The organism is Stenotrophomonas humi, from assembly GCF_001431415.1.
Taxonomy (GTDB): Bacteria; Pseudomonadota; Gammaproteobacteria; order Xanthomonadales; family Xanthomonadaceae; genus Stenotrophomonas; species Stenotrophomonas humi.
On record NZ_LDJI01000019.1, the window covers coordinates 1 to 57,671 of the forward strand.

At 64.6% G+C, this 57,671-nt stretch carries 45 protein-coding genes and 4 tRNA genes (1 of these 49 running past the window's edge); 11 read left to right on the top strand and 38 right to left on the bottom strand.

The features are described 5' to 3' along the window. Positions 1 to 127: transposase (locus ABB26_RS18650; RefSeq protein WP_152982618.1), on the bottom strand; the 127-nt coding region annotated here is incomplete at its 3' end. A gap of 128 nt (positions 128 to 255) precedes the next feature. Here ABB26_RS18650 and ABB26_RS19690 point away from each other — a divergent pair. Further along, entirely contained in the window at positions 256 to 384 is a 129-nt protein-coding gene (locus ABB26_RS19690; protein ID WP_425477254.1) for an SEL1-like repeat protein, read from the top strand. Positions 385 to 939: 555 nt separating this feature from the next. On the opposite strand, the gene ABB26_RS09505 is transcribed toward ABB26_RS19690, so the two are convergent. The 6 genes from ABB26_RS09505 to ABB26_RS09530 all read right to left on the bottom strand — a co-directional run bounded on the left by ABB26_RS09505 (position 940) and on the right by ABB26_RS09530 (position 10,874). Beyond that, positions 940 to 2,115, bottom strand: coding sequence for a serine hydrolase domain-containing protein (locus ABB26_RS09505; protein ID WP_161809033.1), 1,176 nt, complete (start codon positions 2,113 to 2,115; stop codon positions 940 to 942). 470 nt (positions 2,116 to 2,585) lie between these two features. After that, the gene (locus ABB26_RS09510) at positions 2,586 to 4,031 is read right to left on the bottom strand and encodes an amidohydrolase (protein ID WP_057633515.1); all 1,446 of its coding nucleotides are present in this window, start codon (positions 4,029 to 4,031) and stop codon (positions 2,586 to 2,588) included. A 17-nt stretch (positions 4,032 to 4,048) separates the two neighbouring features. After that, positions 4,049 to 5,863, bottom strand: coding sequence for an amidohydrolase family protein (locus ABB26_RS09515; protein WP_057633831.1), 1,815 nt, complete (start codon positions 5,861 to 5,863; stop codon positions 4,049 to 4,051). Positions 5,864 to 5,877: 14 nt separating this feature from the next. Next, the gene (locus tag ABB26_RS09520) at positions 5,878 to 6,885 is read right to left on the bottom strand and encodes a FecR family protein (protein ID WP_083490763.1); all 1,008 of its coding nucleotides are present in this window, start codon (positions 6,883 to 6,885) and stop codon (positions 5,878 to 5,880) included. Continuing rightward, positions 6,869 to 7,456 (bottom strand): RNA polymerase sigma factor, encoded by a 588-nt coding sequence (locus ABB26_RS09525; RefSeq protein WP_057633517.1) that lies wholly within the window; start codon positions 7,454 to 7,456, stop codon positions 6,869 to 6,871. Before ABB26_RS09525 ends, ABB26_RS09520 begins: the two co-directional genes overlap by 17 nt. A gap of 61 nt (positions 7,457 to 7,517) precedes the next feature. Then, entirely contained in the window at positions 7,518 to 10,874 is a 3,357-nt protein-coding gene (locus ABB26_RS09530) for a TonB-dependent receptor (protein ID WP_211261951.1), read from the bottom strand. A 191-nt stretch (positions 10,875 to 11,065) separates the two neighbouring features. Between ABB26_RS09530 and ABB26_RS09535 the strand changes: the two genes are divergently transcribed. From ABB26_RS09535 to dxs, 4 genes are all read left to right on the top strand, one after another. Further along, entirely contained in the window at positions 11,066 to 11,551 is a 486-nt protein-coding gene (locus ABB26_RS09535) for an LEA/WHy family protein (RefSeq protein WP_057633519.1), read from the top strand. Positions 11,552 to 11,590: 39 nt separating this feature from the next. Beyond that, on the top strand, positions 11,591 to 13,381 hold the full coding sequence (locus ABB26_RS09540) for an acyl-CoA dehydrogenase C-terminal domain-containing protein (RefSeq protein ID WP_057633522.1): 1,791 nt from the start codon (positions 11,591 to 11,593) through the stop codon (positions 13,379 to 13,381). 187 nt (positions 13,382 to 13,568) lie between these two features. Then, positions 13,569 to 14,234, top strand: a complete 666-nt coding sequence (locus ABB26_RS09545; protein ID WP_057633524.1) for an HNH endonuclease — start codon at positions 13,569 to 13,571, stop codon at positions 14,232 to 14,234. A 188-nt stretch (positions 14,235 to 14,422) separates the two neighbouring features. Then, the gene (gene dxs, locus ABB26_RS09550; protein ID WP_057633526.1) at positions 14,423 to 16,330 is read left to right on the top strand and encodes a 1-deoxy-D-xylulose-5-phosphate synthase; all 1,908 of its coding nucleotides are present in this window, start codon (positions 14,423 to 14,425) and stop codon (positions 16,328 to 16,330) included. A gap of 143 nt (positions 16,331 to 16,473) precedes the next feature. On the opposite strand, the gene ABB26_RS09555 is transcribed toward dxs, so the two are convergent. The 13 genes from ABB26_RS09555 to ndk all read right to left on the bottom strand — a co-directional run bounded on the left by ABB26_RS09555 (position 16,474) and on the right by ndk (position 33,998). Beyond that, positions 16,474 to 19,458 (bottom strand): ligand-binding sensor domain-containing diguanylate cyclase, encoded by a 2,985-nt coding sequence (locus tag ABB26_RS09555; RefSeq protein ID WP_057633529.1) that lies wholly within the window; start codon positions 19,456 to 19,458, stop codon positions 16,474 to 16,476. 227 nt (positions 19,459 to 19,685) lie between these two features. Further along, the gene (gene guaA / locus ABB26_RS09560) at positions 19,686 to 21,251 is read right to left on the bottom strand and encodes a glutamine-hydrolyzing GMP synthase (RefSeq protein ID WP_057633532.1); all 1,566 of its coding nucleotides are present in this window, start codon (positions 21,249 to 21,251) and stop codon (positions 19,686 to 19,688) included. A 104-nt stretch (positions 21,252 to 21,355) separates the two neighbouring features. Then, entirely contained in the window at positions 21,356 to 22,813 is a 1,458-nt protein-coding gene (gene guaB / locus ABB26_RS09565) for an IMP dehydrogenase (protein ID WP_057633836.1), read from the bottom strand. Between the two features lie 270 nt (positions 22,814 to 23,083). Continuing rightward, positions 23,084 to 23,968 carry a bifunctional methylenetetrahydrofolate dehydrogenase/methenyltetrahydrofolate cyclohydrolase FolD gene (gene folD, locus ABB26_RS09570; RefSeq protein ID WP_057633534.1) on the bottom strand — a complete coding sequence of 295 codons (885 nt, stop codon included), beginning with the start codon at positions 23,966 to 23,968 and terminating at the stop codon, positions 23,084 to 23,086. A gap of 88 nt (positions 23,969 to 24,056) precedes the next feature. After that, positions 24,057 to 25,901: a monovalent cation:proton antiporter-2 (CPA2) family protein gene (locus tag ABB26_RS09575; protein WP_057633537.1), complete on the bottom strand. Its 1,845-nt coding sequence runs from the start codon at positions 25,899 to 25,901 to the stop codon at positions 24,057 to 24,059. 102 nt (positions 25,902 to 26,003) lie between these two features. Then, positions 26,004 to 27,143, bottom strand: a complete 1,140-nt coding sequence (gene moeB, locus ABB26_RS09580; protein ID WP_057633838.1) for a molybdopterin-synthase adenylyltransferase MoeB — start codon at positions 27,141 to 27,143, stop codon at positions 26,004 to 26,006. A gap of 257 nt (positions 27,144 to 27,400) precedes the next feature. Then, complete coding sequence (gene der / locus ABB26_RS09585; protein ID WP_057633540.1) at positions 27,401 to 28,801, bottom strand: ribosome biogenesis GTPase Der; 1,401 nt, start codon at positions 28,799 to 28,801, stop codon at positions 27,401 to 27,403. Between the two features lie 12 nt (positions 28,802 to 28,813). Continuing rightward, the gene (gene bamB, locus ABB26_RS09590; RefSeq protein WP_057633541.1) at positions 28,814 to 30,010 is read right to left on the bottom strand and encodes an outer membrane protein assembly factor BamB; all 1,197 of its coding nucleotides are present in this window, start codon (positions 30,008 to 30,010) and stop codon (positions 28,814 to 28,816) included. Continuing rightward, entirely contained in the window at positions 30,010 to 30,651 is a 642-nt protein-coding gene (locus tag ABB26_RS09595; RefSeq protein WP_057633542.1) for a YfgM family protein, read from the bottom strand. The genes bamB and ABB26_RS09595 overlap by 1 nt, the downstream gene beginning before the upstream one ends. 55 nt (positions 30,652 to 30,706) lie before the next feature. Next, positions 30,707 to 31,555: a helix-turn-helix domain-containing protein gene (locus tag ABB26_RS09600; RefSeq protein ID WP_057633544.1), complete on the bottom strand. Its 849-nt coding sequence runs from the start codon at positions 31,553 to 31,555 to the stop codon at positions 30,707 to 30,709. Between the two features lie 6 nt (positions 31,556 to 31,561). Then, complete coding sequence (gene pilW / locus ABB26_RS09605; RefSeq protein ID WP_057633546.1) at positions 31,562 to 32,365, bottom strand: type IV pilus biogenesis/stability protein PilW; 804 nt, start codon at positions 32,363 to 32,365, stop codon at positions 31,562 to 31,564. Continuing rightward, entirely contained in the window at positions 32,352 to 33,557 is a 1,206-nt protein-coding gene (gene rlmN, locus ABB26_RS09610) for a dual-specificity RNA methyltransferase RlmN (RefSeq protein WP_057633549.1), read from the bottom strand. Before rlmN ends, pilW begins: the two co-directional genes overlap by 14 nt. Before the next feature lie 15 nt (positions 33,558 to 33,572). Continuing rightward, positions 33,573 to 33,998, bottom strand: coding sequence for a nucleoside-diphosphate kinase (gene ndk / locus ABB26_RS09615; protein WP_057628193.1), 426 nt, complete (start codon positions 33,996 to 33,998; stop codon positions 33,573 to 33,575). A 209-nt stretch (positions 33,999 to 34,207) separates the two neighbouring features. Between ndk and ABB26_RS09620 the strand changes: the two genes are divergently transcribed. The 3 genes from ABB26_RS09620 (at position 34,208) to ABB26_RS09630 (ending at position 38,556) form a co-directional block, all read left to right on the top strand. Continuing rightward, the gene (locus ABB26_RS09620) at positions 34,208 to 34,861 is read left to right on the top strand and encodes a TetR/AcrR family transcriptional regulator (protein ID WP_057633840.1); all 654 of its coding nucleotides are present in this window, start codon (positions 34,208 to 34,210) and stop codon (positions 34,859 to 34,861) included. A 34-nt stretch (positions 34,862 to 34,895) separates the two neighbouring features. Further along, positions 34,896 to 37,268, top strand: a complete 2,373-nt coding sequence (locus tag ABB26_RS09625) for a 3-hydroxyacyl-CoA dehydrogenase/enoyl-CoA hydratase family protein (protein ID WP_057633551.1) — start codon at positions 34,896 to 34,898, stop codon at positions 37,266 to 37,268. A 79-nt stretch (positions 37,269 to 37,347) separates the two neighbouring features. Next, positions 37,348 to 38,556, top strand: a complete 1,209-nt coding sequence (locus ABB26_RS09630; RefSeq protein WP_057633554.1) for an acetyl-CoA C-acyltransferase — start codon at positions 37,348 to 37,350, stop codon at positions 38,554 to 38,556. 262 nt (positions 38,557 to 38,818) lie between these two features. Here the strand turns inward: ABB26_RS09630 and ABB26_RS09635 are convergent. The 4 genes from ABB26_RS09635 to ABB26_RS09650 form a co-directional block, all read right to left on the bottom strand. Further along, positions 38,819 to 38,894, bottom strand: a tRNA-Glu gene (locus ABB26_RS09635). Positions 38,895 to 38,945: 51 nt separating this feature from the next. After that, positions 38,946 to 39,021: transfer RNA gene (locus ABB26_RS09640), tRNA-Ala, on the bottom strand. Between the two features lie 130 nt (positions 39,022 to 39,151). Further along, positions 39,152 to 39,227: transfer RNA gene (locus ABB26_RS09645), tRNA-Glu, on the bottom strand. Positions 39,228 to 39,281: 54 nt separating this feature from the next. Beyond that, positions 39,282 to 39,357 (bottom strand) — tRNA-Ala (locus ABB26_RS09650). Between the two features lie 221 nt (positions 39,358 to 39,578). Here ABB26_RS09650 and ABB26_RS18970 point away from each other — a divergent pair. Together ABB26_RS18970 and ABB26_RS09655 are read left to right on the top strand one after the other, a co-directional pair. After that, positions 39,579 to 39,974, top strand: coding sequence for a hypothetical protein (locus ABB26_RS18970; protein ID WP_152982619.1), 396 nt, complete (start codon positions 39,579 to 39,581; stop codon positions 39,972 to 39,974). A gap of 107 nt (positions 39,975 to 40,081) precedes the next feature. Continuing rightward, complete coding sequence (locus ABB26_RS09655; protein ID WP_057633556.1) at positions 40,082 to 41,059, top strand: C13 family peptidase; 978 nt, start codon at positions 40,082 to 40,084, stop codon at positions 41,057 to 41,059. A gap of 107 nt (positions 41,060 to 41,166) precedes the next feature. Here the strand turns inward: ABB26_RS09655 and ABB26_RS09660 are convergent, their stop codons facing one another. From ABB26_RS09660 to hisS, 11 genes are all read right to left on the bottom strand, one after another. Further along, entirely contained in the window at positions 41,167 to 42,693 is a 1,527-nt protein-coding gene (locus ABB26_RS09660; protein ID WP_057633557.1) for a calcineurin-like phosphoesterase C-terminal domain-containing protein, read from the bottom strand. A 208-nt stretch (positions 42,694 to 42,901) separates the two neighbouring features. Beyond that, the gene (hisIE, locus tag ABB26_RS09665) at positions 42,902 to 43,540 is read right to left on the bottom strand and encodes a bifunctional phosphoribosyl-AMP cyclohydrolase/phosphoribosyl-ATP diphosphatase HisIE (RefSeq protein ID WP_057633559.1); all 639 of its coding nucleotides are present in this window, start codon (positions 43,538 to 43,540) and stop codon (positions 42,902 to 42,904) included. Further along, the gene (gene hisF / locus ABB26_RS09670) at positions 43,530 to 44,306 is read right to left on the bottom strand and encodes an imidazole glycerol phosphate synthase subunit HisF (protein WP_057633561.1); all 777 of its coding nucleotides are present in this window, start codon (positions 44,304 to 44,306) and stop codon (positions 43,530 to 43,532) included. The genes hisIE and hisF overlap by 11 nt, the downstream gene beginning before the upstream one ends. Next, complete coding sequence (gene hisA / locus ABB26_RS09675) at positions 44,300 to 45,034, bottom strand: 1-(5-phosphoribosyl)-5-[(5-phosphoribosylamino)methylideneamino]imidazole-4-carboxamide isomerase (protein ID WP_057633562.1); 735 nt, start codon at positions 45,032 to 45,034, stop codon at positions 44,300 to 44,302. Before hisA ends, hisF begins: the two co-directional genes overlap by 7 nt. Then, entirely contained in the window at positions 45,031 to 45,633 is a 603-nt protein-coding gene (hisH, locus tag ABB26_RS09680) for an imidazole glycerol phosphate synthase subunit HisH (RefSeq protein WP_057633564.1), read from the bottom strand. Before hisH ends, hisA begins: the two co-directional genes overlap by 4 nt. Continuing rightward, on the bottom strand, positions 45,630 to 46,703 hold the full coding sequence (gene hisB / locus ABB26_RS09685) for a bifunctional histidinol-phosphatase/imidazoleglycerol-phosphate dehydratase HisB (RefSeq protein ID WP_057633567.1): 1,074 nt from the start codon (positions 46,701 to 46,703) through the stop codon (positions 45,630 to 45,632). Before hisB ends, hisH begins: the two co-directional genes overlap by 4 nt. Next, on the bottom strand, positions 46,700 to 47,779 hold the full coding sequence (gene hisC / locus ABB26_RS09690) for a histidinol-phosphate transaminase (RefSeq protein ID WP_057633569.1): 1,080 nt from the start codon (positions 47,777 to 47,779) through the stop codon (positions 46,700 to 46,702). The genes hisB and hisC overlap by 4 nt, the downstream gene beginning before the upstream one ends. Then, positions 47,776 to 49,071 carry a histidinol dehydrogenase gene (gene hisD, locus ABB26_RS09695; protein WP_057633571.1) on the bottom strand — a complete coding sequence of 432 codons (1,296 nt, stop codon included), beginning with the start codon at positions 49,069 to 49,071 and terminating at the stop codon, positions 47,776 to 47,778. Before hisD ends, hisC begins: the two co-directional genes overlap by 4 nt. Next, complete coding sequence (gene hisG, locus ABB26_RS09700) at positions 49,068 to 49,979, bottom strand: ATP phosphoribosyltransferase (protein ID WP_057633573.1); 912 nt, start codon at positions 49,977 to 49,979, stop codon at positions 49,068 to 49,070. Before hisG ends, hisD begins: the two co-directional genes overlap by 4 nt. A gap of 9 nt (positions 49,980 to 49,988) precedes the next feature. Then, entirely contained in the window at positions 49,989 to 50,315 is a 327-nt protein-coding gene (locus tag ABB26_RS09705) for a YerC/YecD family TrpR-related protein (RefSeq protein ID WP_057633574.1), read from the bottom strand. A gap of 192 nt (positions 50,316 to 50,507) precedes the next feature. After that, positions 50,508 to 51,914, bottom strand: coding sequence for a histidine--tRNA ligase (gene hisS / locus ABB26_RS09710; RefSeq protein WP_057633577.1), 1,407 nt, complete (start codon positions 51,912 to 51,914; stop codon positions 50,508 to 50,510). Positions 51,915 to 52,025: 111 nt separating this feature from the next. Here hisS and ABB26_RS09715 point away from each other — a divergent pair, with 111 nt between their 5' ends. After that, positions 52,026 to 52,784 (top strand): Crp/Fnr family transcriptional regulator, encoded by a 759-nt coding sequence (locus ABB26_RS09715; protein ID WP_057633579.1) that lies wholly within the window; start codon positions 52,026 to 52,028, stop codon positions 52,782 to 52,784. 280 nt (positions 52,785 to 53,064) lie between these two features. On the opposite strand, the gene thrC is transcribed toward ABB26_RS09715, so the two are convergent. The 3 genes from thrC to thrA form a co-directional block, all read right to left on the bottom strand. Next, on the bottom strand, positions 53,065 to 54,366 hold the full coding sequence (thrC, locus tag ABB26_RS09720) for a threonine synthase (protein ID WP_057633580.1): 1,302 nt from the start codon (positions 54,364 to 54,366) through the stop codon (positions 53,065 to 53,067). A gap of 69 nt (positions 54,367 to 54,435) precedes the next feature. Next, positions 54,436 to 55,371 (bottom strand): homoserine kinase, encoded by a 936-nt coding sequence (locus tag ABB26_RS09725; protein ID WP_057633842.1) that lies wholly within the window; start codon positions 55,369 to 55,371, stop codon positions 54,436 to 54,438. A 5-nt stretch (positions 55,372 to 55,376) separates the two neighbouring features. Further along, positions 55,377 to 57,671, bottom strand: partial view of a bifunctional aspartate kinase/homoserine dehydrogenase I gene (gene thrA, locus ABB26_RS09730; RefSeq protein WP_057633582.1) — the 3' portion only. Its footprint extends 201 nt past the window's final position; only the last 2,295 of its 2,496 coding nucleotides appear in the window; the start codon falls outside the window, past its right edge; it ends in the stop codon at positions 55,377 to 55,379.

Sequence of the window (57,671 nt, forward strand, 5' to 3'; positions counted from 1 at the left end):
CCCGACCATACAAACTGTGGACCGATACACCCAGCCGCTCAGCAACCTCAGCTACTGGCCGGCCATATTCGACAATTTGCCGAACCGCCTCGATCTTGAACTCATCCGTGTAACGTTTCGTACTCATAACCACCTCCGCCTAAGCCATAGTTTATGGCTGCGAGGTGTCTACGAAATCCTGGGCGATTCAAAGTTGATATCACGCGGGCTGCAGGATATTTCGAATCAGCGGCGAAAGCTGGGCTACCCGCAGCAATGCATGAGTATGGACTCGCATTGCTGCATGGCGACGGGATGAGCCAGGAACGAGATGAGGCTTTGTATTGGATTCGCAAAGCGGCAGATTACGGGGATGAGACAGCGAAGGAGTTCTTGCTAGCGTAAGACACCGAATCGGAGATCGCATTGCATCCAGTCATGTGCATGCATCAAGTCCCGCGCGCCCTTGACCCAGCCAAATCGTCATGTGACGCCTCCCAGCTTACATGCAGCTTCTCACCACCCGGGAAATGGCTAACCTACTGCTCCGCAAGGGTGCCCACTCACTCGCCAAACGCATTGCGTGTGCGACGCTCGCAGATTCAAACCGTCAACGAGGCTAGCCCATGCCAATGAGGCCGGTCCTCTTCCTCATCCGCATTGATGCCGCATCGTAGAAGTCATCGTAAGTACCAGGATGCTGACTCGCACTCCCCGACCGCCTTACGCAAAACACCCGCTGATGAGCGGGCGTTTGTTTAATCCTTGATCGGTGAGGTGTTTCCGGTTTTCACCGGCCAGCTTGCGAACGCGACGCTCTCCCAGCTGAGCCACCGCTCCACGCGATGTCCGGATTCTAGCGCGCGTCTTCGGCGTTCGCCGACCGGCTTCCGTTGCAGGGGACCGGACCGGCGACAAGCCTGCCGCTCCCCTGCTTCGATGCAGGCCCTCCTCCGGCAGTTACGGCTTCGCGGCGGCCGGCGGCGCCAGCTCGGCGAAGACCGGGCCCATGGCACCCATCGTTGCCTTGTCTGCTCCCATGTCCTCGGCTGCATTGGCAATAGCGATCACGCCGTTGCCGCTCTCGGGAAACAGTGCCACCCAGGCCAGCCAATTGCCGTCCGAACCGCCATGCGTAAGCACCGGCCCCTTGCGTCCGGCGATGGACGCCTGCACACCCCAGTCCATGCCCGACGGACTGCCGCTCTGCGCGGTCTGCATCAACCGATAGGATGCCGGCGCCAACAGCTTGCCCTTGCCACGGCTGCCCGCCATCTGATCGATGGCGAACTTCGCCATGTCCTGAAGACGCATGTGCAGGTTGCCGGCCGGCGTGTACATCGGCGGCACGCCGTCGTCCGCCTTCTGCGGCGCGGTGGTCACCGGCTTGCCGGCGCGATGGCCTTGCGGCTGATCCGCGGAGGTCGGGCCGAATCCGGCGCTGTCCATTCCCAGCGGCTTGAACACTTCACGCTGCATCAGTGTTTCGAAATCGGTGCCGGTGACACGCTCGGCAATCACCGCAGCGATCAGGAAGCCGCTGTTGCTGTAGGCGAACTCGGTGCCAGGCACATTGACCGGCTTCTCCCGCAGCGCAGCGCGGATGTACGCCTCGCGCTGTACCGGCAAGGTGCGGGTGTCGGTGAAGAAGGCATCCAGGGCCGCAGCGTCCAGCAGATTCTCCGGCAACCCTGCACGGTGCGACAGCATCTGCGTCAGGGTGATATTGCGGTAAGCCGGGTTGATCGCGGTGAGGTCCGGCAGCATTTTTGCCAGTGGCGCCTCCCAGTCCAACAGCCCCTGCTCCGCCAGGCGTGCGATCAAGGCAACGGTCATGGGCTTGCCGGTGGAGCCGATCAGCCACACGTCGTCATTCTGCGCAGCCACCGTGCCGTCGTTGCGACGCACGCCGCGCACCGATTGTCGTTCCACCTTGTCGTCGCGGATGACCAGCATCGCAACCGCCGGGGTCTGGGTACCTTCCATCGCGGCAGCGAGCAGAGGATCCAGCGTGTTGTCCGCCAACGCATTGCCACTCAGTGTCGCGCCCAATGCCAACGACAGTCCGAAGAAAAGACGAGAAGCGCCTGAAGCGTGGTGCGTCCAACGTGACCTGCAACGTGCGGTAGTCGTCATGGTGCCTCCTGAGCAGAAACGATGGGGGAGCAGTGCCGCCGTTGTGTGTGGACGGCAACTCATACTGCGGAGACGGGTCACAGAGCCAATAGTGCCATCCGACATACCTCACAAAGGCAGGGGATGCGACTGCAATCGCCGCGGTACGTATGCCAGCGATTTCAATATGCGCTCTGTCAAAATTCCCCCTGAGCGGCGCAGGGCTTATCAACCCAAGCGTCTCGCTGAGAAAATCATCAGCGGCACGATCGACCCGATGCGGCGTTCAGCCTGCGAATCAAGCCGCCGCCGCTGCAGAACGGCCGTCAGCGCTGCTGAACCGGCTCTGTGTACGCAGGCCAACAATCGCAGTGCGTCGGATTGCCGGCGCTCGCGACTTCGGCAGGCTTCCTGCTTGGCAGCTCATGCCGCCCCAACAAGCACATCACCCACTATTGCCATGCGGGCATCGCCACCTTCAGGCAATGAAGTCACTCGCCCGCTTTGCGCCGATAGTCCAATGGCGGGGCATCCCGCTGCAGCAACGGCTGATAATGGAAGTCCTTGCCGCGCCGTTCGTCGAATTCCTGCCGAGCCTTGCGCACGGTTTCCGGCGACTGCAGCAGCTGCACCGCCGCCAGCGCCAGCACCTTGGCGGCATTCAAGGCGCCCTTGTCGCCGATGGACATGCCCGATGCGGCCACTGCCTGCCAACTATGGGCCGGCGTACCCGGCACCCAGGTGGCGGTGCTCAAGCCAACGGTGGGAACGTTCCAGCTGACATCGCCGACGTCGGTTGATGCACTCCCGGCAGCATCGGCCCGATACGGTTGCAACTGCAGCGCACTTTCCAGCCCCGGTCGTTTCTCCAGGGTCTGCTGCATGCGCTGGGCAAAGGCCTGCTCGGTGGCGTCGTAACGCACCCCGCCCACCTGCTGCAGCGCTGCCTGCATCACCTGCCCCAATGTGTCATTGGGCAGCAGCGAGAACACACCGCCGGTCTGTTCGAACTCGACCGTGGTGCCGGTACCCATCGCCGCGCCTTCGGCGGCCTTGTGCAGACGCTCGAACACATCGCGCACCACTGCCGGATCGGTGTGGCGCACGTAGTAGTAGGCCTCGGCGGCATCCGGCACCACGTTGGGCGCGGCGCCACCATTGCTGATGACGTAGTGGATGCGGGTGCCATCGGGCACATGCTCGCGCATCAGGTTGGCCATGTAATTGAAGGCTTCCACGCCGTCCAACGCGGAGCGACCACGCTCCGGTGCGATGGCCGCATGTGCGGCGCGGCCGTGGAAACGGAATTTGCCGCTGGTGTTGGCCAGGGTGGTGCCCTGCGCCGCCGAGTTGTCAGCCGAAGGGTGCCAGTGCAGCACCACATCCACATCGTTGAACAACCCGGCCTTGGTCATGTAGACCTTGCCCGAGCCGCCTTCCTCGGCCGGCGTGCCGTACAACCGCACTTCGCCGTCATTGCCGGTGTCCTTCAGCCACTGCGCGATGGCGCGCGCCGCGCCTACCGAGGCTGCGCCGAACAGGTTGTGCCCGCAGGCCTGCCCGGCATCCTGCCCGGGGATCTCCGTGCGTACCGGCTCGGCCGCCTGCGCCATACCCGGCAAGGCATCCATCTCCGCCAGCAGGCCAATCACCGGTCCATTGCCGCGCTTGCCGTAGGTTGCGACAAAGGCAGTCGGCATGCCGGCAACACCGGCCTGGATGCGGAAGCCGGCCTCGCGCAGCTCACGCTGCAGCAGCGCCGAGGATTCCGATTCCAGATAGCCCAGTTCCGGGTGCTGCCACAGCGCCTTGCCGACCTCGGCCTGGCGCTGGGCATAGGCATCCAGCGTGGTCGTTACATCCTTTGGAGCGCACCATGCATTGGCGGTGGACAGCAGGCATCCCAGCAACGCCGCACGCAACAGGGTGGATTTCATGACCGGGCTCCTGCAGCTCAATAGAAGGTGACGTTGTCGATCTCGAACCAGACCTTGCTGCCGGGCTCGCCGCCCGCGGAGAACGCCAGTTGCTGCAGGTCATCGCCCTTCCATTCCGCCACGGGCGATTTGGCCCGGTATGGCGGCTGGCCCTGCAATGCGGTGAACGGCACCTCGACCGTGCGCCACTGCGGCTGTGCCTGCAGCGCTGCGGTGAAGCGACGGTTGCCCAGCGCGCGCACTTCCAGCCGCAGTTCCGGCGAACTGCCGCGCAACTCGAAACGGATACCGCGATGCGACCGTGCATCCACCGGCGCCACCGAGCCACGGCTCAGCGGCAGGATCGCTGCCGCAAAGGCGTTGTCCTTGCTCGACAGCTTGGCCTGTGTGGCCAGCGCATTGCCGCCGGTCTCGCGGGCAACCACTTCGGTCACCTGCACGGTGCGGTCGTTGCCACCATCAGCCTCATCGATACGCAGGGTATCCAGCGCCGTGCGTCCGTCGCCGCGCTCGAAATCATCCACCAGCGCGTCCACCGGCTGCGCCGGCAATGCAAGCGCGCGATTACCGGCTGGCAGCACCGCTCCCTTGCCATGCACCTGGCGTCCGGCCACATACACCTGCTGGGTATTGCGGATGTCGCCGATGCGCGTCCACGGCTGTCCCTTCACCAGCAGCAGATCGGCACGCTTGCCGACCTCGAGGGTGCCGCGATCTTCCACACCCAGCGCCTTGGCGCTGTGTGCGGTACCAGCGACCAGGGCTTCCGACGGCGTGAGCCCGGCGTCCACCAGCAGTTCAAGCTCACGCAGCGTGGAGCTGCCATGCGGCGTACCGGTCATACCGGCATCGGTACCCACCACCACCGGGATGCCGGCATCGTGCAGCGCCTTGACGTTACCCAACGCGTTGGCGAAGTTGTGTTCGCGCTGGCGCAGCACATCAGGCTTGGCGCCGGTACGGCCGCTGCCATCCACCCGCTCGGGCAGGTACACCGCCAGCGATGGTGCATAGGCGGTGCCATGCGTGCGCATCAGCTCGATCAGCTCCGCATCCACCGGGCCATCCTGCACGCTGTGTGCGATGACATCCACGCCGGCGCGCGCCGCAGCCTTGCCCCGCTTGACCATCACCGTATGCGTGAACACCTTCAGCCCATGCTTGTGTGCCTCATCAACCAAGGCGCCGAGGGTTTCCTCGTCCATGCTGCTGTTGTCGGCGGCATTGGAATAACGCCAGCCATCGGTGAAGGCCTTGATGAAATCCGGCTTGTACGCAGCCACGGCCTGCACGCCTGCACGCGCGGACTCGGGCGTGTTGACCCAACGCGTGGTGTTCTCGTCGCCCCAGTCGGCACCATGACCCAGCGGCGTGCTCATGCGTGCGGCGAACTTCACGTCCGGCGCGGCGATGGAAGCCAGCCACTGGCGGCGCGGCGCGTAGGCTTCCGGCGGCTCGTGGAAGTCACTGACGGTGGTCACACCGGCGGCCATGTACAGGTTCGCCACCTGCGGCAACTCCGACGGCACCGCGTTCGGCGTCCAATGCGTATGCAGATCGAACAGGCCTGGCAGCAGTGCCTGCCCCCGTGCATTGACCACGCGGGCGCCCTTCGGCGCGACCAGATCGTCACCGATCGCTGCGATCCTGCCATCCTCGACCAGCACGCTGGCCGGGTAGGCATCGCGACCAGTGCCATCGAACACCATGGCATCGCGGATCAGAAGCGCCTGCGTATCGCTGGCCATCGCCACCACACTGGCCTGCCCCGCTCCCAGCAACAGCGCGGTCATCAACGCCAGGCGGCGGACGGGTCGGTTGTGTCTGTACATGTTCAATTCCAAGTTCATTGCATTGACCCCACCACGTGAGGCGCCGCTTCCGGTGAGCGCAGACGGACTTCGTTGGCGCGCTGCTCCACCACCAATCCCAGGCTCAGCGCCACGCTGCGCGCGAAGCCGAGCGGGTCGCTGGCCGAATACAGCCCAACGATGCGACGACTGCCTACCAGCGGATCGTCGATGACGATGCGCATGTCGCTGTAACGCAGGAACTGCGCGGCGGCCACCGAAAGGGTGTCGCCGTTGAAGGACAACATTCCTTCGCGCCAGGCCAACTGCTGCTGCAGGTCTTCACTGAGCACCGGCTCGATGCGGATGCCATGGCTGCGGTTGGCCAGCGCACGGTAGTTGGCCACCAGTCGTGCCGGTGCCACCGCTCCCTGCACATCGGCAACATCTACCACGCCCTCGCGCACCAGCACTTCCACGCCACCACTGCGACGCTCGGTGAGACTCACCGCGAAGCTGGTGCCCACCGCGGTCACGTCGGTTTCCTCGGCGCGCACCACGAACGGCCGCCCGGGGTTCTTGGCCACATCAAACAACGCCTCGCCCTGCAGCAGGCGGATGTCGCGACGCTTGTCGCTGTAACTCACCCGCACTTGCGAATCCGAATCCAGCGTGATCGCGGAGCCGTCCTGCAGCGGCACGCGCAGGATCTCGCCCTTGCGTGTGGCGTAGTACTCGGCGCCGTCATCCTGACGATGCACGCCGATGGCCAGCAGGCTGACCATGGCCGCAATACCCGCCGCCCACCTGAACAACCGCCGCGCCCGCCGCACCGGTACCCGTGCAGTGAACGCACGATCCATGTCACCGGCCGACAGCGCCCGTGCACGGTCGGTCCGTACCAGCACCGCATGGGCACGGGCGTAGGCACCGAAGTGGCGGCTGTCAGCCTGCAACCATGCATCGCGCTCGGCAGCAGCCTGCGGCGTCAGCAGTGCGCGGTCCTCGCGCGCCACCCACGCTGCGGCAATGTCGTCAATTCCGTTATCAGCGTTTGCGCGCATGCCATGTTTCTCCTGCATCAGGCTGCTCCCTGCCCTGTTCTGCCCTGTTGTCATCGCGCTTCATCGCTTCCATCAATACCCGAATGCCTTTGCAGATGTGTTTCTCCACGGTGTTTTCGCTTATCTGCATGCGCTGCGCGATCTCGCGCTGCGAGTAACCCTCCACCCGCCGCAGCACGAAGGCTTCGCGGCACTTGTCGGGCAGGCCGTCAATCAACGCACCGATCCGCGCCAGCTCCTGACGCGAGGAGGCAGTGCGCTCGGGACAGACTTCATCACCACAGATGGCGACGTGGTCGATCTCGGCCACGGCCTCGATCGACACCACCTGCGCGCGCCGCAACTGCTGCAGAACCACCGACTGCGCCACCGAGTAAACGTAGGCACGCGGCTGGCGGACGTGCGACACATCCTCCATCGCCGCCAGGATCGCGTAGGTCTCCTGGACCACGTCGTCCGCGTCCTGGCGCACCGACAACCGCCGCTGCAGCCAGTTCCGCAGCGCCGGTTCGCAGGGCAGCACATGCTCGGCCAACCACAGCGCCCGCTCTTTCGCCTGCGCCGCCGTCATGACAGCGCCCGGCCGATGCCCGGCAATCGCCGGGCCATGTTGCTTGCGGCAACCAACGTCATCAGAACGCCTTGCTTACGTTGACGTACCAGTAGCGCGGATACGCCTGGTACACGCCGGACGGATAACCAAACACATCGTCGGACACCGGCGGACGCTTGTTGGCCAGGTTGTTGGCGCCCAGCTTCAGCGATACGCCCTGGAGCCAGCCTTCGCGCTCGAAGTCGTACTTCACGAACGCATTGGCCAGCGTCTGCGACTTGACCGTCCACGGCGTACCGTCGGCCAACGTCAGGCCGTTCTCCACGTAGGAGCTGGCGTAACGCGCGGTCGCGCCCACCGACAACTGCTGGTAACGCCATGTGAGCGTGCTGGACCACTTCCATTCCGGGTTGCCGCCGTTGCCGATCAGGTCACCGCCACCGGTGATACGAATGGACGGATCAACCAGTCCGCTGGCCTTGGCATCCTCCAGCGCCTGCAGTGCCGGCGAACGCTGGCGGTAGAACTCGATCAGGTGCGTACCGGTGACCGACACATCGAAGCGGCCGATGCGGGTTTCCGGCGAGTTCCAGCTGAAGTTGTAGTCCACGCCGCGCAGCGTCTGCGGTTCCAGATTGACGTACTGGTCGGTCACGTAGAGCACCTTGCCGGCCGGGCTGAGGCCAGTCCCGGCAAAGCGCGCGATCTCGTCGGCCGTTGCATCGGCACGCACCACGGCCGCGTTGCTGCCGCCCTGCTGGCGCAGGATGTAATCCAGGATCAGCGCGTTGCCCTCGCCGAACAGGCCGATGATGCCTTCCTGCTCGTACTTGTAGTAATCCACGGCAAAGGTGAAACGGCCGTAGTTTTCCGGAATGAAGCGCGGCTGGAACACCAGACCGGCGCTGGTATTGGTGGAGGTTTCCGGCTTCAGGTCCGGGTTGCCGGAGCGACGCGCGGTGGTCGAATAGGTGTAGCCACCGCAACCAGCGATGGACGCCTGCGCGCCACTGCGCACATCGGCCTCGCACTGGATGTAGTCGGTGCGGTTGTTGGAGCGGCTCACCACCGTGGCGTTGATCTGCTCCAGGTTCGGCGCACGGAAGCCCTTGGCCCATGACGAACGCAGGGTCAGGCCGTCGAAGATCTGCCAACCCAGCGCCACCTTCGGTTTGGCGACATTGCCGAAGTCGTTGTAACGCTCCGCGCGGCCAGCCAACTGCAGGTCCAGCGAGCGCACCAGCGGCACGTTCATCTCCGGCGACACCAGCGGCACCGAGAATTCGGCGAACAGACCGGCAACCGTACGCGAACCGTAGGTATCCGGGGTCGGGCTCACGCCGTACATGTCGCTGGGGTATGCCACACCGGTGATCGCATCGGTGAAGGTCACCGAGCCGTCAACGCGTGAGTCGCGGTCATCGCGCTGGGTTTCGTGACGGATCTCGAAACCGGCGGCCATGCCCACGTCACCGGCCCAGGTCTTGAACAGATCAGGACGCGAGACCTTGAAGTCCCACAGGAACAACTCGGTCTGTGCCTGGCGCTTGGCCTTGTAGAAGAACTGATCCAGCTTGTCCCAGTCGTTGCAGCCACCACAGAACGGGTTGTAGGCACTTGCGGTCGGATTGGCCAGCGCCTGCTGGAACAGCGACATGCTCACCGCATCCTGCGTGTCCTTGACCTTGGCCTTGGAGTACAGCGCGGCACTTTCCCAGTCGAAGCCGTAATGGAAGCCGCGCAGCCCCGCCAACGCGCGCACCTGGGTGTTGTTGACCTCGATACGGGTCGGGCGCTCGAAACGATAGCTGGTGATGGTCACCGGCACGCCATTCGGGCCGATGTTCAGGCCCTGCAGACGGTTCGGATTGAGCGAACCGTCCGGCAGGTACATCGCACCGAAGGGGTTCCAGTAATTGTTCGCGGCGACCGTCATCGGCAGCGCGGTGATGGTGTTGACGCCGTTCTGCAGGCTGTAGGCGCGCGAGTTGTACAGACCGGCTTCGCTGAAGAACGAAATGCCGTTGTCGAAGTCGTGCTTGCCGGTGACGAACAGGTTGAGGCGGCGCACATCCGGGGTGATCGACAGCGGGTACTGCGACTGCTGGTTGTCGCGCAGGTTGGCGTCGACGCCCGAGGTCGCCTTGCTGCCGGACTGCACGCACACGCCATCAGCGATGGTGGCGCCGCAGCCGCTGTTGGTGGTCGGCTGAACATGGAAAGCGCCGGCGGCGGTGGTCAGGAAGGTACCGTTGCGCGAAATCCGCGGCCCATTGGCGGTGAAGTTGCCCCAGGGGCTGTTGGTGTTGCGGTTGTCCACGCCGGGCAGGCCTTCAAACGGCGTGCCCATGAAATCCGCGGCACGGTTGCCGTCGCGGGTCCAATCCTGGTCCAGCGAGTTCAAGCCGGTGGTGTTGTAGTAATTGAATGCAATGGTGATGTTGGAACGCAGGTCTTCGGAATTCTTGCCCCACATGCCATTGACGCCGACATCGCTCAGGTCGGTGCCTTCACCGAAACCCTTCTGCACGCTGATGGTGCCGCCATCCATGTCGTCGCGCAGCACGTTGTTGACCACGCCGGCCACCGCATCGGTGCCGTAGATGGCCGCAGCGCCGTCGAGCAGTACTTCGACCCGGCGCAGGTTGGACACCGGTACCGCGTTGGCGTTGTAGGTCAGCACGGGTACCAGATTGCCGTCGGCCTGGCTCATCGGGTGCACGACCGTACGGCGGCCGTTGATCAGCAGCAGCGTGTTGCCCACACCCAGACCACGCAGATTGACCGAAGCGATGTCACCGCGCGCGTAGTTGGAACTGTTGCCGCCATTGGTCCCGCTGAACGACACATCGCCCATCTGCGGGATCGAGCGGTACAGGTCATCACCGGACACCGCACCGGTGGCTTCGATCTGCTCGGCCTGCAGCGTGGCCACCGGCAGGATCGCGGCCGACTTGCTGCCCTTGATCTGGCTGCCGACCACGGTGATCTGATCCAGCGTGCTGACGTTCGGGCTGGCCGGCGCGGCCTGTTCGGTGGTCACCGGCTCGGCCTGTGCCGCCTGGGTCAGGCCGAGCCCGCCCAGACCGCCCAGCGATGCCAGCATCGGCGGGGCCGCGCGCAGGGTGATGGTGCGGCCGTCATCGGAGGCCACGGTCAGGCCGGTGCCGTCCAGCAGCCGGTCCAGCGCCTGGCGTGCGTCCATCTGGCCCTTGAGCTCGGCCACCGCCTTGCGCCCCTGGGCGCCCGAATGTGCCGGGGCAATGATCTGAATGCCGGCCTGGCGGGCGAATTCAGGAAGTACATCCTCGATGTTGCCCGCATTGATATCGAACTGCGGTGGCGCTGCCAGCGCCGGAACGGCGGTACACAGGGCCACGACTGCCAAACCGCCGCGGATAGCGCTTGCAAGCGGCAACAACTTGAATGAACGCATTGATGTATCCCCAGAAAATGTCGCGAAAAGCGGCAACTACTGCCCCTTGCATGCTTTGATGCATGGGTGCGCAGGTTCCGCCATCCGGCAACATCAATTGCCCCAAGGTACCTAACCTGGCACCTGCGCATCACCCCATACGCCGTAGTATCCTTCGGCGATCACCGATTTGGACTTGAGGATCACGCCGCATGCGTTTTCGCCCCCGATACGCCCTGATTGCACTCCTCGCGCTGACCGCACTGACGCTCACCGCCTGCGGAGGCGGCAAGGTCAAACGTGTTTCCGAGCCGGCGGCGAGCATCCAGCAGCTCACGGTCGGCAACGACGGCAATTGGGAGGTAGAGCTGCGCCTGCGCAATTACAGCTCCATGCCGATGCGCTTCGACTCGGTCTCGCTGGCGGTCAAGGTGGGCGACGAAACTGCCGGCACGCTCAGCGCCACCCCGTCCCTGTCAATCGGCCCGGAATCGGCCGATGTCATCAAGGTCCGCCTGCAGCCGGCCTCCACGGCCCGCATCGTGGTGGCCGATTCCCTGGCCGGTGGCCGTTCGCTGTTCTACGAACTGGAGGGCACCATCAGTGCCACGCCGGAAGAGAAGAAACAGCGCAGCTTCGAGGTCAAATCCCGCAACAGCCTCAACCAGGCACCGGGTCTTCCCGGCGTGCTGCGCTGAGCTGCCAACCCCGTTCCCGCATCGTTCGAGATCGTTCTGATGAGCAACTACAAAGCCCCCGTTACCGACCTCCGTTTCGCCCTGCACGACGTGCTCAAGGCCGAATCCCTGTTTGCCGCGATGGGTCTTGAAGACGCCAGCGCCGACGTCATCGATGCCGTGCTTGAAGAAGCCGGCCGCTTCAGCACCAGCGTGCTGGCACCGCTGAACGCCATTGGCGACCAGACCGGCTGCAAGCTCGACAAGGCCACCGGCGACGTCACCACCGCGCCGGGCTTCAAGGAAGCCTATGCACAGTTCGTCGACGGCGGCTGGACCGGCCTGACCGCCGCGCCGGAGTTCGGCGGCCAGGGCATGCCGGCCACGCTGGGCATGGCCCTGAGCGAAATGGTGTCCTCGGCCAACCTGGCCTGGAGCCTGTTCCCGATGCTGTCGCACGGCGCGGTCGAAGCGCTCAAGCATTACGGCGAAGACTGGCAGAAGGAAGCCTTCCTCAAGCCGCTGGTGGCCGGCAACTGGACCGGCACCATGTGCCTGACCGAACCGCACGCCGGTACCGACCTGGGCCTGATCAAGACCCGCGCCGAACCGAACGCTGATGGCAGCTACTCCATCACCGGCACCAAGATCTTCATCACCGCCGGCGAGCACGACCTCAGCGACAACATCGTGCACCTGGTGCTGGCCAAGCTGCCGGACGCGCCGGCCGGGCCGAAGGGCATCTCGCTGTTCGTCACCCCCAAGTTCAAGGTTGACCGTGACGGCAACCAAGGCGAGCGCAACGCGCTGCGCTGCGGCGCGCTGGAACACAAGATGGGCATCCACGGCTCGTCCACCTGCGTGATGAACTTCGACGGCGCCGAAGGCTACCTCGTCGGCCAGCCGCACAACGGCCTGCAGGCGATGTTCGTGATGATGAACTCCGCCCGCCTCGGGGTTGGCGTGCAGGGCCTGGCCCAGTCCGAGCGTGCCTATCAGGGTGCCCTCGCATATGCGCGCGAACGTCTGCAATCGCGTGCACCGAAGGGCGCCCAGCTGGCCGACAAGCCGGCCGATCCGATCATCGCCCAGCCGGACGTGCGGCGCATGCTGCTGACCACCAAGGCACTGACCGAAGGTGGCCGCCTGCTGGCCGCGCATGCCTACACCCAGCTCGATGCCGCCCATCACGGCAGCGACGAGAAGACCCGCGCCGAAGCCGACACCCTGGTCAGCTTCCTGACCCCGATCGTCAAGGCCTGCCTGACCGAATGGAGCATTGAAGCCACCTACAACGGCCAGCAGGTGTTCGGCGGCCACGGCTACATCGCCGAGCACGGCATGGAGCAGTACGCCCGTGATGCCCGCATCACCACCCTTTACGAAGGCACCACCGGCATCCAGGCGCTGGACCTGATCGGCCGCAAGACCGCCGTCTCGCAGGGCGCCGGGCTGAAGTTGTTCCTGGCCGAGGTGGAGCAGTTCATCGCCGCCAACGCCAACAACCCGGCCGTGGCCGAATTCCTGCCGGTGCTGGGCGCCAAGTCCAAGGAATGGGGCAAGCTGACGGTGAACGTGCTGCAGCGTGCCGCCGCCAACCCGGAAGAACTGGGCGCGGCCAGCTGGGACTACCTGTTCTACAGCGGCTACGTCGCCCTGGCCTACTGGTGGGCCCGCTCGGTGGTTGCCGCGCAGGCTTCCAGCCAGACCGAGAGCTTCAAACAGGCCAAGCTGGAAACCGCGCGTTTCTACTACGCCCGCGTCCTGCCGCGCACCCTGACCCATGCCGCCAGCATGGAAAGCGGCGCGGAGTCGCTGATGGCAATGGACCCGGTCCGCTTCGGCGACTGAGCACAAGCACAGCAACGCTCCATCGCACAGATCCGCCCCTCCCTTTGGCGCAGCCATGGGGAGGGGTGGGAGGGGTGGCTTCCCGGCGCCAGACGCAACAGCGGCTTCCGGATTCATCCGACCGGCCTGTCTCAGCCGCACCGCATTTACACAAACTGTCACGCTTCGTGTATAAGCTGTTTTCCCGATGGAGACAGACACTACACCGCGTAGTCTGATCGATACCGGAGCCGACACCACCGCTCCGCTGGCCGGGTTTTCGCTTCCGCCTCCCCTTCACCGCCTTGGCTCCGTGCGACTGCTGTCGCTGGACGCGCATGGCCGCGTGCTGGACTGGATCAACTGGCAGGACGCCGCCTGCCTGTACGTGCGCGATGCGGTGGCCTGGACGCTGGGCGACCCCTGCCTGCACATCCACGGCGCCACCAACCGCGATACCGGCCTGCGCAGCGGCCTGGACCTGCATCCGATCATCGCCTCACGCGGCTTTGCCCGTTCGCGCGCCATCGCGCCCACGCCCAACCTGACCAACACTGCGCTGTTCGCCCGCGACGCGCAGCTCTGCCTGTACTGCGGTCACCAGTTCAGTCGCCCGCATCTCACCCGGGACCATGTCATGCCCATTTCCAAGGGTGGCCTGGATACCTGGGAAAACGTGGTCAGCGCCTGTTTCCACTGCAATTCACGCAAGAGCAACCGTACCCCGCAGCAGGCCAACATGCCGCTGCTGGCCGTGCCTTACCGGCCCAGCTGGATCGAACATCTGATCCTGTCCAACCGCAACATCCTGGCCGACCAGATGGCCTTCCTGAAGGCGCAACTGCCCAAGAACGCCCTGCGCCGCAGCGCCTGAGCAGGTGCGTCGACGCGTGCCGCCACTCGGCGAAAAATCGCCCTAAACCGGCTGCCGCAAGCACCTACCTGAACCGGCGCTTCAGATTGACGGCAAACTCCGTCATCTGCTGCTCACAGACACAGCGCTTTGCTTGCCCCACCCCCGCTTGGCGGCCAAAATACCGTGTCGCTTGAAACACGAAGAAAATGATCGACTCTGCCTGCTATCCGCGCCTGTCGCGCGTCCAGACTCCCGATGACCTGCGCACGTTCGATGAAACCGAACTGGGCGCGGTGGCGGGTGAGCTGCGTGCCTACCTGATCGAGTCCGTCGGCAAGAGCGGCGGTCACTTCGCAGCCGGATTGGGAGTGATCGAACTCACCGTCGCCCTGCACTACCTGTTCAACACGCCGGTCGACCAACTCGTGTGGGACGTGGGCCATCAGACCTACCCGCACAAGATCCTCACCGGCCGTCGCGACAGCATCCACACGGTCAAGCAGAAGGACGGCGTTGCGCCGTTCCCCAAGCGCGAGGAAAGCGAGTACGACACCTTCGGTGTCGGCCATTCTTCGACCTCGATTTCCGCCGCACTGGGCATGGCCATCGCCCGCCAGCGCCAGGGCGATGACCGCAAGGTCGTCGCGGTGATCGGTGACGGCGCGATGACCGCCGGCATGGCGTTCGAGGCGCTGGCACATGCGGGCGGCATGGACGACGAGCCGAATGTGCTGGTCGTGCTCAACGACAACAACATGTCCATCTCCGAAGCGGTTGGTGGGCTGACCAAGATGCTCGGCCGCGCCACCGCCAGCCGCACGCTCAATGCATTGCGCGAAGGTGGCAAGAAGATTCTCGGCGACAAGCACAGCCCGCCGGCGCGCTTCGTCAAGCGTTGGGAAGAGCAGTGGAAAGGCATGTTCGTGCCCTCCACCGCCTTCGAGCAGATGGGCTTCCATTACACCGGCCCGATCGACGGCCACGATCTGCCGCTGCTGCTGTCCACGCTCAAGCGCCTGAAGGACGCCAAGGGCCCGCAGTTGCTGCACATCATGACCACCAAGGGCAAAGGCTACGAGCCGGCCGAAGACGACCAGATCGGCTACCACGCCGTTGGCCCGTTCGACCCGAGCAAGGGCCTGCCGACCAAGAGCGCGCCGAAGAAGCCGACCTACACCGATATCTTCGGCGACTGGCTGTGCGATGCCGCCGCTGCCGAACCGCAGCTGCTGGGCATCACCCCGGCCATGCGCGAAGGCTCCGGCCTGGTGCGTTTCAGCAAGGAATACCCGGAGCGCTATTTCGACGTGGCCATCGCCGAGCAGCATGCGGTGACGCTGGCTGCCGGCATGGCGACCCAGGGCGCCAAGCCGGTCGTCGCCATCTACTCCACCTTCCTGCAGCGCGCCTACGACCAGTTGGTGCATGACGTCGCCGTGCAGGAACTGGACGTGCTGTTCGCCATCGACCGCGCGGGCGTGGTCGGCCCGGACGGCGCCACCCATGCCGGCAACCTCGACCTGAGCTTCCTGCGCTGCGTGCCACACATGGTGGTGATGGCGCCGGGCGATGAAGCCGAATGCCGGCAGATGCTCAGCACCGGCCTGCAGTACAACGGCCCGGCTGCGGTGCGTTACCCGCGCGGTACCGGCCCGGGCGCGGCCGTCGGCACCGACCTGTCCACGCTGGAAATCGGCAAGGCGCAACTGCGCCATCAGGGCAGTCGCATCGCGATCCTAGCCTTCGGCTCCCCCCTCTCCGCCGCCGAACAGGTGGGCCGCGAGCTCGGCCTGAGCGTGGTCAACATGCGTTTCATCAAGCCGCTGGACAAGGCGATGCTGCTGGAACTGGCGCGCACCCACGAAGGCTTTGTCACCGTCGAGGACAACGTGGTTGCCGGTGGCGCGGGTTCCGGCGTGTCCGAACTGCTCAACACCGAAGCCGTGTTGATGCCGGTACTGCACCTCGGCCTGCCAGACAGCTTCCAGCACCACGCCAGCCGCGAAGACCTGCTGGCCGAAGCCGGTATCGACGCCGCCGGCATCCGCGAGTCCATCCTCAAGCGCTGGCCGAAGCTCAAGGACAACGCCACGCCATTGAGCGCAGCGAGCTGATCGATTGAACAAAGGCCCCGCGATGCGGGGCCTTCTTCATTGCCACCAGCGGGAACGACGACGCACCCGCGGCCCGCTCGTGCCGGCGGCCATATCCGCAAAGCCGGCCCTGCGCACCTCAGCCGGCGGGCAACCCGCCAGCATCATCCGCAGACACGGTTTCGCCCGCCGCGTTTGGCTTCGTAGAGCAATGCGTCGGCGCGGTTGATGAGCTTTTCGTGATAAGTCAGCCCCACACGCTCGGCCACGCCCATACTGATGCTCATCGAAAACCCCGGCGCAAAGCCGGAGGTGTCGATGGCGGCCACCGCTTGTCGCAACCGTTCGCAGTTTGCCAACACGTCCTCGCGCGCAAGGCCGGGGAACAGCAAGGCAAATTCCTCGCCACCCCAGCGCGCAGCAGGCACGCGCTTGCCGGCATGTGCGCGGATTGTATCGGCGACGGCACGCAGCGCGGCATCGCCGGCAATGTGCGAATACGCATCGTTGATGCGCTTGAAGTGGTCAAGATCGGCAATGACCAGCGTCAACGGTGTGTCATCGCGCATGGCACTGGCAAATTCCCGTGCGAGCGCTTCGTCGAAGGCGCGCCGGTTCATCAGCCCGGTGAGTGCGTCCTCACGCGCCTGCCGCTCGAACGCCTCGGACTGGACGCGAAGATCGTGGGTGCGCTCTTCCACCTGCGCGACGAGCTGGCGCTTGGCCACTTGCAGGGCATGCACACGCCAGCGATAGAACCCATACAGCGCCAGCAGGGCCAGCACCCCGAGCCCAAGCTGGAAATCAAGTCGCTGCATCAGCCGCGGCTCGATGTGCACCGCGATGCGCACCTCCTCACCGTCCCTGCCGCCGCTGGGATGGGCCGCCGACACGCGAAAGACGTAGTCGCCAGGAGCGAGATTGGTGAACTGCGCAAAACGCAACGCGCCGCGCTCGACCCAATCCGAATCGAAGCCATCGAGCCGGTAGCGATAACGGATCTTCTTGGGAATCTGATAGCTCAAGCCGGCGAAGTGCAGTTCGAGCTTGCGTGTGCCTGGGGGCAGTCGAAGTTCGGCTTGCAGCGGCACGGGACGATCATCCACGCGCACTTCCTCGATCACCACCGGCGGGGGGATGCGGGTGAGCTCGTGAATGCGGCCTGGCTCGGTCATCGCCAGCCCCCCGGCGGTTGCGAACCAGAGCTTCCCATCCGCTGCACGCCATGCTGCCGGCCCGGAATTGCCGTTGTTCTGCGCACTGACCAGGCCGTCGCCCTCGTTGAACCACTCCACTTCCATGTCCGATTGCAGGCCATCGGCCACGGCATCCAGATCGCGGCGCGCCACGCGCAACATGCCGCGATTGGAGGTGAGCCAGAAGCCACCTTCGCCGTCCTCCACCACCTGGAAGATCTTGGCCACCGGCAATCCCTGTTTCACACCGATCAGGCGCATGTCCTCGCCGCGACGGCGGATCACTCCCTGGTTGGTCGCCAGCCAAAGCGTGCCGTCATCGGTTTCGTGCAGGCCGAACACATTAGTGGCAGCGAAGTCATCCAGCGGATAAGCGCGGACCTGCTCACCTTCAATCCGCGCCAGCCCGTTGGACGTGCCGACCCACAGCACGCCATGATGATCCTCATGCAGCGCGACGATGAAATCGTTGGGCATGCCCTGGGCCACGGTGTAGTGCCGCACGCCCCGTGCGTCGACCCGGCTCAGTCCACGCGAGGTACCCACCCACAACGTGCCATCAGCGGTTTCCAGCACGGCACGCACCTGGTTGCCGATGAGGCCGCTGCGGCTGTCCAGGTGGCGACGCACGCGGCCATCCCACCGCACCACGCCGTGACTGTAGCTGCCGACCCAGATACCGCCTGCGCGCGCCCTGGCGAGACTGAGCAGGGACTCACCGGGCAGGCCGTCGCCGCTGCCGGCGGCACCGAAACGACCATCGCGCAGCCAACCCAGGCCGTCACTGGTGGCGACCCACAACGTGCCCGAGCGATCGGTCAGCACGCTGCGTACATAAGCATTGGGCAGCCCATCCTGCACACCGAACGTGGTGAAAGGCGCATCGCGCAGACGCAGCAGGCCACCATTGGTGCCCACCCACAGGCTGTTCTCGCGGTCCTGCCAGAGTGCGGAAATCTGCTCGTTGGGCAGGCCGTTGGCGGTGCCGATCCGCTCCAGCCCATACCGCGGGCTGTGGCGATACAGGCCGGTCACCGTGCCCAGCCAGAGTGTTCCATCGGCTTCCATGTGCATGCGGGTCACGTTGCTGGGCGGCATGTCCAACGCCAACGGCGCAAAGCGCTCGCCTTCCTGCCGCCATACACCCTGCTCCATGCCGACGTGGATGCGCCCGTCCGGCCCGGCGATCACACAGAATGCCTGGCCGGGAGGCAATCCCTGCGCCGCCCCTTGGGCCACGAAACGTCCACCCGAATAACGTGCCAGCCCGCCCGTGGTGGCAACCCAGACCGTACCGTCTGGTGCCTGCAGCATCTTCAGCACGGCGGAACTGGGCAGGCCGGCGTCGACATCGAACGACGTGATCGCGCCGCTGCTGTCGATACGCAGCACGCCTTTGCTGTGTGTGCCTACCCACAGTTCACCCTCGCGGCCTTCCACCAGGTCGATGACCTGTTCCTGCGGCATGGCCTCGGCCCCCGGCCACACACTCCATCGTCCCGCGCGATAGCGCACCACCCCGCCACCGGCCGTTCCCAGCAGCAAGCTGCCGTCACGCGCCAGCCGCAGGACCTGCACGCCGCTGTCGCGCAGTTCTGGTACGGCATGCTGATCGAAGAGGCGGAAATCGATGCCGTTGTAGCGCACCACTCCTTCCCAGCTGGCGAACCACAGATAGCCGTCCGGCGTCTGCGCGATGGCATGGATCAGGTTGTGCGGGAGCCCATCGCGGGTGGTCCAGACTTCCTTGAAATAACCGTCGAGAGGCTTGGTCGGCAGGCCCAGCGCGGGCCACACGCACAGCCACAGCAGGCCCAGCAGCAACACTCCGCACAGCCGCTGCCAACGGGAGGGAAGCCGCGCCTGCCCGGGCAGATGCCGCGAACTGAAATCCTGAGACGCCTTGCCGCCATGATCGAGCCCATTGCGCGAAGCAGTGGCGTCATGCGGCATCGGGTTTCACCTGTTCGGCCATGAGAAGGTGAAAACGATAGCAAAACCCGAACGGCAACTGGCGCCAGCGGACACTGGCCACAAAGGATGCCGACTGCCGCACGGCAGGCGCGCCCCGCGTGCATTGGGGCCGCCCAATGCATTCACCCCTAAAAACAACGCCCCTGACGGGGCGTTGTGTATTTCCGGTACCGGTGCATTCCCGGGAGTTACTTACAACTCCCCGGTTACTCCCACTCGATCGTTGCCGGCGGCTTGCCAGAGATGTCGTAGACAACGCGCGAGACACCCCGCAGTTCGTTGATGATGCGATTGGACACGCGGCCGAGGAAGTCATACGGCAGGTGCGCCCAATGCGCGGTCATGAAGTCGATGGTTTCCACCGCACGCAATGCGATCACCCACTCATACGCGCGCGCATCGCCGACCACGCCCACCGACTTCACCGGCAGGAACACCGCGAACGCCTGGCTGGTCTTGTCGTACAGATCAGCCGCACGCAGCTCCTCGATGAAGATGGCATCGGCCTTGGCCAGCAGCTCGGCGTACTCACGCTTCACTTCGCCGAGGATGCGCACACCCAGGCCCGGACCCGGGAACGGATGGCGGTAGACCATCGCGCGCGGCAGGCCGAGTTCGACGCCGAGGCGACGCACTTCGTCCTTGAACAACTCGCGCAGCGGCTCTACCAGCTTGAGCTTCATGTTCTCCGGCAGGCCGCCCACGTTGTGGTGGCTCTTGATGACGTGCGCCTTGCCGGTCTTGCTGCCGGCCGACTCGATCACATCCGGATAGATCGTGCCCTGCGCCAGCCACTTGGCGTTGCTGAGCTTGCTCGACTCTTCATCGAAGATGTCGATGAACAGATTGCCGATGATCTTGCGCTTGGCTTCCGGATCGCTGACGCCTTCCAGTGCCTTGAAGTAGCGGTCGGCGGCGTTCACACGGACGACCTTCACGCCCATGTTGTCGGCCATCATCTTCATGACCTGGTCGCCTTCCTGGAAGCGCAGCAGGCCGGTATCGACGAACACACAGGTCAACTGATCGCCGATGGCCTTGTGCAGCAGCGCCGCGACCACCGACGAATCAACGCCGCCGGACAGGCCCAGGATCACTTCATCGCTGCCAACCTGCTCGCGCACGCGGGCAATCTGGTCGTCGATGATGTTGGCGGCGGTCCACAACGTGGCGCAACCGCAGATGTCGGTGACGAAACGCTTCAGCAGCGCCGAGCCCTGCTTGGTGTGGGTCACTTCCGGGTGGAACTGCACGCCATACCAACGCTTCTCTTCGTTGGCCATCGCGGCCACCGGAATGCGATCGGTCACAGCGGTGATGGCGAAGCCCGGCGGCACATGGGTGACGTGATCGCCGTGGCTCATCCACACATCCAGGCGCGGCTCGCCATTGTGGTCGGACAGCCCGCCCAGCAGGCCGTCGTTGCCCAGCAGCTTCACTTCGGCATGGCCGAATTCGCGCTGATCGGCGGCTTCGGTACCACCACCCAACTGCTTGGCCATGGTCTGCAGGCCGTAGCAGATGCCCAGCAGCGGCAGGCCGCTGTCGAACACTTCCTGCGGCGCGGCCGGTGCACCCGGCAACGTGGTGGTTTCCGGGCCACCGGACAGGATGATGCCCTTGGCACCAAAGGCGGCGATTTCAGCCGGATCGTGGTCCCACGCCCAGATTTCGCAATACACGCCGAATTCGCGGATGCGGCGCGCGATCAGCTGCGTGTACTGTGCGCCGAAATCGAGGATGAGGATCTTGTCGTTATGGATGTTGGTCATAAAGCCCGGCAAGTGATCAATGAAAACGGGAAACGATGCAAAACGGACGGCGGATAGAGAAAGAGGAACGGGACAATGTCCACGTTCCTCTTCTGCTTACCGCATCAAGCGCGGTAGTTCGGCGGCTCTTTGGTGATCTGCACGTCGTGGACGTGGCTCTCACGTTGGCCGGCGCCGCTGATCTTCACGAACTTGGGCTGGGTGCGCATGTCTTCGATGGTGGCGCAACCGACATAGCCCATGGTCGCGCGCAGGCCGCCGATCAGCTGGTGGATGATGCCTCCCACCTGACCACGGTACGGCACACGGCCCTCGATGCCTTCCGGCACCAGCTTGTCGGCAGTTGCGGCGTCCTGGAAATAGCGGTCCTTGGACCCCTTTTCCATCGCAGCCAGCGAGCCCATGCCACGGTAGCTCTTGTAGGAGCGCCCCTGGAAAAGTTCGGTTTCGCCCGGCGATTCTTCGGTACCGGCCAGCAGACCGCCGATCATCACCGTCGATGCACCGGCGGCCAGCGCCTTGCCGATATCACCGGAATAACGGATGCCACCGTCGGCGATCAGCGGGATGCGATCCTGCAGCGCCTCGGCAACCAGGTCGATGGCGGTGATCTGCGGCACACCGACACCGGCGACCACACGCGTGGTGCAGATCGAGCCCGGGCCGATACCCACCTTGACCGCATCCGCGCCGCAATCGAGCAGTGCCAGTGCCGCTTCGCCGGTGCAGATGTTGCCGCCGACGACCTGCACATGGGGGAAGTTCTTCTTCACCCAGCGCACGCGGTCCAGCACGCCCTGCGAATGGCCGTGCGCGGTGTCGACCACCAGCACGTCAACGCCGGCAGCGACCAGCGCTTCGACGCGGCGATCGGTATCGCCACCGACGCCCACTGCAGCGCCCACCAACAGGCGCGTCGCAGCGTCCTTGGCAGCGTTGGGGTTGTCGGTCTTCTTCTGGATGTCCTTGACGGTGATCAGGCCGCGCAGTTCAAACGCGTCGTTCACCACCAGCACCTTTTCGATGCGGTTGCGGTGCAGCAGCGACAGCACTTCGTCCGACGCCGCGCCTTCCTTCACCGTGATCAGGCGATCCTTCTTGGTCATGATGTGACGGACCGGATCATCCAGCTCGGTTTCAAAGCGCATGTCACGGTGCGTGACGATGCCAGCCAGCATGCCGTCGCTGCCCACCACCGGCACGCCGGAGATGTTGTGCGCCTGGGTCAATGCCAGCACGTCGCGGATGGTGGTTTCCGGACCGACCGTGATCGGATCGCGGATGACGCCTGACTCGAACTTCTTGACCTTGGCCACTTCGGCAGCCTGCTGCTCGACGGTCAGGTTCTTGTGCAGGATGCCAATGCCGCCAAGCTGGGCCATGGCAATGGCCAGACGAGCTTCGGTGACGGTATCCATGGCGGCCGAGATGATCGGCAACTTCAACCGCAGGTCGCGCGTCAGGCGCGTTCCGAGGTCGACATCCTTGGGCAGGATTATGGAATGTGCGGGGACGAGTGAAACGTCGTCGTACGTGAGTGCTTCAGCCTGGATGCGCAGCATCGGCATACCCGAGATGTGGGGAAGCGCGACATTTTACCCTTAATTTCCTGCCGATGGCAGGGGGCAAGTGCGACGCAGTGTCACGAAGGGAAATGCAATTCAGCTACTGGGAGGTGAAGAGCCTCACCCCTCCCCAACCCTTGGCTGCGCCAAAGGGCTGGCTTGATCACGCGAGCACCCGGCATAACGGCAGCCGCTTTTGCTCCTCCCTGTGGTGCAGCCAAGGGAATAGCCGGGGATGGGCCGCTTTTCAGCGGACCAGATCAATCCTCAGCCCGCAGCCTCAGCCGCCTCAATCGTGTTCTGCATCAGCGTCGCCACCGTCATCGGGCCAACACCGCCCGGCACCGGGGTAATCCAACTGGCGCGCTGGGCAGCGGCTTCAAAGCCGACATCGCCCACCAGGCGACCGTCATCCAGACGATTGATGCCCACATCGATCACCACCGCGCCCGGCTTCACCCACTCGCCCGGAATCAACTCCGGAATACCGACCGCCACCACCAGGATGTCGGCGTTGCGCACCGCACGCTCCAGCTCGGCCCGCGGGGTGAACTTGTGGCAGCTGGTGACCGTGCAGCCGGCAATCAGCAACTCCAGCCCCATGGGGCGGCCGACGTGGTTGCTGACGCCGACGATGGTGGCGTTGCGGCCACGTACCGGCTGATCGGTATGGCCCAGCAGCGTGGTGATGCCGCGCGGCGTGCACGGGCGCAGGCCGAATTCACGCAGCACCAGGTGGCCGACGTTCTGCGGATGGAAGCCGTCCACATCCTTGCGCGGGTCGATGCGCTGGATCAGCCGATTGGCATCCGGAATGCCCGGCAGCGGCAGCTGGATCAGGATGCCGTGGATCTTCGGATCGGCATTGAGCTCGTCAATCAGCTCCAGCAGCTGCGCCTCGCTGGTACCGGCCGGCAGGTCGTAATCGAATGCCTCGATGCCCACCTTCTCGGCCGCACGGCGCTTGTTGCGCACGTACACGGTCGAGGCCGGGTCGCCACCGACCAACACCACCGCCAGGCCCGGGCGCGACCGGCCGGCAGCCAGGCGGGCATCCACGCGTACTTTCAGGTCGTCGAGGAGCTCCTCGGCGATACGGCGGCCATCAAGGATGCGGGAAGTCTGCGCGGCGGTATCGGCTGGGACGGTCATTGGGCGTGAGGCGAATGCGGGGTCGGCTATTGTCCCTGATTACGCCTGCTGCCACATCCCGGTTTTGCCGAGCCCGCCGGTTCCGTGCTTACCGCGCCTCCCCATCCGGCCCCGCCCCGGCCACCGCATCAGGATTCAACGTGCGCGATTCGCGACGCGGCGGCGTGAACGGGGTCGGCGTGGGCTTAGGCGACGCCGGCGTATTTCCGTACAGCATGCCCACGCCCGCCTTGAGCCCACCACCGGCGATTTCCAGTTCGAAGCGCTCGGCATCGCGGCGACGGATTTCACGCGCCACCAGGTCGGCTTCGTCCTCCTCCGCCCCCAGCTGCAGCAGCGCCGCGCGGCCGAATTCAACCGCCGACTCGAAGGTTTCGCGGATCTGGAAATCGACACCGGCGTGTATCAATGAGAGCGAATGCTCACGGTCATACGAGCGCACCAGCAACTTGGCCTGCGGGAACTCATGCGCGACAAGTTCGACGATGCGATCGGCAGCCGCGCGGTCGTTCACGCACACCGCGATGGCGCGTGCCGTCTCCGCACCCGATGCACGCAGCACATCCAATCGCGTGCCATCGCCGTAATAGATCTTGAATCCGAAATCGGCGGCACTGCGGATCATCGCGATGTCGTTGTCGATGATGGTCACGTCCACATCGCGCGCCAGCAGCGATTGGCTGGACACCTGGCCGAAGCGCCCGAAGCCGATCACCAGTACGCTGCCGGTCAAACCGTCGGCCGCTTCCACGCCCTCTGCTGAAACCAGACCTTCCTTCACCAGCCTGCGATACACCAGCATGCACAGCGGCGTCAGTGCCATCGACAGCACCACCACGGCGGTGAGGTTGGCGTTGACCTTGGCGTCGATCACCCCGGCACTGGCCGCCGCCGCGAACAGCACAAAGGCGAACTCGCCGCCCTGCGCCATCAGCACGCCGCGGTCGAGCGCCTGCCGGTGGTCACTGCCCATCACCCGCGCCACCGCGTAGATGCACAGCGCCTTGGCCAGCATCATCGCCGGCACCAGCAGCGCGATCAGCTTCCAGTTCGCGGCGACCACGGACAGATCCAGCGCCATGCCCACGCTGAGAAAGAACAAGCCCAGCAGGATGCCGCGGAACGGCTCGATGTCGGCCTCGATCTGGTGGCGGAAGGTGGATTCGGACAGCAGTACACCGGCCAGGAACGCGCCCATTGCCATCGACAGACCACCCAACTGCATCAGCAACGCGGCACCCAGCACCACCAGCAGCGCCGCGGCCGTCATCACTTCGCGCGCCTTGGATTCGGCCAGGATGCGGAACAACGGATTGAGCAGATAGCGCCCGACCACCACCAGCCCGACGATGGCACCGACACCGATGGCGATGCTCAGCCAGCGCGAGCCTTCCGGGACAACGCCATGTGTGGGCGCCATCCACGCCACCAGCGCCAGCAGCGGGACGATCAGCAGGTCCTCGAACAGCAGGATGGAGACGATCTTCTGCCCCGATGGCAACGCGACGTCACCCCGCTCGGCAAGCAACTGCATCACCACTGCCGTTGAGGTCAGCACGAAACCCGCGGCGGCAATGAAGGCCACCTGCGGGCGGTAGCCGAACAGCATCGCGATGCCGGTCAGCACCACTGCGCAGGTGACGATCTGCGCGGTACCGAGGCCGAAGATTTCGTTGCGCAGGCTCCACAGGTGCGACGGGCGCATCTCCAGCCCGATCACGAACAGGAACATCACCACGCCCAGCTCGGCCACATGCAGGATGGCCTGCGGCTCGGCAAACCAGCCGAAACCGAACGGCCCGATCGCCAACCCGGCAACGAAATAGCCCAGCACCGAGCCCAGACCCAGCCGCCGGAACAACGGCACCGCCACCACGGCAGCGCCCAGCAGCGCCACCACCTTCACCAGTTCCGTCGAGGATTCCGCTGACATGCCCGCACCTTGCTCACCCAATGTGCGCACGATAAAGCACAACGTGTGCAATCCGGGTGCGGCAAACGCATTCAATCCGGCCCAGGGCCGGAACGGATCAACTCATGCGTGCTGCGAACAGAACGCGGCATAGTCGATATAGCCCGGGAAGGGCACACCCGACGCACAGACCGGGCACGCCGGATCGGCGGTGATCCGGGTTTCGCGGAAACGCATCTGCAGGGCATCGAAGCGCAGCAGCCGCCCGGTCAAGGGTTCGCCGATGTCCAGCAGCAGCTTCAGCACCTCGGTGGCCTGCATCACCCCGGCCAGACCCGGCAGCACGCCAAGAACGCCCGCTTCCGAGCAGTTCGGCGCGAACTCCGGCGGCGGCGGCTCGGGAAACAGACAGCGATAGCACGGCGCCTGGCCACGTTGGCGCCCGGCATCGAACACGCTCACCTGCCCGTCGAAACGCTCGATGGCGGCATACACGAGCGGCTTGGCGTGCTTGATGCAGGCATCGTTGAGCAGATAGCGCAGCGGGAAGTTGTCCGAACCATCCAGCACCACGTCCACACCCTGCATCAGCGCGTCGATGTTGTCGGAGGTCACCCGCTCGCGAATGGCTTCCACCGCGATCTGCGGATTCAGCGCCTGCAAGCGGTCCCGCGCTGAATCGACCTTGGGCATGCCGACGGCTGCTTCGGTGTGGACGATCTGCCGATGCAGGTTGCTACGCTCGACCACATCGTCATCGACGATGCGAAGATGCCCTACCCCGGCTGCGGCCAGATAGAAGCCCGCCGGTGCGCCCAGTCCCCCCGCACCCAGCACCAGTACCCGAGCCTGCTGCAGGCGCCGCTGCCCGGCCTCACCGACCTGGGACAACAACAGATGACGTGAATAGCGGTCGTAGAAATCCCGGTCACTGGCATCGAGCAGGGGCTGGACCAATGGCAGGCCCTGGACCCGCCAGGCCACCGTGCCCCCGGTGACCGACGCCAACCGCGCGTAGCCCACTTCGGCCAACGTCGCAGCGGCATCGCCCGAACGCTTGCCACTCTGACAGATCAACATGACCTCGCGATCAGCGTCGGGCAGATGCCGCGCCGGATCGGCCAGCAACTCATCCTTGGCGATGCCCAGTGCGCCTTCGGCCATGCCGCCGGCACGCTCATGCGCCTCGCGCACGTCGATCAACAACACGCCTTCCCGCTGCCTGCCACGGGCTTGTTCGGGGGTCAGTTCACGAATGCTCATGGGCACGATTATCGACCAAGCCTGCAGTTCCTGCTGCGAAGCCGTGGTGTGGCCGTGGGTCTTCGAATGAAGGGCTGCGTTCACCGTCACAGGAGGTTTGTCGATTGCAGACGCGGTTCGCCGGCAGCTCATCCCTTCGAGCCCGGCACAGCGACCGCCACCTCGACACCCCTCCCGCATGCGGGAGAGAAGCAAGACCAGAACCGGACACAGACAGACAAAGCAAAAGGGCGACCTTCCGGCCGCCCCCTGCTTGATTACCGCTTGCCCTTCACGTGCTTCATCAAGCGCCGCTTGGCCTTGACCTGTCGCTCGGTCAGCGGGTTCTTCTTGCCCTCGTAAGGGTTGGCACCCTCGCGGAACAGGAAGCTCACCGGCGTACCGACCAGCTTGAAGCGCTTGCGGAAGAAGTTCTCCAGGTAACGCTTGTACGAATCCGGCAGCTCCTTCAGGCGCGTGCCATGGACGATGAACGTCGGCGGATTGGTGCCACCCGGGTGCACGTAACGCAGCTTGGAAACGTGGCCGCGAATGCTCGGCGGCGGGTTCGTTTCGTACGCGACTTCCAACGCCTTGTTCACTTCGCTGGTGCTGAACTCGTGCGTCGCCGAGGCATGTGCCCGGTGCACCGCACGGAACAGCTCCTTCAGCCCCGAACCGTGCTTGGCCGAGATGCGCACCACTTCAGCCCATGGCACGAAGCCCAGCTTCCGCGACACCAGGGTCTCGGCCTGCTCGCGCTGATAGTCGGTAAGGCCATCCCACTTGTTGATGGCGATCACCAACGCACGCCCGGCATCCAGTACCGCCCCCAGTACGCTCGCGTCCTGGTCGGTGACACCCTCGTTGGCGTCAAGCATCAACACCGCAACCTGGGCCTGCTCGATCGCGCGCAGCGTCTTGACCACGCTGAACTTCTCGACGACCTCTTCCACCCGCGCCTTGCGGCGCAGGCCAGCGGTGTCGATCAGCCGGTACAGCTGGCCATCACGCTCCATGTCCACCGAGATGGAATCACGCGTGGTACCCGGCACTTCGGACGCGATCATGCGCTCCTCGCCAAGCACCCGATTGACCAACGTCGACTTGCCCACGTTCGGGCGGCCAACAAAGGCAATGCGTACACGCGACGGATCATTGTCCAGCGTCTCGGCCGTGCCCTCTTCAGGCAGGCGCTCGATGATCTCATCCAGCAGATCATCCAGGCCCTGCCGGTGCGCGGCGGAAACCATCAGCATTTCGTTGAAACCGTAACGCGCGAACTCCGCACGCACGGCATTCTCGTCCGTGCCGTCGATCTTGTTGATCAACAGCAACGTAGGCCGCGCAAGTTTGCGCAGCCACGACAGGATCTCGTCATCCAGCGCCGACGTGCCATCACGCGCGTCGACCACAAATACGATCAGATCCGCCTCACCGGCGGCGGCTCGGGCCTGGCGCGCAGTGGCGCCGGCCAGCCCTTCCTCTTCACCGGCAATACCGCCGGTATCCACGAGCAGGAAGGGATTGTCCTCGTTCAGACGGCAAACACCGTAGTTGCGATCACGGGTAACCCCGGGCTGGTCATGGACCAGCGCATCGCGCGTGCGGGTAAGCGCATTGAAAATCGTGGACTTGCCGACGTTCGGCCGTCCAACCAGGGCGACCAAAGGCAGCATCGCTTGTACTCCTTATTGGGCCAACCGGAATGCGGTCAGTTTCCCATCTACGTTCTGCACCACCGCGATGCCGTCGGCGACAACCGGCGCAGCCAGGAGGGCGTCACCGCCACTCTTCGCACGCGCGGACAGCTCACCATCGCTCAACCGCAGCCAATGCAGATAACCCTTGTAATCCCCCACCACGGCGTAGTCGCCCTGGACGGCGGCACCTGTAACCGAACGACGGGCCAGCGCCTGCTGGGACCACATCGCCGAGCCGGACGTCTTGTCCAACCCGTAAACCGTACCCTTGCCGTCGGTCACGACCACGTTGCCGGATGTCACCGCAACGCCACCGCCACCACCATGATCGCGCGACCACAACGGACGACCGGTCGGCCCTTCAATGGCCATCGTCTCGTTCTTGAAGCTGCTCACGTACAGCGTATTACCTTCCAGCACCGGTGCGCCGTCAATATCGGCCATGCGCTCCAGTTCGGTACGGCCTTCCGGCGTACCTACCGATTGTTCCCACAGCGGACGACCATCCTGCATGGACAGTGCGCTCAGGGTGCCATCGTCGTTGCCGATGAACAGCACGCCCGGGCCCGCCACCACCGGTGCATTGCCACGCACGGTCAGTGACGGCAGTTCCTGCGCGTTGAACCAGCGCTGCTCGCCGGTAGCGGCATCCAGTGCGGTGGTGCGACCGTCATTGCTGCGCACGAACACCAGGCCCTGGGCAATTGCCGGGGCGGCGATCACTTCGCCCGGCACCCTGGACTTCCACTTCTCGGTGCCATTGCTGGCATCCAGGGCGATCACCTGCCCGTCCAGCGTACCGACCACGACCAGCCCTTCACCGACACCCGGCCCACCGGAAAGACGCAGCTTGGGCTTCTTCTTTTCCTTGGCCGGCTTGTATTCCCACACTTCCTTGCCGGTCTGCAGGTCCAGCGCATGCACGCCGCCTTCCACCGCTGCCGCATAGACGCGGCCATCAACCACCATCGGCGCCTGACGCAGGCCGATACGACCCTCGCCCTTGCCGACACTGGCCGACCAGATCTTGCTGACCTTGAGGGTCGGCTCAAACTTCACCAGCTCCGCCGGCTCGAGTGCCTTCTTGGCTTCAGCATCCTTGCCGGCGAACCACCCCTTGACGGTGGAACAACCGGTCAAGGTCATCGCTACCAGCACCAGACCTGCAACATGCTTGAGCTTCATCAAATCTTCTCCGCTGCAGGATCGGCCACAGTACCGCCGGCATCCATCAATTTGGTTTCGAGCAGACGGCGCTGCGGCGCGGCCACGTCGAGCTTGGCCAGTGCCTGCGTGTACACCTCGCGTGCCTCGTCGCGCTTGTTCTGCGCAATCAGGGCATCGCCACGGATCTCCAGGCTGGCGCTGTCATCAGCCGTGCCGATCAGCTTGATCGCCTCATCGGCCTTGCCGGTTTCGATCAACAGCCGCGCCACGCGCTGGTCGATCAGCGCCTTGAATTCGCCTTCGGCCTTCAGCGCGCGCAGGGTCTTGATGGCATCTTCGTTCTTGCCAGCCTCGACCTGCGCCTTGGCCAGTTCCAACGAAGCCAGGTCGGCGTAGATGCCAGCCTTGCCACTTTCCAGCGCGGCGACTTCCTTGGCAGCGTCGTCCAGCTTCTTGGATTGCAGGCTGCGCGACACCGCTTCATAGCGGACATTGGCCTCGGCCAACTTGCCTACCTGTTCCTTCTGCCACCACTGCCAGCCGGCAATGGAGCCAACGCCAAGAATTACTCCGCTGAGGATTCCGGCGCCATTTTTGCGCAGCCAAGTGCGGACGCGTTCACTTTGTTCGTGCTCGTCGAGCAGGTCGTCAATCGCCATGCGTACTCTCGCTCACCCTTGCGGGGAGCCTTGTTGTATTGATCAACGCCTTGTTTCAGTGCGAAACCGGCGCCACGGAGCCGTCAGAGGATACCGTAAAGCGGGCCACATTACCGCGCTTGTACGGGGCCAGATCGACGTTACCGGAGGCCTGCTGAACCTCCACATCCGACGCATTGCCCAGCACCATGCGGCCTACCTGACCAGCGCCGAAGCTACGCGACTCGCCCGCACGGATCAGGGCCTTTTCGACCGTCGAACCGTCCGGCGCGGAAATCTCGACCCAGCTGTCCCCCTTGAAGCGCAATGCCAGCGCAGCTGCCGGTGCGGCGACCGCAGGCCGGGCAATCGGCGCCATGGAGGCGATATAGGGGTCGTTCTGCTGCGCGGCGGCGGGTTGTGCAGCACCATTCGGCGATGGCGCCGACGCCTGCCCGCCCGCCACAGCTTCGGCGGGCGGCACCACGTCCAGCGAGGCCGTACTTGGCGGCGCCTTGCTGGAACTGCCACTGATCACATACCACACCGGCACCGCCAGCACCGCAGTGATTACCACGTATACCGCGCGACGCCCGAGGTTTTCGGCCATCCGCCGGATCGGCGGCGTATGCGTATGACTGACCAAGGTGGGCGGCACGATCGGTGCGATCTGCGCCTGCTGCAACAGGCCCTGCAGATCGACCTTGAGCAGACGCGCGTAGCTGCGCAGCTGGCCGCGCACGAATACCGGCGCGCCAAGACGATCCCAGCGCTCGGCTTCCAACGAACCCACCACCTGGACCGGCATATGCAACTGACCGGCGACTTCCTCCAGCGACAACCCAGCGGCCTCACGGGCCCTGCGGAGCTGGTCGCCACATCCCACCACACCTTCTAGAGCGTTCACACCCGGATCATTGATCACAATGCATCAGCCTTGGGGATTCGAGGCCGCGCCTGAAGGAAACTCCTCGCGCAACCGCTGTTGAAACCGACCGGCAGCAGTCCTGTCGCCCAGCCGCTCTTCTACCTGAATGGCAAGTTGTAACACGGAAAGCGTGGCTGGCGCAGCCGCGAGACGCCGTTGGTAGAAGGCTCTCGCCTCAAAATAGCGACCGTGTACCACTTCGTTGCGCGCCATCGACTCCAGTGCATACGGATTGTCCGGGGCCAGTGCCAACGCCTGACGCAGGTCTGCCTGCGCGCGCTCAGACTGCCCCGCATCCAGCGCACAGCCGCCCGCATTGGCCAGCGCCTCGGCCCTTGCATCGTAATCGGGGTCGGCCAGCGCGCGGTCAAACCAGACCAGCGCTTCGGCCGGGTGCCCGTTGCCACACAACCAGGTCCCGTAGTTATTCAGCACGTCGCCGCGCCGGGGCGCAAGCTCGGCAGCCTTTCGGTAAGCCTCGCCGGCGGCCACGACCTCACCGCGACGGCTGTCGATGACTGCCTGGGCGGTATGAGGATCGGGCGACTTTGGGTCGAGCTTCTGCGCCGCGCGGGCAAACTTCATCGCCTCGTCCAGCTCACCCCGCTTGTAGCGGTCACCGACCACGCTCATCAGCTCTTCGTACTTCATGCGATTGCGCGCATTGCGATCGTCGCGAACTTCGTAGACGGGCTCGGCCCATTGTTCGCCCTTGATCTTGCCGATCTTCATGCCGTGACTGCTCCCGCAGCCGGCAAGCAGCAGCGTGACGACCAACGGCAGTAGCAGCCGATCAGGCAACGGCATCCCCGTTTTCCTGTGCCTGCAGCAGGCGATTGAACTCTGCCTGGCGACGGGTGCGATCCATCACCTGCCCCTTCAACTGGCCACAGGCCGCGTCGATGTCATCACCACGGGTGCGGCGCACCATCGTCAGCACCTGCGAGTCGAGCAGGATCTTCTGGAAGGCGCGGATCTGCTCCTCGCCCGAACGCTCATAGCGCGTGCCGGGGAACGGATTGAACGGAATCAGATTGACCTTGCCCGAATCCTTGGCCTGCACCGCGTTGTCGAACTGGCGCATCAGCCGCGCCAACTGGCGGGCGTGCTCGGGCTGGTCGTTGATACCCTTCATCAGGGTGTATTCGAAGGTCACCGAGTCGCGCTTCTTGTTGCCGCGCAGGTAGCGCGCACAGGAAGCCATCAGCTCGGCAATCGGATATTTCTTGTTGAGCGGCACCAGCGTTTCGCGCAGCTCGTCATTCGGCGCATGCAGCGATACCGCCAGCGACACATCACTCTCAACCGAGAGGCGATCGATCTGCGGCACCAGGCCCGAGGTGGACAAGGTCACACGCTTGTTGGCCAGGCCGTAGCCCAGGTCGTCGCGCATGATGCTCATCGCGCGCACGACGTTGTCGAAATTCATCAGCGGCTCGCCCATGCCCATCATCACAACGTTGGTGAGACGGCGCATTTGGTGCGGCACATTGCCCAGGTGGCGCGCGGCAATCCACACCTGGCCGATGATCTCCGCCGTGCTCAGATTGCGATTGAAACCCTGGGTAGCGGTCGAACAGAAAGTGCAGTTCAAGCCGCAACCAACCTGCGAGGATACGCACAGCGTGCCGCGGGTCTTGTCGGGGATATAGACGGTTTCAATGGCGTTCTTGCCATCCACGCCCATCGCCAGCAGCCACTTGTGGGTGCCGTCGGTGGAGGGCTTGTCGAACACGATGTTCGGGACGACGACCTCGGCATGCTGCTGCAGCTTGGCGCGCAGCGACTTGCCGAGGTCGGTCATCTGGTCGAAATCGGTGACGTAGCGATGATGAATCCACTTCATCACCTGATGGGCACGGAACTTCTGTTCGCCGAGCGTATCGACGAAAAAGTGCTCCAGGCCCGCGCGATCGAGGTCGAGCAGGTTCTGCTTGCCAGCTGTCGGTACCGTTTTCGGCAACGGCTGGATGGCGGGTGTCTGTACGACCTCGTTCACGACTTCAACCTCTAATTAACGCGAAACCACTTCGGTGGCAGCGAAGAAATAAGCCACTTCGTTGGCTGCATTCTCGACCGAATCCGAACCGTGTGCGGCGTTGGCGTCGATGGAATCGGCGAAATCAGCGCGGATGGTGCCCGGCGCTGCGTCCTTCGGATTGGTGGCGCCCAGCAGGTCACGGTGTGCCAGCACGGCGTTCTCGCCTTCCAGCGCCTGGATCATCACCGGGCCGGAGATCATGAACTCAACCAGCGCGTTGAAGAACGGACGCTCGCGGTGCACGGCGTAGAAGCCTTCAGCTTCACGACGCGACAGCTGCTTGTACTTGGCAGCCACGACCTTCAGGCCGGCCTTTTCGAAGCGGGCGTAGATTTCGCCGATCACGTTCTTGGCAACGGCGTCGGGCTTGATGATGGAAAGAGTGCGCTCGAGCGCCATGGGAATCTCCGGTGTCTGGGCCGGCTGGCCCGAGGGTACATGAAAAAAACCCGCGTGCGGACGCGGGCTTAGCCTGAATTGCGGTGGCTGATTCTACCGGTTGCCCCGGGCCTTTGCACAGCGGCACATGAATGATGCTGCGGCGCAGCATGACCCGGAGTCGGCGCCGGGCGTAGGATCCAAACAATCGTTTGATTGATTTCGTGACCATGGGCAAACCCGCCAGCTTCTCCACCAAGGACCGGATCCTCGGCGCAGCCGAAGAACTGTTCGCCCAGTACGGCTTCGCCGGCACCTCACTGCGGCAGGTAACCAGTCACGCCGATGTAAACATCGCAGCGGTCAACTACCACTTCGGATCCAAGGAAAACCTGGTCAATGAAGTGTTCCGCCGCCGCATGGACGAGATGACCAGCGCCCGCCTGAGCCAGCTGGAACAGGCCCGCAGCGCCCATCCGGGCGAGCTGCGCGCGGTGCTGGCTGCCTTTGTCGAGCCGGCACTGGCCATGGCCCAGGACCGCCAGAGCGGCGGCGCCTTCGTCCGGGTCATCGCCCGCGCCTACGCGGAGAAGAACGACAACCTGCGCAAGTTCCTGTCCGACCATTACGGGCATGTGCTGCGCGAGTTCGGCAAGGCCATCGGCGCCTGCGTGCCGGGCCTGAGCAAGGAAGACCTGTACTGGCGCCTGGACTTCCTGGCCGGTGCGCTGACCTACGCCATGGCCGATTTCGGGCTGATCAAGCGCCCGCACAACATCAGCGAGACCGCACATCGCAGCAAGGCCGCGCAGGAACTGATCCATTTCGCCGAAGCCGGGTTCCGTGCCAGCGCACGCACCCCGGACTCCTCCCCCCTCACCTGATCCACCCGTCATCGCAGACCAAAGGTTTATCGATATGTCCAATTCCCTGCTTGTCCGCCGCGCCGCCGTCCTTGGCGCAGGCGTCATGGGTGCGCAGATCGCCGCCCACCTGACCAATGCTGGCGTCGACACCGTCCTGTTCGACCTGGCTGCCAAAGAAGGCCCGGCCGACGGCATCGTGCTCAAGGCCATCGCCAACCTCGGCAAACTGAGCCCGGCGCCACTGGCCAGCAAGTCGCTGGCCGAAGCCATTACCCCGGCCAACTACGACTCGGGCCTGGAGCAGCTGCGCGACTGCGACCTGATCATCGAGGCCATCGCTGAACGGATGGACTGGAAGCAGGACCTGTACAAGAAGATCGCCCCGTTCGTGAACGAACACGCGGTGCTGGCCTCCAACACCTCGGGCCTGGGCATCAACAAGCTGGCAGACGTACTGCCGGAAGAACTGCGCCACCGCTTCAGCGGCGTGCACTTCTTCAACCCGCCACGCTACATGCACCTGGCCGAGCTGATCCCGGCCAAGACCACCGACAAATCGGTGCTCGAAGGCCTGGAAACCTTCCTGACCACCAACCTGGGCAAGGGTGTGGTCTACGCCAAGGACACCCCGAACTTCATCGGCAACCGCATCGGCGTGTTCTCGATCCTGTCCACCATCCACCACACCCAGCAGTTCGGCCTGGGCTTTGACGAAGTGGACGGCCTGACCGGCCCGCTGGTCGGCCGCCCGAAGTCGGCCACCTACCGCACCTCCGACGTGGTCGGCCTGGACACGATGGCGCACGTCATCAAGACCATGGGCGACACCCTGCCCGATGACCCGTGGCACCAGTACTTCAAGTCGCCGGTGTGGCTTGACGCGCTCATCAGCAAGGGCGCACTGGGCCAGAAGACCGGCGCCGGCATCTTCCGCAAGGTAGGCAAGGACATCGTGGTGATCGACCTGCAGAAGCAGGACTACCGCCCGGCCGACCGCACCGCCGCGCCGGAAGTGGTCGAGATCCTGAAGATCAAGAACCCGGCCGAGAAGTTCGCCAAGCTGCGCGAAAGCCAGCACCCACAGGCGCAATTCCTGTGGGCCAGCTTCCGCGACCTGTTCCATTACAGCGCCTACCACCTGGCCGACATCGCTGAAACCGCGCGCGACGTGGACCTGGCCATCCGCTGGGGCTACGGCTGGTCGCTGGGCCCGTTCGAAACCTGGCAGGCCGCCGGTTGGAAGCAGGTGGCGCAGTGGATCGCCGACGACATCGCCGCCGGCAAGAGCATGAGCAGCGCGCCACTGCCGGCCTGGGTACTGGACGGCCGTGACGGCGTGCATGCCGCCGAAGGCAGCTACAGCCCGTCGCTGAACACCCTGGTGCCGCGTTCGTCGCTGCCGGTGTACCAGCGCCAGCGCTTCCCGGATGCACTGCTGGGCGAGAAGTTCGCCCAGGGTGAAACCGTGTTCGAGAACGACGGTATCCGCCTGTGGACCGACGGTGACGGCATCGGCGTCATCAGCTTCAAGACCAAGATGAACACCGTGTCCGACCAGGTGCTCGATGGCATCCAGCACGCCATCGGCCTGTCGGAGAAGCAGTTCAAGGGCGTGGTGATCTGGCAGAACAAGGAGCCCTTCTCGGCCGGTGCTGACCTGTCCGGCGCGCTTGCAGCGTTGCAGGCCGGCAAGATCGCCGAGTTCGAAGCGATGGTCGCCAACTTCCAGCGCACCAGCCAGCGGATCAAGTACTCCACCGTGCCGGTGGTGACCGCCGTGCGCGGCCTGGCCCTGGGCGGCGGCTGTGAGTTCCAGATGCATGCCGCCAAGTCGGTGGCATCACTGGAAAGCTACATCGGCCTGGTCGAAGCCGGCGTCGGCCTGCTGCCGGCCGGTGGCGGCCTGAAGGAGCTGGCCGTGCGCGCCTCGCAGGCCGCCGGTGCCGACGGTGACGTGTTCGCCGAGCTGAAGAAGACCTTCGAAACCGTCGCGATGGCCAAGGTGTCCAACTCGGCGGTCAACGCCAAGGAGCTGGGCCTGATGCGCGGCACCGACAAGGTCGTGTTCAACAGCTTCGAGCTGCTGCACATCGCCAAGGCCGAAGTCACCGCACTGGCCGAAGGCGGCTACCGTCCGCCTATGCCGGCACGCCGCGTCCGCGTGGCCGGTGACGTGGGCATCGCCACCTTCAAGATGATGCTGGTCAACATGCTGGAAGGCCGCTTCATCAGCCCGTACGACTACGAGATCGCCGAGCGCATCGCCACCGTGCTGTGCGGCGGCAAGGTCGACCGCAACACGCTGGTGGACGAAGAGTGGCTGCTGACGCTGGAGCGCAAGCACTTCGTCGAGCTGGCCCAGCAGGAAAAGACCCAGGCCCGCATCGCGCACATGCTCAAGACCGGCAAGCCGCTGCGGAACTGAGTGAGCGTGCTTCCAGGGCGACGCCACGTCGTCGCCCTCGCCCGCCCTCACGCTCACACCTATTGAAGAGATCACTGCAATGACCAAGCAAATCCAGGACGCCTACATCGTCGCCGCCACCCGTACCCCGGTTGGCAAGGCGCCCAAGGGCATGTTCCGCAACACCCGTCCGGACGACATGCTCGCCCACGTGCTCCGCTCCGTGGTCGCCCAGGCCCCGGGCGTGGACGTCAACCGTATCGACGACGCCATCATCGGCTGCGCCATGCCGGAAGCCGAGCAGGGCATGAACGTGGCGCGCATCGGCGTGCTGCTGGCCGGCCTGCCCAACACCATCGCCGCACAGACGGTGAACCGCTTCTGCTCCTCCGGCCTGCAGGCCGTGGCGATGGCCGCCGACCAGATCCGCCTGGGCAACAGCGACCTGATGCTGGCCGGCGGCACCGAGTCGATGTCGATGGTGCCGATGATGGGCAACAAGATCGCCATGGCGCCGAGCGTGTTCGACAACGACCACACCGCGATTGCCTACGGCATGGGCATCACCGCCGAGAAGGTCGCCGAAGAATGGAAGATCTCGCGCGAGGACCAGGACGCCTTCGCGCTCGCTTCGCACCAGAAGGCCATCGCCGCGATCCAGAACGGCGAGTTCAAGGATGAAATCAGCCCGTACGAGATCGTCTCGCATCTGCCTGACCTGGCCGACGGCAAGCGCATCATCGTTCGCAACAAGCTCGCCGATACCGACGAAGGCCCGCGCCTTGATTCCTCGGCAGAAGGCCTGGCCAAGCTGCGTCCGGTGTTCCGTAACGGCCAGTTCGGTGGCTCCGTCACTGCCGGCAATTCCTCGCAGATGAGCGATGGCGCCGGCGCGGTGCTGCTGGCTTCGGAACAGGCCATCAAGGATTACGGCCTGACCCCGCTGGCCCGCTTCGTCAGCTTCTCGGTCGCCGGCGTGCGTCCTGAAGTGATGGGCATCGGCCCGATCGCCGCGATCCCGAAGGCACTCAAGCAGGCTGGCCTGAGCCAGGATCAGTTGGACTGGATCGAGCTCAATGAAGCCTTCGCCGCGCAGTCGCTGGCCGTCATCCGCGATTGCGGCCTGGACCCGAACAAGGTCAACCCGCTGGGCGGCGCCATCGCCCTGGGCCACCCGCTGGGTGCGACTGGTGCGATCCGCACCGCCACCATCCTGCACGGCCTGCGCCGTCGCCAGCAGAAATACGGCATGGTCACCATGTGCATCGGCACCGGCATGGGCGCCGCGGGCATCTTCGAATCGCTGTAAGCCCAATACGACCTGCAACAAAAAAGGGCAGCCGTTTGGCTGCCCTTTTCGTTGGATCATCGGCATTCGCAAAATGCGCAGGCCGGCAGGAAATCCCAGCACAGTGAACTGCAGGGATCCTCTATCGCGCGCCCGAGCCCGCCCCGCGCCGCGCCGCGCCGGTAGAGCGCCACAGGGAACCGCAGAATCGCGCCGCCAACCACAACCCCATGAAAACCGCGAACAAGAAAAAAGCCCCGGTTTCCCGGAGCTTTTTATGAAATGGCGTCCCCACGGGGATTCGAACCCCGGTCGCCACCGTGAAAGGGTGATGTCCTAGGCCTCTAGACGATGGGGACGCGTATTCTTCAAATCTCAAATTGTGATCCGGATGGCCTAATATCCGAATTTGGTGGAGCCAAGCGGGATCGAACCGCTGACCTCCTGCATGCCATGCAGGCGCTCTCCCAGCTGAGCTATGGCCCCACGTCTTGTTGCTAGCCCGCCATTATGACGGGAGTTTGTCGGAAATGGAAGCTTTTTCTTCCATGGTGCCTGGCACTTGGCGCCGCTCCAACAAAGCTCCAAAATCTGGAACCCGGTACAACTTGATGAATGGCGTCCCCACGGGGATTCGAACCCCGGTCGCCACCGTGAAAGGGTGATGTCCTAGGCCTCTAGACGATGGGGACGCGTAAACTTCATCAGATTTTATTCGACAATCCAGACGGCCTAATGTCCGGATTTGGTGGAGCCAAGCGGGATCGAACCGCTGACCTCCTGCATGCCATGCAGGCGCTCTCCCAGCTGAGCTATGGCCCCGACGTTGCCGAGAACGAAATAATAGCGGGCCTTTTTTAGGCCCGCAAGACATTTGTGAAATTTTTTCTTCACATGATGCGACGAGCGAGCGTCATTGCGACAAGACAAGCGCCCCACACATCAGCGGAGGAAGCCTTACATCACAGCTGTTCCAATTCCTGATGCCTGGCTGCACGGGACGCGACAAGGTAGTTCACACCTGATCGCACAAGGACGCCGCGATGCACAGCGCCATCCGTTTCATCATCTTTGGCCTGATTGTCTGCTCTTTTTCCGTGAACGCTCACGCCCAACAGATCTTCAAATGCAGCGAAGGCGGCACCGTCTCCTATCAATCCTTGCCGTGTGCCGGCGCAACGTTGCGAAGCTGGCAGGCAACGCCCGATGTCGTCACTCCGGCCGCGAAGGCACGCGATGAAGAATTGCGTCGTGAACCGAGGCCTGCGCGGCGAACCGGAGGACGCTACCGCTCCAGTCGCGCAGGAAAAGCCCCCACCACTACGGCCTGCCAACAGGCGAGGAAAGGCCGCGCCGACGCTTATGCGAAGGCCGGCCTGAAACGCGACTTCACGCTCTCCAGCCATTGGGACAACCGCGTTCACGACGCTTGCTGGTAACAGTCCAGCCACAGGACCAGGCATCCATCGGTTGCCCCGCGCATCAATGCCGTGCCCATCACGCCGAATGGATAGAATCGCGCAACCAAACATGCGCCGTCCTGCCCATGCACAACCGCCTCAGCCGTCCACTGCTCATTCGCCTGCGCGACGCCTGCCTTGCCGGTGCACTGCTCGCCAGTGCATTGCCGTCCATTGCGGCGCCCGTCGCTGACGCAAGACGGGCCACCACGCCGAAACTGGAAGGTACCCAGCGGGCATTGCTTGATTCCACGCTGGCGCGGCTGGCACCGCAGCGCCCAGGTGTGACCGACATGTATGTTCTGGGCGTCGCCGGTGACAGCGACGAGGATGTCTTCCGCAATGAGGTCGTCTACCTGCAGCAACTTTCGTCACAACGCTGGGATGCCACAGGACGAATGGTCAGCCTGATCAATCACCCGCAAACGCGTACCGGCGACAACGCCATGCCACTGGCCACCCGCGAGAGCCTCGGCTATGCGCTGGATGCGTTAGGCAGGACGCTCGATCCGGAGGAGGACGTGCTGTTCCTGTACCTCAGCAGCCACGGCCTGGGCGACAACAGCTTCTATCTGCATACGGGCAGGAATGAAGAGGACTATCTGACGCCCGGCGATCTGGCGCAGCTGCTGGACGAGGCGCACATCGGCAATGCGGTGATTGTGGTTTCCGCCTGCTTTGCCGGTGGTTTCATCCCGGCGCTGCAGGCACCCAACCGCATGATCATCACCGCCGCACGCAAGGACCGCCCCTCATTCGGTTGCGGCAACACCGACAGCGCAACGTGGTTCGGGCGTGCATTTCTGGTCGAGGCGATGAACGCCACGAATGACTTCAACGCCGCCTATTCGCAGACGAAGATGACGGTACGGCGACGCGAGAAAGAGGAAGGCGAGCGCCCTTCCGAGCCGCAGTTCCAGGCTGGCCAGGCGATCACGGAAACCTTGGCGAAATGGCGTGATGGCCTGCCCGCAACCGCTGCCGTGCCCTACCCGTTCGTGCATCAACCCAGGCGCGCCACGGACAAGGCGGCGCGTGGATCAGGCAACAGGAAGGGACCGTAACCCTGCCGTTGATCCGCGCATACCGGCGGGACGGCCATGTCCATCCTTGAAGGCGGCCCACTTTGCCGCCCCACGTTGTCGGCCAACTGCACCGCCCCGCTTCACACTCAGGGCATCGCGGATTGCAGGCGGTAGCGCGTTTGAGTGCTGAACTGCCTGCCGTTCAAGGTGGTGCGAACTTCGACGGTGTGCTCGCCTTCGGCCAGCTTGGTCGGCAGCGCCGCACGCCACAGATGCGTGGATGGCACGGCTTCCGGTGAACGGTCGTAACCGCGCAGGTTGTTGGCCATGTCGTCGGCGATGTTCTCCATCAGCAGTCGGGGATCAGGCTGCCGGACCTGCTTCATCGGCTCCCATTCACCCCCATCCACCCGGAATTCAACCGGCAGCCCGTCGTAGCCCATGAACACGTTGGCGTAAACGCCCCATGCCGGATAGGCACCCTGCCGCAGCACCTTGGGCGCGTGCAGTGCGATCTGCTGGTCCGGCGCGGCGCGGGCGACGCGGTACTCGACACTGTAGCGACCCTGCGGCTGCACATTGAGCAGGCCATAGCCATTGGGCGTGCCATCGGCCATGGTGGTATCGGGAATACCCTGTGCATCCTTCACGCCCGACCAGAACGCACCGCAGGCCGCGCCAACGTTGTACTCATGCAACGGCCGCGCGCCCTTCCAACCCTGCTCGGCCGCCCAAAACTTCTGGCTCTGGTTGTGGGTGTGGCCGCTCAGGATCAGCGGGTGCTCCACCTTCTCAAGCAACGCGAACAAGCGCGCGCGGTCTTCCGCTCGATAGACGTGATCGAACAGCGGAATGTGGAAACCCAGCACTACCAGCTTGTCCTTGGCGATGGTGGGAAGATAACGCTCAAGGAAGGCGAACTGGTCTTCGCGCAGCCCACCAACGTATGCCGGCTTCTGGCCCGGCTGGGCGATGATGTCGTCCATGCCGATGAACACCATCGATGGCTCTTCCCACGCGTAGGTGTCCGGGCCGAGGTAGCGGTGGTAGCTGGCCAATGACGTGGCATCGCTCTGCGCACCGATATCCATATCGTGATTGCCCGGCACATGCAGCCACGGCACGCCCAGCGACGTCACAGCCTTGGTCAACGCCGGGTACAGCGACGGATCATCGTTGGTGATATCACCCAGCGTCATGCCCAGACGCGCTTGATGCTTGCCGCGCAGCGGCGCGATGATGTCGCGCTCGAAGTAGCTCACGTCCAGCGCGTTGCTGGTCTGGCTGTCGGCCATCACCAGGGTCTGGAAAGTGCTCGGCGCATCCGGCTGCGGTACCAGCGCGAAAGGTCGGCATTGCGCCGCACTCCCCTCACCGGCGCTTGGGCGCCAGATATCCGGCAGACCATCGCTACGCACGGCGGCACCGTAGCCGGCGGGCTTGATGACGAAGATATTGAGCTGGGCAGAGGCGGGCAGCTGATAACGACCGTCGTTGCCGGTAACGACGATGTGCTCGCCATCGGACACCTTGATGCCGGACAGTGGCTTCTCGCCTGCGTCGTGCACACCGTTGCCGTTGGCATCGTTGAACACCGCCCCTTCCACACAGGACGCCGTCGCCGCGAACGGAGCACAGGCCAGCAACAGGCCAGTCAGCAGGGTTTGACGCATGGAATCCTCGGCGGGCGAATGGGCAGGTGCGCATTATCGCCCTGCTCTGCGACAGGTGCGTGGCGGAGGGTTTTGCTGGGATTGGTGGATCGGGTGCTGTCTGGCCCCTCGTTGGTGCGTCAGAAGCCGAAAAGGGGCCTCAACCCACCCCCTCTCCCGTGCGCGGCAGAGGGGCTATGGGAACAGTGCTTCAAAGCGGGGCCTGCAATCAGCTTGCAGCCTTCTCGGCTGCCTTTGCATGGCGTGCTTCAAGCACCGCCACCGCGTCGTCTAGCGCCAGACCGCGCATACGCAGCAGCACGATCAGGTGGAACAACAGGTCGGCAGATTCGCCGAGCAGGTCCTCATCGCGCTGCACGACACCGGCCAGCGCGGTCTCCACGCCCTCCTCGCCTACTTTCTGCGCGATATGCCGCGCGCCTTTTTCGAACAGCTTGGTGGTGTAGCTGTTGAGCGGGCGATCGTGTTCGCGCTGCTTGATCAACGCATCCAGTGCGCCCAGGAAGTTGCCCGGCGCGGCGCTGAAGCAACTGGTGCTGCCGGTGTGGCAGGTCGGGCCGTGCGGAACTGCGGTGACCAGCAACGTGTCGGCATCGCAATCAACGCGGATATCCACCAGCTCCAGGTGATTGCCGGACGTCTCACCCTTGGTCCAAAGCCGCTTCTTGGTGCGACTGAAGAAAGTGACCTTGCCGCTGTCACGTGACTTTTCCAGGGCCTCGCGGTCCATGTAACCAAGCATAAGCACGCGCAGCGTGGCGGCGTCCTGCACGATGACCGGCATCAGCCCATCGACCTTGCCCCAGTCCAGGTTGGCCGTATCCAGCGCTTTGAATTCAGTAGACATCTCTTACCTCGATCTGTTGTTCGCGCAGGAATTGTTTGAGTTCCGGAATGGCGATGGCGCCGGAATGGAACACACTGGCGGCCAGTGCGCCGTCGACGTCGGCCTGTTCGAACACATCGGCAAAATGTTGCGGTATGCCGGCGCCACCGGAGGCGATCAACGGAACCGTGCACAGTGCGCGGGCCTGGCGTAACTGAGCGATGTCGTAGCCCTTGCGGACACCGTCACTGTCCATGCAGTTCAGCACTATTTCGCCTGCACCGCGCTGCTGCACTTCGCGTACCCAGTCCAGAGTGAGCCGCGCCTCGGCGCGGGTCTTGGCCGGGTCTCCCGTGTAGGACCGCACCCGCCATTGGCCATCGGGCTCGCGAATAGAGTCGATACCGACCACCACGCATTGCTGGCCGAAGGCTTCGGCCAGTTCTTCGATCAACACCGGCCGCTCCAGCGCGGGCGTGTTGATCGAGATCTTGTCGGCGCCGGCATTGAGCACTGCCCGGGCGGTGTCAACATCACGGATGCCTCCGGCCACGCAGAACGGAATGTCGATCAGCCGCGCGACCCGCTCGATCCACTCCCGATCCACTGAGCGGCCCTCCGGGCTGGCCGAGATGTCGTAGAACACCAGCTCGTCAGCGCCTTCGTCGCGATACCGCAGCGCCAGCTCGCTGATGTCGCCCATATCGACGTGATCGCGGAACTTGACGCCCTTGACCACGCGGCCTTCGCGCACGTCCAGACAGGGAATGATGCGACGGCTCAGCATGCCAGTGCCTCATCGAGCTTCAGATGGCCTTCGAGCAGGGCCTTGCCGAGCACCGCGCCACCGCACCCCGCCGTCTTCGATGCGCGGACGTCGGCCACGTCGCGCACACCACCGGACGCCTGCACCGCGACGCCTGGCAGCAAGCCCGACAGATGCGCGTAGAGATCGATGTTGGGCCCGGACAGCATGCCGTCGCGGGAAATATCGGTGCACAGCAGGTGTTTCATGCCGGCGTGCGCGTAGCGACGCGCGAGCTCGTCGAGCGTGACGTCGGCCGTCTCGGTCCAGCCATGCACCGGCAGACGCCATACACCGTCGTCGCCCTGCCGGGTGTCCAAGGCGATGGTGAGATGCTCGGCCCCGAATTCCTGCAGCCAGGCCTGTACGTTGTCGGGTTCCCGTACCGCCAACGAGCCGATCACCACGCGACTGGCACCGGCATCAAGAATGCGTGCCACATCATCGCGACCACGCACGCCACCGCCGGTCTGCACCTTCAGCGTTGTGCTGGATGCGATCTGCGCCAGCAACGGTGCCAGCGTATAGCCGCCCGCCTTGGCGGCATCCAGGTCGACCAGATGCATCCACGTCGCGCCGATGGCAGCAAACGCCTGCGCGCGCGGCAACGCATCGTCGCCATAGGTGGTCTGCTTGGCGTAGTCGCCCTGCAACAGGCGCACGACGCGGCCTTCGCGGATGTCCAGCGCGGGATAGACGGTGAAACTCATTGCGTTGTGATCTCTAGAAAGTTGCGCAGGATGCGCGCGCCGGGTCCGGCGGAACGTTCGGGGTGGAACTGCGCCCCGCACAGATGACCGCGCTGCACCACCGCCGTGAACAGCCCGCCGTGATGGCAGGCCGCGACCGTATCGGAGGTCACTGGGGCGGCGTAGCTGTGTACGAAGTAGGCGCTGGAGCCCACCGGAACACCCTCCAACAGCGGCGATTCGCGCAGTGCCAGCAACTTGTTCCAGCCCATGTGCGGCACCCGTACGCCCACGCCCGGATGCAGCCGGCGGACGATACCGGGCAGCAGGCCCAGGCACTCGGTGTTGCCCTCTTCCGAACGTTCGAACAGCAGCTGCATACCGAGGCAGATGCCGATCAACGGCACCTGCAGCTGGCGCAGCGGCTCCACCAGACCCTGCACATGCAGCCGCTTCATGCCTTCGGCGGCAGCGCCGACGCCGGGCAGGATCACCCGATCAATGCCATCAAAGTCCCGGGCTTCACGCACCATGCGCACGTCAACGTCCAGTCGCTCCAATGCATAGCGCACCGAGCCGAGGTTGGCGCCACCTGCATCAATCAGCCCGACCGTACTCACAACGCGCCCTTGGTCGAAGGCAGCTCGGTGCCCTCGCGGCGGATCGCCTGGCGCAACGCCCGCGCCAGCGCCTTGAAACAGGCTTCGACCTTGTGGTGGTCGTTGTCGCCTTCCACCTTCAGGTTGAGATTCAAACCCGCCGAATCGCACAGCGAGCGGAAGAAATGCGGTACCAGTTCGGTTGGCATATCGCCTACCCGCTCGCGCTTGAATTCGCCATCGAACACGAAGTACGGCCGGCCACTGAAATCCAGCGCTGCGCTGGCCAGGGTCTCGTCCATCGGCAAGGTGAAGCCGTAACGTCCGATGCCACGCTTGTCACCCAGCGCTTCACGCAGCGCCTGGCCCAGTGCAAGCCCGGTGTCTTCGATGGTGTGGTGCTCATCGATATGCAGGTCGCCCTTGGCCTCGATTTCCAGTGCGAACCCACCGTGGCGGCCGATCTGGTCGAGCATGTGGTCGAAGAACGGCAGGCCGGTGTTGATCTTGGCGCCGGCCACTTTGTCCAGATCGACGAACACACGGATCTGCGTTTCCTTGGTGTCGCGCTGCACGGTGGCACGACGTGGTGCGTCGGCCAGTTCGTGGGCGATGCTGCCCCAGTCCCACTCGCCGCCGAATTGCTCGGTACGCAGCTGGAAGCCGCGGATCTTCATGTTGTCGGCAAACTGGATATCAGTGGGACGGTCACCCACCATGCCCGAGCGCCTCCAGTCGATGGAGCGGTCCTGAAGATACGGCAGCATCATGCCGATGCCCGGCTTGCGATTGGGACTGTTGTCCTGCGGCCAACTCGGGTCCACCAGCACATCGCGGAAGACAATGCCCTGGCTGGCGAAGATCTGCAGCATCAGGTCGTTGGGGCCGTCGAAACTTTCCTGCGGGTAGCCTTCGCTGCCCAAGCCGTCCTGGTTCGAAACGATGACGAACTGGTAGCCGGCATCACGCAGCTTGAGCATGGCGGGGATGACGTTCTTCACCAGACGCAGCTTTTCATAAGCGTCGATCTGGAAGTCCGCCGGCTCCTCGATCAAGGTGCCGTCACGATCGACGAACAGGATGGGGGTCATGCAGCAGGCTCCAGCGTGGTGAGAGCGTCCAGGACGCGGTCGTTCTGTTCAGGGGTTCCGAGGGTGATGCGCAGGGCGTCGTGCAGCTGCGGCGCAGCGCGCTGATCGCGCACCACCACACCGGCTGCCAACAGTGCCTGGAACGCGGCCTCGGCATCGACGAAGCGCACCAGCAGGAAGTTCGCATCCGAGGCGTAGACGTGGCGTACACAGGCACAGCCAGCCAGGGCAATGCGCAGGCGGTCGCGCTCACCGCGCACCGTTGCGATGCGACCTCGCGTCAGCGCCAGCGCACTGTCGCTCAAACCCTCCAATGCCAACGTCGAGCACGGTGCAGGAATCGGGTACGGTGCCTGGCAACGGCGCAGCACCTCGATCAATGCAGCATCGGCGATGACCGTGCCGATACGCGCCGCCGCCAGCGCATGCGCCTTGGACAAGGTCCGCAGTACGGCAACGTTGTCGTAGCACGCCAGCAAGCTGACTGCGGAAGGTTCGTCAGCGAACTCGGCGTAAGCTTCGTCCACCACCACCAATGCCTGACCACGCAGCGCCGAAACCACCGTTTCAACCTGCTGCAGCGGAATGCTCAGGCCGCCCGGGTTCGATGGTGAACACAGGAAGACCAACTTGGCGTTGCCCTGCTTGGCCTTGGTGATGATGGCGTCGATATCCGCCACGAAACCGGCATCGGTATCGCACAGCGGCACTTCCAGCGCGACTGCATTCTGCAGCCGCGCACTGACCGCATACATGCCGAATACCGGCGGCGTGTACAGCACCGCGTCCCGCCCGGGCACGCACAACGCGCGGACCAGCAGGTCGATGCCTTCATCGCTGCCGCGACCGATCAGCAGTTGTGCGGCCGAACAGCCGTACAAACCCGCCAGGCGTTCACGCAGCGCCTGCGGTTGTGGGTCGGGATAACGACGGCAACTTGCCTGCGCATCGCCTGGATTTGCCCATGCCGATTCGTTGGCATTGAGCCATACCTCTCCTTCCAGCTTGGCACTGCGGGCCGAGGAATAGCCAGCGAATCCCTGCAGATCGTCGCGCACGAGATCCAGCACGCTCACGGCGCAACTCCCAGGCGCAGGGCCACCGCATTGGCATGTGCCCCTAGGCCTTCAGCGCGGGCGAGTGTCAACGCGCAGGGGCCTATATTGGCGATGCCCTCGCGGGTGGCGGCCTGCACGCTGATCTGGTTCTGGAAGCTGGCCACGCTGACGCCGCTGTAGGCACGCGCGGCACCGGCGGTCGGCAGCACATGATTGGTGCCCGAGCAGTAGTCACCCAATGCTTCCGGTGTGTAGTCACCGAGAAACACCGAGCCTGCTGCCTCCACCTGCGGCAACCAATCGCGCGGCTCCCGCAGCGCCAGAATCAGGTGTTCAGGCGCATAGCGATTTGAAATCACGAAGGCCTGCTCTATCGACTCGACCTTGATCAACAGCGAGGTATCCAGTGCCTTGCGGGCGATGTCCTCGCGCGCCAGCAGCGCCACCTGCTTCTCCACTTCGTCCTGTACGGCAGCGATCAAGCCCGCGTCGTCGCTGAGCAACAGCACCTGCGAATCCGGTCCATGCTCTGCCTGCGACAGCAGGTCGGCGGCGACGAACGCGGGATTGGCGCCGGCATCGGCGATCACCAGCACCTCCGATGGACCGGCCGGCATGTCGATGGCTGCCGCGCCATCCTGCGCCACCTGCTGCTTGGCCTCGGTCACGAAGCTGTTGCCCGGGCCGAACAATTTGTCGCAGGATGGCACCGTCGCCGTGCCGTACGCCATCGCCGCAATCGCCTGCGCGCCCCCCAGCTTGAACACCCGGTGCACGCCGGTCAGGCGCGCGGCGACCAGCACCGCCGGATCCGCCGTACCGTCCTTGCGCGGCGGCGTGCACAGCACCACTTCACTGCAGCCCGCCAGACGCGCCGGCACCCCCAGCATCAATGCGGTGGATGGCAACGGCGCGCTGCCGGCCGGCACATACAGACCTACCCGGCCGATCGGGCGGATCATTTTTTCGCAGACCACGCCCGGCGCGGTTTCCACCGAATACGGCTGCGCCATGCCGGCGCGGTGATAGACATCAATGCGATCCAGCGCCTGCTGCATGGCAATGCGCAGTTCTGCCGGCACGGCCAGTTCGGCGGCGGCGAATTCGGCTTCGCTGACTTCAAAACTCTCAGGCACGACACCGTCAAACCGGGCGCTGATCGCGCGCAACGCCACATCACCGTCTGCACGGACTTGCGCGATGAGGCCGGCAACCGATTCGCGTGTCTGTGCTGCAACCGCCTGTACCGGACGGGTCAGCGCACGCGCCTGACCGTCCGACTCCAACGCATTCCAGTCCAGGATGTTCATACCAGCGATTTCTCCACCGCCAGCACCATCAGCCCCTGCGCGCCCGCACGTTCCAGCTCTTCCAGGCGCTGCCAGCTCAACGCACCGTTGCACATGGTCTGCAGGCGCACCGCCCCGCCGGCACCCGGCAGCCGCAGCAGCGGCTCGGCATCGGGCAGCAAGCGCGCCAGCGCGTCCACGCTTTCTTCAGCGGCGCTGAACATCAGCAGCTTCTGATCCTGGGTTTTGCTCAAACCATCCAGACGGCGCAGCAGCATCGCCATCAGCCCGGCACGCGCGTCATCCAGTTCATTCACCGGGCCCGCCAGCACCGCTTCGCTTTCGAGCAGGGTTTCCACCGGTTTGAGCTGATTGGCCGCCAACGTCGCGCCACTGGAGACCAGGTCGCAGATCAGTTCCGCCGTGCCCAGCTTGGGCGCGATTTCCACCGACCCGGACAACTCCACCACCTGCGCATCCACGCCCTTCTCCTTCAGCCACGCGGCGAGGATGGCCGGATAGCTGGTGGCGATGCGCTTGCCCTGCAGCATCTGCACGCCCTGCCAGTCCCACTCTTCAGGCACGGCGATCATCAGACGGCACGACCCGAAGCCCAGTCCGCGCAACGGCTGGTAGGCATCGGCCAGGCCGATCTGACGACGGGCCTTGGCCTGTTCGTCCAGTTCATTGAGGCCGACCACGCCCAGATCGCACACGCCGTCGGCGATAAGGCCCGGGATGTCGTCATCGCGGACCAGAAGCAGGTCCACCGGCAACGACTCGCCAAAACAGAACAGCTTGTCGCGGCTTTGACGCCAGCTCAGCCCGCAGGCGGCCAGCAGGCTGCGTGCGGGGTCGGCCAGGCGGCCGCTCTTCTGGATGGCAATACGCAGCCGGTCACGCGCCGGGGCCGTGGTGGAAGCACTCATGTTCGTTTCTCAGTTGGATTCGGTTTTGCGCGCGGCCAGCCGCTCGATGGCGGCGGCATAGCCCCCGGCGCCGTGTTCGAGCGAGCGCGCGACCCGGCCGATGGTGGTGACGCTCACCCCGGTCAGGTCGTAGATCTCGCGATAAGGCACGCCCTTGCGCAGCAGCGGTACCACGCGCCAGCGGTCGGCCATGGCTTCCAGCTCGGCAGGGGTGCATAGGTCACGCAGGAAGGCCTGCACGTCCTGCGGCCTGTCCAGCGCAGCCAGCGCGCGCGCCAGCGCCTTCAGAGGGGCGTCAGAAGCCTTTTCACGTTCGGAATCAATGCGCGGTTTCATTTGTATCAACGTATTAGCGTGCTAGTACGTTATTACAAAAATCCAAAGGGGTCAAACCCGGCGGGCGAGGCACGCCCGGGGTCCGGCAGTGTTCACGTGCACAAGCCGACAGCGCGCAGCCTCACCCCAGCGGGGACCGGCCACAAAAAAGGCCCCGCATGCGGGGCCTTTCGCTCAAACCGTCATGGCGGCTCAGCGCGCCATGGCGCGGGCCTGCTCCAACTCCACCTGCAGCGTGGAGGCCAGTTCATCACGGGCCACCTCGAACTGCTGCTCACGCAGCAGGTCCTTGACGGCCACGACGCCACGCGCCAGCTCGTCTTCACCGGCCAGCACCACGAAGCGAATGCCCGCCTTGGCGGCATACTGGAACTGCTTGCCGATTTTCTTCGGCTCCATCTGCACTTCGGTATTGATGCCACCGGCCCGCAGGCGACGGGCGATATCCAGCGACTGCGGCATGGACGCTTCGTCCATCAACGCAACCATCGCGTGCACGCTGCTTTCGGCGATGCCGTCGATCAGGTTTGCCTCGCGCAGCTGCCAGAACAACCGGGTCAGACCAATGGAGATGCCCACGCCCGGCAGGCTGGACTTGGTGTAATGGCTGGCCAGGTCCTCGTACCGGCCACCGGAGCAGATCGAGCCGATCTGCGGGTGATCGCTGAGCGTGGTCTCGTAGACGGTGCCGGTGTAGTAATCCAGGCCACGGGCGATGGAAAAATTCAGGCAGTACGCCGCTTCCGGCACGCCCAACCCCTTCACCAGCTCCAACACCTCGCGCAGCTCGGCGGCGCCGGTACGCAGCGAGTCGCCGGCCGAATCACCGGCTTCGACCAGCACTGCATCCAGCTTGGCCAGCGCGTCGGCATGCGAGACCGAACGCACTTCGACGAAAGCCAGGATGCGCTCGACGGCCTCGGCCGGCAGGTTGAAATCCGGGCCGACCAGCGTTTCACGCACATAGTCGGCACCGCGCTTGTCGAGCTTGTCGACCTCGCGCAGCACCAGTGCCTGCTGCTGCGGGTCGGCGACGCCCTGGGCCTCGAAGAAGCCCCGCATCAGCTTGCGGTTGTTCAGCTGCACGGCAAATTTGCCGATGCGCAGCTCAGCGAACACCGCGTGGATGACCGCCAACACTTCGGCGTCATACCGAATGCTCAGGGTGTCCTTGCCGATCACATCCACGTCGCACTGGTAGAACTCGCGGAAGCGGCCACGCTGGGCACGCTCACCACGGTAGACGCGCTGCATCTGGTAGCGGCGGAACGGGAAAGTCAGGTCATGCTCGTGCTCGGCCACATAACGGGCCAGCGGCACGGTCAGATCGAACCGCAGCGCCATTTCCGGCAGGCCGGTGGCGCCCGACTCGGCGGCATTGGCCAGCGCGCCGGTGGACTGCACGAAATACACCTGGCGCTCGGTCTCGCCGCCGGACTTGGTCAGCAGCACGTCGGACAGCTCGAACACCGGCGTCTCGACCGGCAGGAACCCGAAACGCTCGTAGTTGCGCCGGATGACGTCCAGCATGCGCTGGAACGCGATCTGCTCGCGCGGCAGCAATTCCATGATGCCGGGCGGGGTACGGGGCTTGATCACGGGCGAAACTCCTGCAACTCAGTGGGGTGGTTGACCTGTAATTCTAGCGCCAGGCCGCCCCACTGGCGGCATGAAGTATCATTTACCCCTGTCCTCCCCCGTATTGAAGCCATGTCCCGGCCCGCCCCCGGCCCCGAGCAATCATCCGCATCGTCCGCTGCCGCTGACGGCAACAGCGCACGCGAGTGCCTGCATTGCTCGATCCGGCACCTGTCGGTGTGCTCGGCACTGTCCTGCGATGAAGTGCAGGCGCTGGAGCAGATCACCACCTCGATGCCGGTCCCGATGGGAGCCACGTTGGCCCGCACCGGCGAGCCGCGCGCTTATGTTTATACGGTAACCGAAGGCGCGCTGCGGCTGGTAAGAACACTGGCTGACGGCCGCCGCCAGGTGAACGGTTTCGTACTACCCGGTGACTACATGGGCCTCAGCGGTGCCGACCAGCACCGCTACGACATCGAAGCCATCGCCGAGAGTCGCGTCTGCCGGGTGCCGATGTCGCAGATGCGCGACCTGCGCCAGCGCTATCCGCACCTCGAGCGCAAGTTGCTGCAACGCGCCTGCCAGGAGCTGGATGCCGCGCAGGACAACGCCCTGGCTCTGGCCCGCCTGCAGCCACCGGAGCGGTTGGCCGATTTCCTGCTGCGGCTCGCCGCCCGCGAAGCCACCCTGCTCGGCCGCAGCAGCAACCGCGTCTCATTGCCGATGGGCCGTGGCGACATCGCCGATCACCTCGGCCTGACCATGGAAACGGTGAGCCGCACGTTCACCAAGCTGCGCCAGCAAGGGTTGATCGCCCTGCCGCACCTGAACGTGGTGGAGATCCTGGATTTCGCCGCCCTGCAGAAGCTTGCCAACGACGAGCTTTGAGGTTGCCAAGGCGGCATTCGCCGCAACGCTGCAGCTGCAGGCTTTGGATGCGGCCACGCGCCAGGCGGCATCTCCATTTTGGTTTCGCGACATGTTCCTTGGCCGATCGGCATGGCCTGCCCGGGCAAGCGCACCGGCTGCACGCCACGGCGCGAGGCGGAGTGTGAGCTCAGCGGCAGATCATTTCCCGGGCACGCTGGTGCCTGCCCGGACCGGGTGACTGCACGCCTCCGCATATCGACGGCCCCCCGGGAACCCGCTTCACCTCCACAGCACTTTGTCAGGCCTCCAGCAGCGTCCTACGCAACGCAGCGTATTCCGGTGCGCAGGGCTCGGCATGGGCCGGGCGCTTGAGCAACTCGGCCAATGCGGACGGCACCGGCACTTCCCTGCCGATCAGCGGCTCGACCACCGATTCGAACTTGGCCGGGTGCGCCGTCGCAGCCACCGCCCAGTGCTGGTCCGCCGCTGCATCGCCACTGGCCCGCAGTTGTTCCAGCACCTGCACGGCAGTGGCCGTATGCGGGCAGAACACCTCGCCATGCAGACGATACCGCCGGGCAATGGTTTCACGAATAGTCGCATCGTCCACCGCGCGGGACACGAAGGCATCGCGCAACGCGGCGTCATCACCGTCGTACAACCAACGCAGGCGCTCGAAATTGCTGGGCGCGCCGACATCCATGGCATTGGCCAAGGTGGCGACGCTGGGCTTGGGTGCGTAATCGCCGCCATTGAAGTAATCCGGCAACACCCGATTGGCATTGGTGGCCAGAACGATGCGCCCCAACGGCACCCCCAGCGCGCGCGCCATGACAGCGGCCATTGCGTTGCCGAGGTTGCCGGTGGGAATCACGAAGTTGAGCACCGTGCCGTGCGCGGCCTGGTGGCTGAGCGCGGCATGCGCGTAGTAACTCATCTGCGGCAGCAAGCGGCCAAGGCTGATGCTGTTGGCCGAACTCAACGGCACCTGCGCCTGCAGATCCCTGTCATTGAGCGCCTGCTTGGCCATCGCCTGGCAATCGTCAAATGAGCCGGCCACGCGCAGCGCGCGGATGTTGCCGCCCAGACATCCCAACTGATGCGCCTGACGCGGCGAAACTCGCCCATCCGGGTACAACACGACGACCTTGAGATTGGGCTGATTATGAAATGCGGCAGCTACCGCAGCGCCGGTATCACCGGACGTCGCCACCACGATAGTCAGCGGCTGGCCTTGCCCTGCGCGCAGGCGCGAGAGGCTGGCAGCAAGAAAGCGCGCACCAAAATCCTTGAACGCCGCAGTGGGGCCATGGAACAGTTCCAGCACATGGTCGTTGGGTGTCGCCATGGGCAGCAGCGGCGCCGGAAAGTCAAAGGCCTGCTGGCAGATACCGGAAAGTTCAGCCTCGAGCGCATCGCCAGCGAAGAACGGCTGCAGCAGCTCGTTGGCGGTCGAAGCCAACGAATCGCCGGCCTGCAACGTGCGCGATGCGGGCATCTGCTGCGGAACATACAAACCGCCATCGGGGGCCAGACCTGCGGCGATGGCCTGGCTGAGATTTGCGGCAGGGGAAGCGCTACGGGTGGAAATGAAGTTCATTGCGGATTCCGGAAGATGTTGATGGCGTTGCGATGCCCTCCGTTCCCGAGAACGGGAGGGCTTTCAGGGCTACAGCAAGCTCGCGCCGGGGCTGTTCAGCGGCGTCACCCAGGCCTGGCTGTCGAAGCCCGCGCTGGCAAATGCGACCTGCACGTTCTGCGCGGCGGCCTCCGCAGCTTCGCGCGTCTCGAACCAGGCAAAGATGCTGGGGCCTGCGCCTGAAATGCTGGCACCCATCGCGCCCGCATCCAGGGCCGCCTGCTTGGCGGCATCAAAGCCGACAATCAGCGATGCGCGGCGCGGCTCGATCAGAACGTCCGCCAGCCCTGCCCGCACCAGCCCGGCATCACCGGCATGACAACCGGCCAGAACCAACGCCAGATTGGTGCTCTGGGCGACGAATTCCTTGAGTTCGTAAGCGCCCTGCAACGCAGCGCGCGCGCGACGCGTCTCCAGCAACGCATCCGGATGCACCAACAGGCTGTGCCAGGTAACCGGCACCGGCACCGGCACCAGACGCTCCAGCGTGGACAGCACCAACCCACCGAGGAACATCGGCCCGAGGTTGTCACCGTGGCGGCTGCCACTGGCGACGGCCTCACCCTCCAGCGAATACACGTACAACTGCTCACGACTCAACGGTTCGTCCAGCAGCGCATTGGCCGCCACCAGTGCCGCCACGCAGGAGGCAGCCGAGCCGCCCATGCCGGAGCTGAGCGGAATGCCCTTGTCGATTTCAATCTCGAAGCCGAACGGCAACTGTAGGGCCTCACGCAGCGCGATCAACGCTGCACCAGCGGTGTTGCTGCCGGCTTCGTGCGGCAGCGCAACGGCAGCACCCCGGATGGCTGCGATGCGCACTTCCGGCACATCGATACGCCGCACCGTCACCGTGTCACCGACACCAGCCACCGCATAGCCCAGCAGATCGAAACCCACTGCCACATTCGCCACCGACGCCGGGGCGAAAGCCCGGGCTTGGCGCAGACCAGACCGTTGGGACAGCTCACTCACAAGCGCGCTCCTTCACCCGCCGCCACCCGCAGCACATCGGCAAACACGCCGGCGGCGGTGACCTCCGGGCCCGCACCCGGGCCCTGCACTACCAAGGGGTTGTCGCAGTAGCGACCGGTGGTGAACTGCACCACGTTGTCGGTCAGGCGCAGATTCGCGAACGCATGCTCGGACGACAATTCAACCAGGCCGACGCTTGGCTGCTGGCCCGGCTTGAACTGGGCCACATATCGCAGCACGTTGCCGCGCCCCCGCGCCTCGCTCAACCGCTGCGCGAGCGCCGTATCGACTTCCGGCAGACGCGCCATGAATTCCTCCACGCTCGCACGCTGCAGCGATGCGGGCACCAGGCTTTCCACCGCCACATCTTCCAGGCTGATGTCGTTGCCGGCCTCGCGCGCCAGGATCACCAGCTTGCGCGCCACGTCCACGCCGGACAGATCATCGCGCGGGTCCGGCTCGGTATACCCCATGCCGCGCGCCTGCGTGACCAGTTCGGAAAACGGCACGCTGCCGTCGTACTTGTTGAACAACCAGGCCAGCGTGCCGGAGAAAATCCCGGCGATCGCGGTGACTTCATCGCCGGTGTCGACCAGGTCACGCAACGTGGTGATCACCGGCAGACCTGCGCCCACCGTAGCCTCATAACGGAAGCGTGCGCCACTGGATTCCGCGGCCGCGCGGATGGCGTGGTAGCGCTCCAGCGGACCGGCACCGGCCTGTTTGTTCGGCGTGACCACATGGATGCCAGCTGCCAACCATCCAGCGTAACGCTCAGCCACTTCCGGGCTGCCACTGCAATCGACGATCAAGGTATGCGGCAGGCGCGCGGACAGCAGGTGCTCGGTGAACTGGTCCAGATCGGCCGGCATCCTGGCCGCTTCAAATGCCTGCTTCCATTCACCATGCAGGCCACGTTGATCCAGCAGCATTTTGTTGCGCGAGGTGATCGCACGCAGGCGCAGGTCAAGCTTGGCTTTGGCCAGTAGTTGCGGCTGGGCGGCATTGAGTTGATCCAGCAACGCCGCGCCGACATTGCCCGGGCCGATCACGCCCACGGAGAACGTCTGCGGCGACAGCCAGAACCCGGCATGCGCGGCGCGCAGCGCCTTGGTGGCATCACCGCTCTCGATGGCCACGGAGATGTTGCGTTCGGACGAGCCCTGCGCGATGGCAAGGATATTGACCTGTGCCCGCCCCAGCGATTCGAACAGCCGCGCGGCGACACCAGGCTGCCCCGCCATGCCATCGCCCACGGCGGCCAACACGCTCACGCCGGTGGTCAACTGCACACGCTGGACCTGGCCGGCCGCCAGCTCATGCGAAAAGCCCTGCAGCAACGCGTCGCGGGCGCGCTCGGATTCGGCCTGCTTCACCACACAGCAGATCGAGTGTTCCGATGAACCCTGCGAAATCATCACTACCGACACATGCGCATTGCGAAGCGCCGCGAACACACGTTCGGCCGTGCCGGGAACGCCAATCAGGCCGGTGCCTTCCAAGTTCAACACCGCCAGATCCGGGCTGAGCGTCAGGCCCTTGATCGGACCACGGCTGGAGCTTTGCGCAGTGATGCGGGTGCCGGGGTGATCCGGTTGGAACGTATTTCGGATGATGATCGGCAAGCCACGCTCGATCGCCGGCGACATCGTCTGCGGATGCACCACCTTCGCACCGAAATAGGCCAGTTCGCAGGCTTCGTCGTAGCTGAGCGCGTCCAGCTGCACGGCTTCGGGCACCACGCGTGGATCCGCAGAGAGCACGCCGTCCACATCGGTCCAGATGTGCAATTCATCTGCTTCGAACAGTGCAGCGAAGATTGCACCGGAGAAATCACTGCCATTACGGCCAAGCGTGGTGATGTTGCCCTTTCGATCACGGGCAACGAAACCCGTCACCACCACCCGGTGCGCCAGATGCGATTGCCGCCATAGCGCCAGCTTGGCCGCACTCACCTTCCAGTCCACATCCACGCCGAGCTCGCCATGATTGACCACCAGTACGTCGCGTGCATCCAGTACATCGCAATCCTGCCCCAGCGCCTGCAGGTGATGGCCCAGCAGGTGCGCCGAGAACACCTCACCCAGGCCCTGCACGCGGTCCAGCACTTCCTGCGGCAGCTCGCCGATCACTGCCAGTGCGGCCAGCACTTCACGCAGACGCTCGAAGCGGGCATCAAACCATTCAATGGTCGGGCCGGAATGTTCGCCCAGCAGCGACACCGCTGCAGCACGATGGCGCGCGCGCAGCTCATGCCAACGGTCATCCCAGACTGCCTCCCCTGCTGCGGA

Bases quoted from the DNA above. Each gene is read 5' to 3' on its own strand.
- ABB26_RS09515 (WP_057633831.1), bottom strand. From the start codon at position 5,863: ATGTACAGACACAACCGACCCGTCCGCCGCCTGGCGTTGATGACCGCG.
- der (WP_057633540.1), bottom strand. From the start codon at position 28,801: ATGCTGCCTTTGGTCGCCCTGGTTGGACGGCCGAACGTCGGCAAGTCC.
- bamB (WP_057633541.1), bottom strand. From the start codon at position 30,010: ATGAAGCTCAAGCATGTTGCAGGTCTGGTGCTGGTAGCGATGACCTTG.
- ABB26_RS09540 (WP_057633522.1), top strand. From the start codon at position 11,591: ATGAGCAACTACAAAGCCCCCGTTACCGACCTCCGTTTCGCCCTGCAC.
- ABB26_RS09595 (WP_057633542.1), bottom strand. From the start codon at position 30,651: ATGGCGATTGACGACCTGCTCGACGAGCACGAACAAAGTGAACGCGTC.
- ABB26_RS09525 (WP_057633517.1), bottom strand. From the start codon at position 7,456: ATGACGGCGGCGCAGGCGAAAGAGCGGGCGCTGTGGTTGGCCGAGCAT.
- folD (WP_057633534.1), bottom strand. From the start codon at position 23,968: ATGACCGTCCCAGCCGATACCGCCGCGCAGACTTCCCGCATCCTTGAT.
- ABB26_RS09510 (WP_057633515.1), bottom strand. From the start codon at position 4,031: ATGAAATCCACCCTGTTGCGTGCGGCGTTGCTGGGATGCCTGCTGTCC.
- ABB26_RS09620 (WP_057633840.1), top strand. From the start codon at position 34,208: ATGGGCAAACCCGCCAGCTTCTCCACCAAGGACCGGATCCTCGGCGCA.
- ABB26_RS09705 (WP_057633574.1), bottom strand. From the start codon at position 50,315: ATGAAACCGCGCATTGATTCCGAACGTGAAAAGGCTTCTGACGCCCCT.
- ABB26_RS09530 (WP_211261951.1), bottom strand. From the start codon at position 10,874: ATGCGTTCATTCAAGTTGTTGCCGCTTGCAAGCGCTATCCGCGGCGGT.
- hisG (WP_057633573.1), bottom strand. From the start codon at position 49,979: ATGAGTGCTTCCACCACGGCCCCGGCGCGTGACCGGCTGCGTATTGCC.
- guaB (WP_057633836.1), bottom strand. From the start codon at position 22,813: ATGCTGCGCATCCAGGCTGAAGCACTCACGTACGACGACGTTTCACTC.
- dxs (WP_057633526.1), top strand. From the start codon at position 14,423: ATGATCGACTCTGCCTGCTATCCGCGCCTGTCGCGCGTCCAGACTCCC.
- hisF (WP_057633561.1), bottom strand. From the start codon at position 44,306: ATGCTGAGCCGTCGCATCATTCCCTGTCTGGACGTGCGCGAAGGCCGC.
- ABB26_RS09655 (WP_057633556.1), top strand. From the start codon at position 40,082: ATGCACAACCGCCTCAGCCGTCCACTGCTCATTCGCCTGCGCGACGCC.
- ABB26_RS18970 (WP_152982619.1), top strand. From the start codon at position 39,579: ATGCACAGCGCCATCCGTTTCATCATCTTTGGCCTGATTGTCTGCTCT.
- ABB26_RS09505 (WP_161809033.1), bottom strand. From the start codon at position 2,115: ATGACGACTACCGCACGTTGCAGGTCACGTTGGACGCACCACGCTTCA.
- hisIE (WP_057633559.1), bottom strand. From the start codon at position 43,540: ATGTCTACTGAATTCAAAGCGCTGGATACGGCCAACCTGGACTGGGGC.
- ABB26_RS09545 (WP_057633524.1), top strand. From the start codon at position 13,569: ATGGAGACAGACACTACACCGCGTAGTCTGATCGATACCGGAGCCGAC.
- ABB26_RS09660 (WP_057633557.1), bottom strand. From the start codon at position 42,693: ATGCGTCAAACCCTGCTGACTGGCCTGTTGCTGGCCTGTGCTCCGTTC.
- ABB26_RS09575 (WP_057633537.1), bottom strand. From the start codon at position 25,901: ATGTCAGCGGAATCCTCGACGGAACTGGTGAAGGTGGTGGCGCTGCTG.
- moeB (WP_057633838.1), bottom strand. From the start codon at position 27,143: ATGAGCATTCGTGAACTGACCCCCGAACAAGCCCGTGGCAGGCAGCGG.
- guaA (WP_057633532.1), bottom strand. From the start codon at position 21,251: ATGACCAACATCCATAACGACAAGATCCTCATCCTCGATTTCGGCGCA.
- ABB26_RS09520 (WP_083490763.1), bottom strand. From the start codon at position 6,885: ATGCGCGCAAACGCTGATAACGGAATTGACGACATTGCCGCAGCGTGG.
- hisD (WP_057633571.1), bottom strand. From the start codon at position 49,071: ATGAACATCCTGGACTGGAATGCGTTGGAGTCGGACGGTCAGGCGCGT.
- pilW (WP_057633546.1), bottom strand. From the start codon at position 32,365: ATGCCGTTGCCTGATCGGCTGCTACTGCCGTTGGTCGTCACGCTGCTG.
- ABB26_RS09630 (WP_057633554.1), top strand. From the start codon at position 37,348: ATGACCAAGCAAATCCAGGACGCCTACATCGTCGCCGCCACCCGTACC.
- hisA (WP_057633562.1), bottom strand. From the start codon at position 45,034: ATGAGTTTCACCGTCTATCCCGCGCTGGACATCCGCGAAGGCCGCGTC.
- hisB (WP_057633567.1), bottom strand. From the start codon at position 46,703: ATGACCCCCATCCTGTTCGTCGATCGTGACGGCACCTTGATCGAGGAG.
- ndk (WP_057628193.1), bottom strand. From the start codon at position 33,998: ATGGCGCTCGAGCGCACTCTTTCCATCATCAAGCCCGACGCCGTTGCC.
- ABB26_RS19690 (WP_425477254.1), top strand. From the start codon at position 256: ATGCATGAGTATGGACTCGCATTGCTGCATGGCGACGGGATGAGCCAG.
- ABB26_RS09715 (WP_057633579.1), top strand. From the start codon at position 52,026: ATGTCCCGGCCCGCCCCCGGCCCCGAGCAATCATCCGCATCGTCCGCT.
- ABB26_RS09555 (WP_057633529.1), bottom strand. From the start codon at position 19,458: ATGCCGCATGACGCCACTGCTTCGCGCAATGGGCTCGATCATGGCGGC.
- thrC (WP_057633580.1), bottom strand. From the start codon at position 54,366: ATGAACTTCATTTCCACCCGTAGCGCTTCCCCTGCCGCAAATCTCAGC.
- ABB26_RS09535 (WP_057633519.1), top strand. From the start codon at position 11,066: ATGCGTTTTCGCCCCCGATACGCCCTGATTGCACTCCTCGCGCTGACC.
- ABB26_RS09625 (WP_057633551.1), top strand. From the start codon at position 34,896: ATGTCCAATTCCCTGCTTGTCCGCCGCGCCGCCGTCCTTGGCGCAGGC.